We start from the raw sequence: 57356 nt of genomic DNA, 5'->3' as shown, positions 1-57356 counted from the left end.
GCTGCGCAGGCGGGACAGATTGAATATCAACGGAGGAAAACCATGCTGACCAAACGTTCACTCTTGCTTGCCGCCGCGGCCATCGTTCCGCTGCTCGGCCTCACCGACATGGCCTCGGCCAAGGAGGCCAAGAAGCTTGGCCTTGCGGTGGCCAATCTGCAGGCCGACTTCTTCAACCAGATCAAGCAGTCCGTCGAAGCCTATGGCAAGGAGAAGGGGATCGAAGTGGTCACCGTCGACGCCAAGGGCGATTCGGCAACGCAGGTCAGCCAGGTGCAGGACCTGATCACGCAGAACATCGACGCGCTGATCTACATCCCGGCCGGTGCCACCGCCGCAACCGTGCCGACCAAGACCGCCAAGGCCGCCGGCATCCCGGTGGTCAATGTCGACCGCAACGCCGACGGCGCGCCCGGCGACACCTTCATCGCCACCAACAGCGTCGCCTCGGCCCAGGCGGTGTGCGACTACATCGCCAAGCAGGCCGGTGGCAAGGGCGAGCTGATCATCATCCACGGCCAGAAGGGCACGACGCCGGAAGTCGACCGCTCGAAGGGCTGCGGCGAGGCGCTCAAGGGCTATCCCGACATCAAGGTGGTCGGCGAGCTGTGGAGCGAAGGCTGGCACCAGGACGAAGGCTTCAAGCTGACGCAGGACCTCTTGCAGTCGCATCCCGACGTGTCGATCGTCATCGGGCAGGCCGATGCGCTGGCGCTGGGTGCCGCGCAGGCGGTCAAGGTCGCCAATCCCGGCCACAAGGTCTGGGTTGCCGGCTTCGACGGCGACGTGGCGGCGCTGAAGGCGCTGAAGGACGGCGTCTTCGACGTCACCGCGACCCAGCAGACACAAGGCATGGGCCGGCTCGCCGTCGATGCGGCGATCAAGCTGGTGGCCGGCGAGACAATTCCCGCCGAGCAGCTGCAGGACGCGACGCTGACCACCAAGGACAATGTAGAGCAGTTCATCGCCAAGCACCCTTGAGACCTGGCATGTTTGAGACTTGGCATGTTTGAGAGTTGACGAGCGCAACGATGTCGCCTGATCCCCGCCAAAGCGAAAGCCCGCACAACGGGCTGTTCGTCAACGGCCTCTGCAAGAGCTACGGACCGGTCCAGGTCCTGGCCGATGCGAGCTTCGAGGTGCGGCCGGGCGAGGTCGTGGCGCTGCTCGGCGAGAACGGCGCCGGCAAGTCGACCGTCTCGAACATCATTGCCGGCGCGACCAAGTCCGATGCCGGCTCCATCATCTGGCGGGGGAAGCCCTATTCCCCCGCCAACCCCGCCGCGGCCATCGAGGCCGGCGTCGGCATGATACATCAGGAATTGAAGCTGCTGCCGGACCTCTCGGTGGCAGAGAATGTCTATGTCGGGCGCCTGCCGATGCGCGGCGGCCGCATCGACCGCGCGACCATGAATGCAAAGGCCTCGGCGCAATTGAAGCGGCTCGGCCTCGACGTCTCGCCGGAGCGCAAGGTGCGCACGCTGCGCATCGCCGCCCAGCAGCAGGTCGAGATCGCCAAGGCGCTGACGCTGAATGCCGAATTGCTGATCTTCGACGAACCGACGGCGGCGCTCGGCGGCGAAGAGACGGAACTGTTGTTCCAGCAGATCCGCAAGCTCAAGGCCGAAGGCATGTCCTTCATCTATATCAGCCACAGGCTGGACGAGATCGCGCAAATCGCCGACCGCGTGGTGGTGATGCGCGACGGGCGCATCGTCGCCCGGCATGAGCGCGCCGACATTCCGGTGCGCACCGTGGTCGAACAGATGGTCGGCCGCAGCGTCGAGCGCATGTTCCCGACGCTGTCGCCGCCAGGCACCGACACGCTGCTCGAGGTCGAGAACCTGTCCTCGCCGGAGCGCAGTTTCAATGATGTCAGCTTCTCGGTGAAATCGGGCGAAATCCTCGGCATTGCCGGGCTGATCGGCGCCGGCCGCACGGAACTGGTGCGGGCGATCGCAGGCGCCGATCCGATCTCGTCGGGCTCAGTGCGCGTTGGAGGCCAACCGGTGCATCTCAGCGGCCCGGCGGCGGCGATCAAGGCCGGCGTCGTGCTGGTGCCGGAAGACCGCAAGGCGCAAGGCGTGGTGCTCGACCAGACCATCGGCGAGAACCTGGCGTTCGGCAATTTCGACCATGTCGCGCCGAATGGCTGGGTATTCCCGAAGGCGGTGCAGAAATTCGCCGAGGCCGGCATCTCCAGGCTCGGCGTCAAGGGCCGGCCGAACCAGGCGGTCTCAAAACTTTCCGGTGGCAACCAGCAGAAGGTGATCATCGCCAAATGGGTGTCGCGTCCGCCCAAGGTGTTCATCCTCGACGAGCCTACGCGCGGCATCGATGTCGGCGCTCGCGCGGCGATCTACGATGTGATCGCCGACCTCGCCCGCTCCGGCATGGCGGTGGTGGTGGTGAGCTCCGACCTTGAGGAGGTGCTGGGGCTCTCGCATCGCGTGCTGGTGCTGAGCCGCGGCCGCCAGCGCGGCATCCTCGAGCGGAGCGAAGCCAGCAATGTCGCGGTGATGGAGCTCGCGACGAGTTGAGGGACAAAGAATCGGAACAAAGCGCAGCAGGTGATACCCTCCCAAGCACCGGACCGCGCGGGGCGCCAGCAGGACTGGCGCCCCTTCCCTTTGAGGAATTCCGGCGGTTGAAGGAGAGGAACCGACGATGACACTATTCGATCTTCATGGCGATGTGGCGCTGGTGACCGGCGCCGGCAGCGGCATCGGGCAAGCGATCGCCATCGGGTTGGCCGAGGCCGGCGCCGACATCGCCTGCTTCGGCCACACCTCCAAGGGTGGGCTGGACGAAACGGCGCAAAGGATCACCGCACTCGGCCGCAAGGCGCTGGTGCTGACCGGCACGGTGACCTCGGAAGACGATCTTGCGGCAGCGGTCGAGCGTACCGAAAACGAACTCGGGGCATTGACCATCGCGGTCAACAATGCCGGCATCGCCGGGGCCGAACCGGCGGAGACGCTGCCGCTGGAGACATGGCAGAAAATCTACGACGTCAATGTCAGCGGCGTGTTCCTGTCCTGCCAGGCCGAGGCGCGCGCGATGCTCAAGCGGCGCAAGGGCTCGATCATCAACATCGCCTCGATGTCGGGGTCGATCGTCAATCGCGGCCTGACCCAGGCGCACTACAATTCCTCGAAGGCGGCGGTGATCCACATGTCGAAGAGCCTCGCCATGGAATGGGCGGATCGCGGCCTGCGCGTCAACGTGGTGAGCCCCGGCTACACGCTGACGCCGATGAACAAGCGGCCGGAGGTCGCCGACCAGGTCAAGATCTTCGAGCGCGACACACCGATGGGGCGCATGGCGATGCCGGAGGAAATGGTCGGCCCGACCGTGTTCCTGGCCAGCCGCGCTTCGAGTTTCGTCACCGGCATCGACCTGATCGTCGATGGCGGCTTCGTCTGCTGGTAGGAGAGAAGAAAAGTGCAGAAGCGTTTTGAAGGAAAGACCGCGGTCATCACGGGCGCCAGCGGCGGCATTGGCGCGGCCATGGCCAAGCGTTTCGCGGCCGAAGGTGCGGCGGTCGTCGTCAGCGCCATCGACCCGCGCGTCGACGAGGTTGCGGCCAGCCTGAAGGCGGCGGGCGCGAAGGCGACGTCTATGCGGATGGACGTGACGAAGAAGGACGAAGTCGCAGCGCTCTACGATCTCGCGGAGCAGCAATTCGGCCGCGTCGACATATCCGTGCAGAATGCTGGCGTCATCACCATCGCCCGGATCGAAGCGATGACCGAGGCCGAGTGGGACAAGGTGATGGCGGTGAACACCAAGGGCGTGTTCCTGTGCTGCCAGGAGGCGATCGCGCGCATGCGCAAGCATGGCGATGGTGGCCGGCTGATCAACACTGCCTCCGGCCAGGCACGGCAGGGTTTTATCTACACGCCGCACTACGCGGCCTCGAAATTCGGCGTCGTCGGCATCACCCAGAGCCTGGCCAAGGAAGTGGCCAAGGAAAAGATCACCGTCAACGCCATCTGCCCCGGCATCATCGACACCGACATGTGGGCCTACAACGACGCCGCCTGGGGCAGGCTGATGGGCGACTACAAGCCGGGCGAGTTGATGGCGGAATGGGTGAAGAACATCCCGATGGGCCGCGCCGGCAGCGGCGAGGACGTCTCCGGCCTGGTGAGCTTCCTGGCCAGCGACGATGCGACCTACATCACCGGCCAGACCATCAATGTCGATGGCGGCCTGATCATGTCGTGAGCGGGCTGATCGTGCCTTGAGCAACCGCCGGCCGGCAAGCCAGTGACGGGTCGTCAATCGCACCCCTAGCTTTTGTTTATCTCTGCCGCCATCATCCTGGCATGCGCATCGAGGACGACATCGCCAGGGTCGAGCAGTACATCCGCGAGCTTGAACAGCGGATAGAGCATCAGCAAGAAGTAATCGCCCAGGCAGAGGCGAGCGGCCTGTCAACAGACAGGGCGCGCGTGTTCCTATTGTTTCTCAAGCAAACGTTGGGCATGAGCCGCGACCATCTTGCGAGGCTTCTGACGGATGAGGTCCTAGCGAGCAGATCGCCGGACGGCGGCACCGACTTGGGTCAGTGAATTTCAAACAGAGACACTACTGAGGGGCTTTATGCGTTGCGCGGCATGAACGTTGGTATATATAATTTCATCCCATGAAACGGTTGCGGCAAGCGGGACGGCTTGCGGTGCTGGTGGCTGGGGATTGTGGGACCATTTCGATGGTTGGGACGTTTCGGAGCGCCGCGGGAGTGGCGATCGACCGGTTGATGACTGCTTCGGCAGCAGCCCGCCGGCAGTCATGACGGCGTCCTCTGGGCACCCTCCGGAATCCAATTTTCACCAATCCCCCGCGCATGCACGACAATCGATGCATCGGTGCCTTGCGCGCCTGCCGCTTTTGCCAACACAATGAAATCAAAACACAAGAAGACGGGAACGAGCGATAATTTCCACACGGCTTGACAGGAGAACAAGCATGTTACTTCGCAGCGTGATTTCGAAATTCTCAATGGGAGCACTTGCGCTTGCCGCGGCAAGCGCGCTGACACCACCGGCCCATGCAGCGGCGCCGGAATCCAACGACCCGATCAAGATCGCGCTGTTCGACTGGACCAGCGTCAACCTCAACGCCAAGATCCTTGGCGGCATCCTCGAAAAGCTCGGCTACACGGTCGAATATCCGACCGCCGACTACCTCTCCAGCCTGACCACCGGCCTGACCAATGGCGATCTCGATGTCGGCCTGGAATTCTGGGACACGACCGCCGGCGAGGCCATGAAGGCCTCCGACGCCACCGGCCAGACCGAACGCCTCGGCGCGCTCAGCCCCAAGGCCAAGGAAGAGTGGTGGTTCCCCGAATACATGAAGGAGAAATGCCCGGGCCTGCCGAACTGGGAAGCGCTGAAGGACCCGAAATGCGCCGAGGCCTTTTCGACAGCCGAGACGACGCCGAAGGGGCGCTATCTTGGCGGCCCGGTGACCTGGGAAGGCTTTGACGACGAACGCGTCGAGGCGCTGAAACTGCCCTTCACCGTCATCCATGCCGGTACCGATGCGGCGATGTTCGCCGAGCTGGACTCGGCCTACCAGCGCAAGGCGCCGATCATGCTGTGGATCTATTCGCCGCACTGGGCGCCGGCCAAGTACAAGGGCGAATGGGTGCAATTCCCTGAATACACGCCGGAGTGCTACACCGACCCGAAATGGGGCACGAACCCGGACGCCAAATATGATTGCGGCAAGCCGCATGGCGAGATCTGGAAATATTCCTGGGCCGGCATGAAGGACAAATGGCCGGTCGCCTACAAGGTGGCCAAGGCTTACACGGTCGACACCGACGAACTCAACAAGATGAGCGGCGAGATCGATCTCGGCGGCAAGACGCCGGAAGAGGTCGCCGCCGCCTGGATCGCCGCCCACGAAGCCGACTGGAAAGCCTGGGCGCAGTGATCGTTCCGACTGGAAGCCACGGGACCCGGCCCTAGCGGCCGGGTCTCTGTCCCATTTTCCAGAAGGACCATTGGATGACGGAAGCGACTGAACCGCAGGCAGTTGGCGTGCCGAAGGATGCCCGTCCGATAAAACTTGCCTGCCGCAATGTCTGGAAGCTGTTCGGGTCGAACGCGGCCGATTTCATTCGCCAGCGCGACGGCAAGGCCAGCCCTGCCGAAATCGCAGCGGCCGGCCTGGTCGGCGCTGTGCGCGCCGTCGATCTCGAAATACGCCAGGGCGAGATCTTCATCATCATGGGGCTTTCCGGGTCGGGCAAGTCGACGCTGGTGCGCTGCATGTCGCGGCTGGTCGAGCCGACCCATGGCAAGGTCGAATTCGAAGGCAAGGACCTGCTCAAGATTTCGGACGCGGCGCTGATCGAACTCAGGCGCCACCGCATGGGCATGGTGTTCCAGAATTTCGCGCTGCTGCCGCATCTCAATGTGCTCGACAACATCGCCTTTCCTCTGAGCATTCAGGGGCAGGACCGGGCAACGCGCGAGGCGCGGGCTCGGGAAGTCATCGAGCTTGTCGGTTTGCGCGGCCGCGAGCATTTCTATCCGCGCGAACTCTCCGGCGGCCAGCAGCAGCGTGTCGGCATCGCCCGCAGCCTCGCCACCAAACCGGAGATCTGGTTCCTCGACGAGCCCTTCTCGGCGCTCGATCCGCTGATCCGCCGCGAGATGCAGGACGAGCTGATGCGGCTGCAGACGATGCTGCACAAGACCATCGTCTTCATCACCCATGATTTCGACGAGGCGATAAGGCTCGCCGACCGCATCGCCATCATGAAGGACGGCGAGGTCATCCAGATCGGCACGCCGGAGGAGCTGGTGGTCAATCCGGCGACCGACTATGTCGCCGAATTCACCCGCGACGTCGACCGCGCCAAGGTGATCTCGGCGCGCAGCCTGATGCGTGCCTGCGATGGTAGCGAGCACGGCGGCACGGTTTCGCCCGAGGCCAAGATCTCGAGCTTCTCGGCCAGTATTGTTTCCGCCGGCAAGCCGTTCGCGGTGGTCAACGGCACCGGCAAGCCGATCGGCGAAGTTACGCCGCAAGCGGTGATCGATCTCCTGGCCGGCATCGAGCACAAGAGCGCCGGCGCATGACGGTGACGGCAAGCGCCAGCGCAGCGAGGCCGCCGGTTCAACGCTGGCTGGCAATCTGGGTGATCGCGCTGGCCGCCGTGCTTGTCGTGTTCCTGCTGCAGGACAGAATGCCCTGGGCCGTCAACTATCCGACTGAAGCGGTCGTCCCCGTCGCCGACTGGGTCAGCGCGCTGATGCGCTGGGTGAAGTCGAACTTCTCGTGGCTGACCCGCTCGATCACCGCCGTGCTCGGCGTGCCGCTCGATTTCGCGCTCAATCTTCTGGCCAAGAATTTCAAGATCGGCCACGGCGCAGATGCCTTTGCCCTGCCCCGCCTGTCCTGGGTCGGCGTGTGCGCTGCTGCCTTCCTTGCGGGGCATGCAGCCGGCGGCCGAAAACTCGGCGTGCTGGTCGGCGGCTGCTTTGCCTACATCGCGCTGTTCGGCCAATGGACCAGCGCCATGCTGACGCTCGGGCTGATCTCGATCGCGGTGCCGTTCTGCATCGTCACCGGCCTGTTCGTCGGCATTTGGGCCTGGCGCAAGCCTTGGGCCGAGCGGCTCATCGTCTCCCCTGCCCTCGACCTCATGCAGACGATCCCGACCTTCGCCTATTTGATCCCGATGCTGCTTCTATTCGGCAACAGCCCGGTTTCGGCGATGATCGCCACCGCCATCTTCGCCACGCCGCCGATGGTGCGGGCAACGATGCTGGGGCTGGCACGCGTGCCGTCGGAGATCGACGATTTCAGCGAGATGGCCGGCTGCACGGCACGGCAGAAACTGTGGCGGGTGCTGCTGCCTTCGGCGCGGCCGACGCTGATGGTCGGCGTCAACCAGGTCATCATGCTGGCGCTGAACATGGTGATCATCGCGTCGATGATCGGCGCCGGTGGCCTCGGCTACGACGTGCTCCTGGCGTTGCGCGCGCTGAAGGTCGGCGAGGCGATGGAGGCGGGCCTTGCCATCGTGGCGCTGGCGATTGCGCTCGACCGGCTGAGCCAGGCCATCGCCCACAATCATGCGCAGGGCCAGATCTATCAGGCGACGAGCCCGGTCTTCTGGCGCCGCTATCCCAATCTGACGCTGGCCGTCGCCATCCTTGCCGCGACCACGTTGCTCAGCCTGTTTGTGCCGGCGTTCGCGGCAGTGCCGAAGGCGATCACCTTCACCACCGCGCCTTTGTGGAAGGCGGCGGTGAGTTGGGTGACGATCAACTTCTTCGACACGATCGAAGCGTTTCGCGTGGCGCTGATCCTCAACGTTCTGAACCCGGTGCGCGCCTTCTGCGAGGGCTTTCCGTGGCTAGGCGCCGTCTTCCTGCTCGGCCTTGCCGGCTACCAGCTTTCCGGCCTGCGCCTGGCCTTCCTGGTTGCGGCGCTGACCGCCTTCTGCGCCATCACCGGGCTGTGGGAAAAGACCATGGCGACGGTCTATCTCTGCGGCCTCTCGGCCTTCATCTCGTGCCTGATCGGCATTCCGATCGGGCTGATGGCGTCACGCAGCGATCGTTTCGAAAAGACCGTGACACCAATCATCGACACGCTGCAGGTGCTGCCGTCCTTCTGCTTCATCATTCCGGTGGTGATGCTGTTCAGGGTCGGCGACGTCACCGCCATGATCGCCACCGTCGCCTTCGCCGTCGTGCCGGCCATCCGCTACACCAATCACGGCATCCGCCAGGTGCCGCCGGCACTGATCGAGGCGGCCAAGGTTTCGGGCTGCACCCCGCGCCAGACCTTCTTCCGCGTGCAGCTGCCGCTGGCGCTGCCCGAGATCATGCTCGGCGTCAACCAGACCATATTGATGGCGCTGGCGATGATCATCATCTGCGCCATGGTCGGCACGCGTGATCTCGGCCAGGAGGTGTTCATCGCCCTGTCCAAGGCCGATTCCGGCCGCGGCATCGTCGCCGGTCTCGCCATCGCCTTCATCGGCATCGTCGCCGACCGACTGTTCAGCGCCTGGACGGCGAAGGCCAGGGCAAGGCTGGGATAGGCCCCTGGGCGCGACGGTTATTCCGCCGCCACGCCCTTCATCTCGAGATAGCTCTCCATCGAATCGTCCAGTGCCTGCAGCCAGGGTGTATGGTGCAGCGGCGCCATCGTGCCGGTCATCAGTGAGCGGTAGGCGTGGTCGCGGAAGCTCATAATGTCTTCCATCTTGTGGTGCTCCCACTCCATGAAGGTGTGGTTGACCGCCTCGACGTCGAAGCCGGGATAGTCGGTCTGGTCCATCAATTCCTTGGTGTAGTCGCCCTGGAACCAGATCATCTGCTCGGCGTCTTCGAGCGTTTCCTCGCGAGCGCGCCATTTCGCGCCATGCGCCGCCATCGCCTCGGCCGAGGGCAGTTTGATGCGGCCCATGATCACGTCACGCGCGAACCAGGCCTGCGCGTCGAACATGTTGAAGGTGTAGAACTGGTCCTGCATGCCGATGTAGGAGAGCTTCGGGTTCTTCTCCCAGACGACACCCTCATAGATACCGTCCGGCCACATGCGGTTGGCGGTCTTGAGCTTCAGATCGTCCGTGAGGAACGGGAAGGAATGCAAATAGCCGGTGCACAGGATGATGGCGTCGACATCCTTGGTGGTGCCGTCCTTGAAGTGAGCCGTCTTGCCGACGACCTTCTGCAGCAGCGGCACTTCCTTCCAGTTCTCCGGCCATTTGAAGCCCATCGGCTTGGAGCGGTAGCTGGAGGTGATCGATTTGGCGCCGTATTTGTAGCACTGCGAGCCGATATCCTCAGCGGAGTACGAACGGCCGATGATCAATATGTCCTTGCCCTTGAACTCCATGGCGTCGCGGAAATCGTGGCTGTGCAGGATGCGGCCGTTGAACGTCGAAAAGCCTTCGAAATAGGGAACATTCGGAACGGAGAAGTGCCCTGAGGCGACGACGACGTTGTCGAACTCTTCCGAGTAGGTGACGTCGTTGGTGCGGTCATGCGCGGTGACGGTGAATTTCTTGGTCTCGTCCGAGAAAGTGACCATGCGCACCGGGCTGTTGAAGCGCACCCATTGGCGCAGGCCTGACTTTTCGACCCGGCCCTTGATGTAGTCCCACAGCACGGCGCGCGGCGGGTAGGAGCCGATCGGCCGGCCGAAATGCTCCTCGAATGTGTAGTCGGCGAATTCGAGGCATTCCTTCGGCCCATTCGACCAGAGGTAACGGTACATCGAGCCATGCACCGGATCGCCATGCTCGTCGAGGCCGGTACGCCAGGTGTAGTTCCACAGGCCGCCCCAGTCGGACTGTTTTTCGAAACAGACGACTTCGGGGATCTCGGCGCCCTTGTCGGCGGCCGACTTGAAGGCCCTGAGCTGCGCCAGGCCGGACGGCCCGGCTCCGATGACGGCAACGCGACTTTTCATGGCGGACCTCCCGTTCCTGATTTCGACTTTTGTCTGACGCAATTCCGGACGGAAAACCGTTTCACACTTTTCCTGGAATTGCTCTTACGAAACAAATTTCACTCACAGGACAGTAATTGGCCCTTCGGTGCTGTCAACAGGCCTTGTGTGGAAAGCGCGTTCCGCACAGGCAACTTCCGGTGAAAAGGCTATCGGTTGAGCGGCAGGCCGGCAACGCACAATTCGGCCGTGGATGGCTTGCCGTGGTGGTTGCTCTTCTGTATCGGCAGCGAATATGTTCACCTTGGGTGAAATAAATCCGCGAAGCGCGAGGCGGCGACATGGCGAAGAAGAGTTCCGATCCCAAGCCTCGTGTCGCGGCGGCCAAGTCGGTGCCGAAGGCAGGCGACGGACGGGCTATCCGCACGCCGCTGACCCAGAACCCGCACGCCATTCGCGACACGCGCGAAAAGGTGCTGGAAGTGGCGATCGGCCGCGAGGTGCGGGCGTTCCGCAAGAAGCTCGGCATTACTGTCGCCGATCTGGCGGTCGCCACCGACATTTCGCTGGGCATGCTGTCGAAGATCGAGAACGGCATCACCTCGCCGTCGCTGACGACGCTGCAGGCGCTGTCCAGGGCGCTCGGCGTTCCCGTCACCGCCTTCTTCCGCCGCTTCGAGGAGGAGCGCAGCGCCGTATTCGTCAAGGCCGGCGAAGGGCTCGACGTCGAGCGCCGCGGCACGCGCGCCGGCCATCAGTACAATCTGCTCGGCCATATCGGCTCCAACACCAGCGGCGTCGTCGTCGAACCCTATCTGATCACGCTGACCGAGGATTCGGACGTGTTTCCGACCTTCCAGCACGAGGGCATGGAGTTCCTCTATATGCTGGAGGGCGAGGTCGTGTACCGGCATGGCAGCAACCTCTATCCGATGAAGCCGGGCGACAGCCTGTTCTTCGACGCCGACGCGCCGCACGGGCCGGAACAGTTGACACGGCTGCCGATGCGCTATCTGTCGATCATCTGCTATCCGCAGAGCAGCGCGGGTTAGAGGTTTCTTCCGAACGCTTGCGCCGCCCCTCATCCGCCTGCCGGCACCTTCTCCCCGTAAGAACGGGGCGAAGGGATAAGCTCCAGCGCTGGCGCCCCCCTCTCCCCGTTCTTACGGGGAGAGGGTAAGGGTGAGGGGCAGCGCAAACATCAGTAGGAAAACTCAGTCCGGCCCAAACCCCGGCGACGTCGGGCTGCCATCATCCAGCTTCGACAGCCATTCGACCAGCGTAGGCCGATAGCGCGTCAGGCCCTTGTAGGTGGCGAGCTCCTCTGGCAGGTCGCGGATAACGCGGTGCAGGCGCCGTGCCCATTTCGGCTGCGTCACCAGCTCGTCCATCTTGATCAGATAGCAGCGGATCGGGAAGACGATGCCGTTCGAACGCGGCAGCCTCCAGAAGCTCTGCAGTTCGACGCGCAGATGGACCTTGTCGCCGACATTTTCCGACGTCACCGTGGTCCGGTCCGGACCCCATTTGTGGTAATTCTCCGGGCTGGTGTCGAGACGCGGATTGATGGTCATCGTCCAGTTGAGGCGCCTGGCCGGCTTGCCCTGCTGGATGTTGGTGAGGAACTTCAGCGCACGGATAAAGATCCCCTTCTCATGCGCCAGCGGCACCGGCGCGTGCCATTCGAAGAAGTTCATGCCGATGTCGAAATCGAGCGACCAGTCGGCCTGGGTGGTGACCATGCCGGCATCCATCCACAGATTGCCGTCGCGCTGGTCGAGGATGCAGAAATCGCCCTGGCTCTGGCGGGTGATGTATTCCATCGGGCCGTAAGGCAGCGTGGAGGTGTCGCCGAAGGTGAAGGTGTCGTCGATGCCGAGCGGCCGGTTGATCCAGCGCCAGCGGTCGCCGTCGCGGGTCAGCGTGAAATGCTCGGGATAGCCGAGCGCCTGCTGCTCCATCAAAAGCTCGAGCAGATCCCAGCCGGCCAGCGTCATGTGCGGCAGCGACTGGCAGCGCAGCGGGTCTTCGACCAGCACCAGAGCGCGGTCCTGCATCTCGGCGACATAGTGCTCGTCGACGTCGATCAGGTTTTCGAGCACGCTGCCCTTCGGCCCGACGACATGCGGCTCGATGTTGACGGCGTACATGTAGCTGTCTTCGTGGAACGGGAACGGAAACCGCCTGATGTGCTCCGGGCTGTTCCTGAAGGTGAAATCGTCGCGGAAGGTTTCCTTGCGAAAGGTGATGCCCAAGCTCGCCTCCTATCTTTCCAAGACCAGCGATTTGCCCTCGAAGCGCGACACGCAGGGCATGATCTTGCAGCCGGAGCGGTGGTCTTCCTCGCTCAGCCAGTGGTCGTTGTGGATGAACTTGCCGTCATGGGAGACGACATTGGTCTCGCACTGGCCGCAGACGCCGCCGCGGCAGAGATAGGGTGGATCGACGCCGGCCGCCTCGATCGCCTCCAGGAGGCTCTGCTGCGAGCCGACGCGGATCGTCTTGCCGGTGACGGCCAGCGTCACGTCGAATGGGGCGCCGGGCTGAGGGGCCGCGAAATGCTCGAAATGCACGGTCTCAGACGGCCAGCCAAGTGCGGCCGCGCGGTCGCGCACCCAGTTGATCATGCCGGCCGGGCCGCAGACATAGAGATGCGTGCCGAGCGGCTGCGAGGACAACAGCCGGTCGAGATCGATGCGCTCGTCAAGGTCGTCGTGGTAGAGCCTGACCCTGCGGTCGTAGCGCTGCTGCAGCACATCGGCGTAAGTGCCGAGCGAGGCGGTGCGGCAGGTGTAGTGCAGCTCGAAATTGCCGCCCGACCCCGCAAGCTGCGAGGTCTGCGCCATGAACGGCGTGATGCCGATGCCACCAGCCAGCATCAGATGTTTCCTGGCGCGCAGGTCGAGCGAGAAAAGATTGACCGGATAGCTGATCACCATCTCCAGGCCGGGCTTGACGCTCCGGTGCATGAACAGCGAGCCGCCGCGCCCGACATCGTCGCGGCGCACCGAGATCGTGTATTCGCGCGTGTCGAGCGGCGAGCCCATAAGCGAATAGGGATTGAGCCTGGTGCGCTCGCCGTCGCGCATCTCGACCACGACATGGGCGCCGCCGGAGAAAGTCGGCAGCAGCTCGCCGTCGCGCCGGCGGAAATGGAAACGGGTGACCAGTTCGTTGACCGAGACGACGTCGCTGACCACGACATCGAGTTTTGTTGTGCCGGTGCTCATCGAAAAATCTCCTCCATCGGAGGAATCTCGCTGCGGTCCTCGGCGTTGATGCAGACGCCCTGGAAGGCGGCGAGGCGCCGTGAATAGTGGTCGCGCACCAGAAGCAGCAGGCCGCAATGCGAACAGGTCGCCGGCTGCGTCGTCACGTTCTCGGTGATGCCTTTACAGTGCACGCACTGCATGCGCCGCGCCAGCGAGCCACGATGCTCGGTCTGCATCGAGGTGTGGTCGATGCCGGCTTCCAGCGCCACCTGCATGGCCTGGCCGATCAATCCTTCGGTGCCGGAGAGATAGAGGCGCAGGCCCATATGCGCATTGGTCAGCGTCTGCTTGAGCCTCGGCAGCAGGCTGGCGAAGGACGGGGCCAGATGGAATTGCGCCGGCTTCAGCGCTTCGAGGCCGCCGACATGTTTGCCATCAGGGCCAGGAATGAAGACTATTTCCGCTCCGTCGAAAAAGCCGGCCGGAGCGTTCTTGGCCATCCCAACTATCGCGAGCGCGCCTTCCGCATCCGCCACGAAAAGATGATGCTTGCCGGCCTGTGGAGACAGGGTTCCGTAAACCGGCCGGCTGATGATGCTTTTGGCTGCCATTCTGTCTTTATGCCTCGAGCCCCTCGCTGTTGATCGTGCCTCAGCCTTTGGCGGTGCGCTTGGTCTTCTTGGGGTCGTCGAACGGAAGCGGCTGCGCTGTGGCCTTGATCGAGCCGCTCTTGTTGCGGATCTCGAGCTTGGTGTCCTTGACGGCGCAATCCACGTCGAGCCGGGCAATGCCCATCGATTTCTTGACCAGCGGAGAATACATGGCGCAGGTCACCACGCCAACCTTCTTGCCGTCACGGTAGACCGGCGCACCCTCGTCGGCCGGCTCCTTGCCGTCCAGCAAAACGCCGTAGATCTTGAAGCGCTCCTTGCCCTTCAGGCGGTAGTGCTCCTCGGCGCCGCGGAAGCCGGTCTTGCCGGGGCTGACGGTGAAGTCGAGGCCGAGTTCCCACAGCGTATCGCCGGGGCCTTCATTGTCGAACGGATATTTTTGGGAATTGTCGTAAGGATAGAAAAGCAGGTAGCTTTCGACGCGCAACATATCGAGCGTGGTGAAACGGCAGGGAATGATGCCGGCGCCCTTGCCCTCGTCGAGGATCCTGTCCCAGATCGTGCCGGCATCCTGGCCGCGGCAGAAGATCTCGTAGCCGCGCTCGCCGGTGTAGCCGGTGCGCGAGATCATCACCGGAAGACCGAACAGCTGCGTCTGCATGTGGTGGAAATAGTTGAGGTCGCGAATGCCCGGCACATGCTTGGCCAGATAGTCGACTGCGGTCGGACCCTGCAGCGACAAATCGTGCAGATTGTCGTCGAAGCGCAGCGACACGTCGCGCCCAACCGAGGCACGCTGCAACTCCTCATGGCCGGTGCCAGAGCCGTGCACGACCATCCAGCTATTGGGGCTGATGCGGTAGATGATGCAGTCGTCGGTGAATTTTCCCGCCTCGTTCAGCATGCAGGCATAGGCCGACTTGCCGGGATAGATCTTTTCGACATCGCGCGTCGTGGCGAGGTCGATCAGATGCGCGGCGTGCGGCCCGGTGATGTGTACCTTTTTCAGGCCGGAGACATCCATCAGCCCGGCCTTGGTGCGGATGGCGACGTATTCCTCGTCGGCGTCCTTGTCGTAGGTCCAGGCGGTTCCCATGCCGCTCCAGTCCTCGAGCTTCGAGCCGAGCGCGCGATGGCGATCAGCCAAGGTCGAAAATCTCCAGGATGCCGTCATCCGCTCGTCCTCCGTTCAAAAGTCATTGATGTTCCCTGCTCCTTGCGCGGTGGCCGGAGCTTTGGCCGAATATTGATCGCAAACGCCCGAGCCCTGCAATACCCGCAAGCAAATAATTTCATTGTCAGGCAAAATTCGGAGCACCAAACTAGCGGTTAACCAAACGTAAAACCGTCTTGACAATTCGGCAAATCGGACAGAACTTATGAAAAAAATTTCACTCTCTTGAAAGAACGAAAAGCGCGGCCGATTCGGAAGCCGGCGTGAAAAAAGGGAGAAACCGATGTCCGACCTGCAGCAGCGCATCGAAGCGCTGTACCGTTCCGACGTGCGTGGTTCCGTGCTCCTGATCGTCTGCCTGTGGGCGACGATCCTCTTCGTCCTCGTGATGACATGGCCATACATCCCCCACGGCGGGATCAAGCTCGTCGTCGCGGTCGCCGCCGCCGCGGTGCTGATCTTCAACACGGCTGCCATCCTGGCGATGGTCAACCATTACAAGGAAGACAAGGACTTCATCTACGGGCTCGATATCAAGAACGCCGACGCGTACCGCAACCGCAAGTCCTGAGGGGTAGAAGAGATGTCCCGCTATAGACCGCCGGAGCAAAGCAAGGCCGGACAGGTTTTCGATATCGTCGTGGTGGTGGTCGCCATCTTCGTGGCGCTATGGCTGCCGCTCAAGCTCGGCCTGGCCGGCGCGGCAAAATCCATCGACGCGCTCGACGCCAAGACCTGGGAAGCGTTGGGCCAGAACCCGACCATGGCGTCGATCTGGGAGAAACTCGGCTACACGCCCGAGACCGCGCACGACATCATCCAGAACCGCTTCCACTATATCATCGACTGGCCGACGCTGATCATCATGGCGGCCGTCCTGATCGGCTATTTCGTCTTCCTGTTCCGCGCATCCGACCGCGAATACCGCGACGTCATCAACGAAAAGTTCGACGACAAATAACGAAAAGTTCGACGACAAATAACCGGGGAAGCACGCTCATGTGGATGGCAATCTCTTACGCATGCTGGGGCATCTCGATCGTGCTCGCGCTGTGGATGCTCTACGACTGGTTCAAGGTCGACACGACCTTCTCCGAGGATGTGCTGACCTCATCGCGCGAAGGCGAGCTTGAAGCCGTCTCCGAAAAACACCGGATCTGAGTGTGAGGATTGAACGATGACGGTCGCGGTTGAAACGGCGGAAACGGCAATCCACGGAGACAGGGTTTCGCTGCTTAGGGTGCTCGGGCCCGCCCATGTCTGGGCGCTCGGTGTCGGCATCGTTCTGGTCGGCGAATTCACCGGCTGGAATTTCTCGGCGGACAAGGGCGGTGCGCTGGCAGCGCTGATCGTCTGCTGGATCGTCGGGCTGCTCTACACCTCGGTGGCGATGATCGATTCCGAGGTGACGTCGACGGTTGCCGCCGCCGGCGGCCAGTATGCGCAGGCCAAGCACATTGTCGGGCCGCTGATGGCCTTCAACGTCGCGCTGTTCCTGGTGTTTGCCTACACGATGCTGGAGGTTTCCGATGCCATCCTGCTCGGCGACACGATCGTCGCCAAGGCAGGCGTCGAGGGACTCACCCACAATTCCTTCATTGCCGCCACCATAGTTGTGCTGGCGTGGCTGAATTACCGCGGCGTGCTGATGACGCTCAACGTCAACTTCATCATCACCGCTATCGCCTATATCTCGATCGTCATCCTGTTCTTCTCCGTCAGCCCGTGGACCCAAGGGGCGGTGCTGAAACTCAACGAGCTGGTCACACCCGGCAATGCGCTGCCCTATGGCTGGATCGGCGTGATCGCCGCCTTCCAGTTCGGCATCTGGTATTATCTCGGCATTGAGGGCACGACGCAGGCCGCCGAGGAAGTGCGCTCGCCGGCCCGTTCACTGCCCTACGGCACGATGGCCGGCATGATCACACTTCTGATCGCCGCCGCCATGACCTGGTATGTCTGCGCCTCGATGATGCCGTGGGAATATCTGGGGATTACCTATTATCCGCTGTGGGACGCGGGCAAACTGACCGGCAGCCCGCTGCTCGAGAACCTGCTGTTCATCGCGACGCTGCTGGCCGCACTCGCCTCGGCCAATGGCTGCATCAACGACGCGGCGCGGGCCTGGTTCTCGCTGGGACGCGACCGCTATCTGCCGAGTTGGTTCTCGGCGGTGCATCCGAAATACCGCACGCCCTACCGCTCGATCCTGTTCCTGCTGCCGATCGCGCTGGCCTTCGCCTTCATAGCCGACCTCAACCAGGCGATCACCTTCTCGATCCTGTCGGGCGTGCTGCAGTACACTTTCATGAGCATCAACATCGTTATGTTCAGGAAGAAGTGGCCGTTGGGCTCGATCCGCCGCGGCTACACGCACCCTTTCCACCCGCTGCCGGCGATCGTGCTGTTCTGCCTGTGCGTGGTGACGTTTTTTGCGATCTTCCTCGGCTTCGGCTCGCAGTTGATCGCCATGGTCGCCTTCTATTTCCTGATCTCACTGTGGTTCCACTTCTACCGCTACAAATTCGTGCGCCGCGGCGACCAGTTCACCATGCCGTGGCCGAAGCCGCAGGGCTATTGATCGAGACAGGACAGGCTCGCCCCAAGGCAGGGCGAGCCTTTGCATGACGGGATGTCTGAAGTGACGTCAGCATGGCTCGCCGGGGTGCTCGCCCTGGCTCTCGTTGTTCACATCGCCTGGCTTGCGCGCGCCAGCCGCAACAGGGCCTCGGCAGCACTTGCCGCCGACACAGTCAGCATCCGCACAATCGTCACCGATGCCGTCGACGTGTCGGACGGCACGGCCGGGGTCATCACCTGGGCGGGTTCGTGGACTGGCCAACGGGTGCAGATCCGCACCATCGTCGACACGCTGGCAACGCGAAAACTTCCGGCGCGCTGGCTGAGTGTCTCGATCACCGAGCCGGTCGCGGTACCTGCTACTTTCGACATGATGATGCGGCCGGGATCGCCGACGACATTCTCCAATTTCGATCATCTCGACCATACATTGCCCAAGGTCGCCGGATTTCCCGCCGAGGCGGTGCTGCGGACGGACCGCAAGGGTGTGTCCTTCCCGCAGGATATTATTGCCGGCCATCTCGAACTCTTCGCCGAGGGCCGCGCCAAGGAGTTGCTGATCACGCCGAAAGGCGTGCGCATCGTCTGGCTGCTGGCCGAGGCCGAGCGGGCACGCTACGGCGTGTTCCGGCAGGCCGAATTCGGCGCGACCGGCATTGATCCCAATCTGATCGCGAGACTGCTTACAGCCGCGTCGGCGCTTCGGGATGCCATCAACCAGAGTGAACGGCAGGCCGCATGACCAGTTCGACGACTTCAGCCGCGCCTGCAAATCCGTATCTCGTGCTCGGCGCGGCGATCGTTTTGCCGGCAAGCGGTCATGTCATTCTGGGCGTGCCGGTGCGCGGCCTGCAGTTCCTGTTCTTCTTGATCATCCTGGCCTGGGTGACGGCCAAGATTGCACCAGCCGACGCCAGCTTCATCGGCCGCCATGCCGGCGGCTTCCTGATCTATGCGCTGTCGATCCTGGATGCCTACAAATTGGCGCGCATCCCCCATGCGCAATGGCTTCACAGTACCCGCCGCGACGGCGATGATGCGCAGAGCGGCATTGAGCCGCATACGTAACTAGAGGAAAATTTTTTTCATATGATTGAATTTCGGCAACGCATTCGGTACATCATCTTCTAGCTGCAAACGTCGGAGGCTGACATGTGCGGAATCGTCGGACTTTTCCTTAAGGACAAGGCGCTGGAACCGAAGCTCGGCGCGATGCTGTCGGAGATGCTGATCTCGCTCAGCGACCGCGGTCCCGATAGCGCCGGCATCGCCATCTATGGCGCGCCGTCCGGCAACGAGGCCAAGATCACCATCCAGTCGGCCAAGCCCGAGCGCGATTTCCGCGGCCTCGACGCCGAAGTCGCCAAGGCCATCGGTGCGCCGGTAAGCATCGCGGTGAAGTCGACGCACGCCGTCATCAGGACCACGCCGGCCAAAATCGACGAGGCGCGCGAGACCATCCAGACGCTGCGCCCCGACATCCGCATCATGGGCGCCGGCGACGTGGTCGAGATCTACAAGGAAGTCGGCCTGCCGGAAGCCGTCGTCGATCGCTTCGACGTGCGCTCGATGACCGGCACGCACGGCATCGGCCATACCCGCATGGCGACGGAATCGGCGGTGACGACGATGGGCGCGCATCCGTTCTCGACCGGCGCCGATCAGTGCCTGGTGCACAATGGCTCGCTGTCCAACCACAACAATGTCCGCCGCGAATTGATCCGCGACGGCATGAAGTTCGAGACCGAGAACGACACCGAGGTGGCAGCCGCCTATCTCTCCTCCAAGATGGCGCATGGCAAGAATCTGGGCGAAGCGCTGGAAGGCACGCTCTCCGACCTCGACGGCTTCTTCACCTTCGTCGTCGGCACCAAGAACGGTTTTGGCGTGGTGCGCGACCCGATCGCCTGCAAGCCTGCCGTGATGGCCGAGACCGACCAATATGTCGCCTTCGGCTCCGAATATCGTGCGCTCACCAAACTGCCCGGCATAGACAATGCAAGGGTCTGGGAACCGGAGCCCGCAACCGTCTATTTCTGGGAGCATTGAGCTGATGCCGGCAACCAACGTGTCCAAGGCAACACGCGACCAAAGCCATGCGAGGGTGTTCGACCTCGCCGAACTGTCGCTGCGCGAGCTCAACCAGGCGCTCCACCAGCTGACCCCAGGCTCGAACGAAACGGCCTGGGAAGTGCTCAATCCGAAAGGCAGCCATTCGGTCGCCGTCGGCGTCGACCAGCCGGTCGCCATCGATGTGCGCGGCAGCGTCGGCTATTATTGCGGCGGCATGAATGCCGGCGGCGCCATCACCGTGCACGGCTCGGCCGGTCCCGGCGTGGGCGAGAACATGATGTCGGGCTCGATCACCATCAAAGGCGACGCCAGCCAATATGCCGGCGCTACCGGCCGCGGCGGACTGCTGGTCATCGAAGGCAACGCCTCGTCGCGCTGCGGCATCTCGATGAAAGGCATCGACATCGTCGTGCACGGCAATATCGGCCACATGTCGGCCTTCATGGCGCAGTCCGGCAATCTGGTGGTGCTGGGCGATGCCGGCGATGCGCTCGGAGATTCCATCTACGAGGCGCGGCTGTTCGTGCGCGGCAAGGTCGAGAGCCTAGGTGCGGACTGCATCGCCAAGGAGATGCGGCCCGAGCATATCGAGCTGCTGCAAGGCCTGCTCGACCGCGCCGGCGTCACTGGCGTCAAGCCGTCAGAGTTCAAGCGCTACGGCTCGGCGCGCACGCTCTACAATTTCAATATCGACAACGCCGACGCGTATTGAGGCAAGATGACCTATCGCAACCCGCCGACGACGCCGCGCAAATCCGCGACCTTCGACGACTACACGCTTTCCGAAATCCGCCGCGCCGCGGCGACCGGCATCTATGACATCCGCGGCGCCGGCGCCAAGCGCAAGCTGCCGCATTTCGACGACCTGCTGTTCCTCGGCGCTTCGATCTCGCGCTATCCGCTGGAAGGCTATCGCGAACGCTGCGACACCAGCGTGGTGCTCGGCTCGCGCCATGCCAAGAAGCCGATCGAGCTGAAGATCCCGATCACTATTGCCGGCATGAGTTTTGGCTCGCTCTCCGGTCCGGCCAAGGAGGCGCTCGGCCGAGGTGCTACGCTTTCCGGCACCTCGACCACCACTGGCGACGGCGGCATGACCGAGGAAGAGCGCGGCCATTCGAAGCAACTGGTCTATCAATATCTGCCGTCGCGCTACGGCATGAATCCGCGCGATTTGCGCCGGGCAGACGCGATCGAGGTGGTCGTCGGCCAGGGCGCCAAGCCCGGCGGCGGCGGCATGCTGCTCGGCCAAAAAATCTCCGATCGCGTCGCCGAGATGCGCACGCTGCCGAAAGGCATCGACCAACGCTCGGCTTCGCGCCATCCCGACTGGACCGGACCAGACGATCTCGAGATCAAGATCCTCGAACTGCGCGAGATCACCGACTGGGAAAAGCCGATCTACGTCAAGGTTGGCGGCGCCCGCCCCTATTACGATACCGCCCTTGCGGTGAAGGCCGGCGCCGATGTCGTCGTCGTCGACGGCATGCAGGGCGGCACCGCGGCGACGCAGGAAGTGTTCATCGAAAATGTCGGCCAGCCGACGCTTGCCTGTATCCGACCGGCGGTGCAGGCTCTGCAGGACCTCGGCATGCACCGCAAGGTGCAGCTGATCGTCTCCGGCGGCATCCGCAACGGCGCCGACGTCGCCAAGGCGCTGGCGCTCGGCGTCGACGCGGTGTCGATCGGTACGGCAGCCCTTGTCGCGCTCGGCGACAACGACCCGCGCTGGGAGGCCGACTATAACGAGCTCGGCACCACCGCCGGCGCCTATGACGACTGGCATGAAGGCCGCGATCCGGCCGGCATCACCACGCAGGACCCCGAACTGATGAAGCGGGTCGACCCGATCGCCGCCGGGCGGCGCCTGGCCAATTACCTGAAGGTGATGACGCTGGAGGCGCAGACGATTGCCCGTGCGTGCGGCAAGAACAGCCTGCACAATCTCGAGCCCGAGGATCTCGTCGCGCTCACCATCGAAGCCGCCGCCATGGCCGGCGTGCCGCTCGCCGGCACCAATTGGATACCGGGGAAGAACGGCTTCTAGACACCATCCAAAAATACCATAAGCGAGGAACTATAATGGGGAACGATCTCGCCGCATTCGCCAAGAAGCACGGCGTCAAATATTTCATGATTTCCTACACCGACCTGTTCGGTGGGCAGCGTGCCAAGCTGGTGCCGGCGCAGGCGATCGCCGACATGCAGAAGGACGGCGCCGGCTTTGCCGGTTTCGCTACCTGGCTCGACCTGACGCCAGCGCATCCTGACATGCTGGCGGTGCCGGATCCGGATTCGGTCATCCAGCTGCCGTGGAAGCCGGAGGTGGCCTGGGTCGCCGCCAACTGCATCATGGACGACAAGGAGGTCGACCAGACGCCACGCAACACGCTGAGGCGGCTGATTGCCGAGGCCGCCGGCGACGGCATGCATGTCAAGACCGGCGTCGAGGCAGAATTCTTCCTGATCTCGCCGGACGGCAGCGTGATCTCCGACCAGTACGACACGGCCTCAAAACCCTGCTACGACCAGCAGGCAGTGATGCGCCGCTACGATGTCATCGCCGAGATCTGCGACCATATGCTGGCGCTCGGCTGGGGCCCCTACCAGAACGACCATGAGGACGCCAATGGCCAGTTCGAGATGAACTGGGCCTTCGATGATGCTTTAGCCACCGCCGACAAGCATTCGTTCTTCAAGTTCATGGTCAGGTCCGTGGCCGAAAAGCACGGGCTGCGCGCCACCTTCATGCCAAAGCCCTTCCAGGGCCTGACCGGCAATGGCTGCCATGCGCATATCTCGGTGTGGGACAAGGCCGGCAAGACCAATGTCTTCGCCGACAATGCGATGGAGCTCGGTCTCTCGGCCAAGGGCAAGAACTTTCTCGGCGGCATCATGAAGCATGCCTCGGCGCTGGCCGCGATCACCAACCCGACGGTCAATTCCTACAAGCGCATCAACGCGCCGCGCACCATTTCGGGCGCCACCTGGGCGCCCAACACGGTGACCTGGACCGGCAACAACCGCACCCATATGGTGCGCGTGCCTGGCCCCGGCCGCTTCGAGCTGCGCCTGCCGGATGGTGCGGCGAACCCCTATCTGCTGCAGGCGGTCATCATTGCCGCCGGCCTCGACGGCATCCGCTCGAAGGCCGATCCCGGCAAGCGCTACGACATCGACATGTACCAGTTCGGCCATACGGTGAAGGGCGCGCCGAAGCTGCCGCTCAACCTGCTTGACGCGCTGCGCGAGTTCGACAAGGACAAATCGCTCAAAGCGGCGCTGGGTGAGGAATTCTCGTCGGCCTATCTAAAGCTGAAGCACCAGGAATGGAATTCCTATGCTTCGCACTTCACGCAGTGGGAGCGCGACCACACGCTGGATATTTAGCAGTCCCAGCGGTGTGAGCGGCCTCGGAATGATTTTATGAAATACTCGATCTTCTCGCTCGCCCGCGCCGCCCTTTCCGGCCACAAGAACTGGCAGCGCACCTGGCGCGACGCCACACCGAAGGATCGCTACGACGTGGTGGTCATCGGCGGCGGCGGCCATGGGCTGGCGACCGCCTGGTTCCTCGCCAGTGAGTACGGCATCAAAAATGTCGCCGTGCTGGAAAAAGGCTGGATCGGCTCCGGCAATGCCGGCCGCAACACCACCATCATCCGCTCCAATTACGGCCTGCCCGGCAATACCGGCTTCTACGAATTGTCGATGAAGCTGTGGGAGCGGATGGAGCAGGATCTCAACTACAACACGATGGTCAGCCAGCGCGGCGTCATCAACCTCTATCATTCCGACGCCCAGCGCGACGCTTATGCGCGACGCGGCAACACCATGCGCATCAACGGCATCGACGCCGAACTGCTCGACCTCGCCGCGGTCAGGAAGATGATGCCGTTCCTGAACTTCGACAATGCGCGCTTTCCCGTGCAGGGCGGGCTTTTGCAGCGACGCGGCGGCACGGCGCGGCATGACGCAGTCGTCTGGGGCTATGCCCATGCGGCAAGCGCGCTCGGTGTCGACATCATCCAGAATTGCGAAGTCACAGGTTTCACGCGCGATGCCAACGGCAAGGTGACCGGCGTCGAGACCTCGCGCGGCAGGATCGGCGCCGGCAAGGTCGGCATGGCGGTGGCCGGCTCTTCATCCCGTGTCGCAGCGATGGCCGGCTTGCGTTTGCCGATCGAAAGCCACGTGCTGCAGGCCTTCGTCTCCGAGGCGATCAAGCCGCTGCTGCCCGGCGTCATGACCTTCGGCGCCGGACACTTCTATGTCAGCCAGTCCGACAAGGGCGGGCTGGTCTTCGGCGGCGACATTGACGGCTACAACTCCTATGCCCAGCGCGGCAATCTGCCGGTGATGGAAGACGTCTGCGAGGGTGGCATGGCGCTGATGCCGATGATCGGCCGCGTGCGGCTGCTGCGCCAATGGGGCGGCATCATGGACATGTCGATGGACGGCTCGCCGATCATCGACAAGAGCCCGGTCGACGGGCTCTATCTCAACGCCGGCTGGTGCTATGGCGGTTTCAAGGCGACGCCCGGCTCCGGCCTGGTCTTTGCTCATCTTCTCGCCCGCGACACGCCGCACAAGGAGGCGGAAAAATTCCGCCTCGACCGCTTCCAGCGTGGCGCGATGATCGACGAAAAGGGCCAGGGCGCCCAACCGAACCTGCATTGAAGGCGGCTGAGAGAGCATGCGTATTGTCTGTCCCTTCTGCGGCGAACGCGAACTCGGCGAGTTCAGCTATCTGGGTGATGCCAGGCCGGCGCGGCCGGCGGCAGATGCCGGCGAAGACGCCGTCTTCGACTACGTCTATCTGCGCGACAATGTTGCCGGCGCAATGAGCGAGCACTGGTATCATGGTGGCGGCTGCCGGGCCTGGCTGAAGGTCACCCGAAATACGCTGACGCATGAGATTTCGGCGGTCGAGCCGGCGGCCGGCGCCGGCGCCGCCAAGGTTGGTGCGTGATGGTCGGCGGCCCACAGACACATCGGCTGAGCGGCGGTGGACTGATCGACCGCTCGGCGCCGCTGAGCTTCCGTTTCGACGGCAAGACCTTCGTCGGCTACCAGGGCGATACGCTGGCTTCGGCGCTTGTCGCCAACGGCGTCAAGCTGGTCGGCCGCTCGTTCAAATATCATCGCCCGCGCGGCATCCTGACCGCGGGCTCGGAAGAACCCAACGCGCTGGTCGAGTTGCGCACAGGCGCCAGACGCGAGCCGAACACCAAGGCGACGACGGCCGAGCTCTATGACGGGCTTGAAGCCGCCAGCCAGAACCGCTGGCCGTCGCTGCGCCACGATTTCATGGCGGTCAACCAGCTGTTCGCGCCGATCTTCGTCGCCGGCTTCTACTACAAGACCTTCATGTGGCCGGCGAAATTCTGGGAGGCGATCTACGAGCCGGCGATCCGCCGCGCCGCCGGCCTTGGCCGCGCCGCCGGCATTGCCGACCCCGATCATTACGACAAGGCCTGGGCGCATTGCGATGTGCTGATCGCCGGCTCCGGCCCGGCCGGGCTGGCGGCGGCATTGGCCGCCGGCCGTTCAGGCGCTCGCGTCATCCTGTGCGAAGAGGATTTTGCTCTCGGCGGCCGGCTGCTTGCCGACGGCGGCACCATCGATGGCCTGCCGGCGGCCGACTGGATTTCGCGGACGCTGGCTGAACTCGCAGCCCTCCCCGATGTCCGCATCATGACCCGCACGACGCTGTTCGGCGTCTACGACGGTGGCACCTACGGCGCGATCGAGCGGGTCAACGATCATGTGCTCTCCCCGCCGGAGCATCAGGTGCGGCAGCGGCTGTGGCGCATCGTGGCCAAGCGCTGCGTGGTCGCCGCCGGAGCCATCGAGCGGCCGATCGTCTTTGCCGGCAACGACACGCCGGGCGTGATGATGGCGTCGGCCATGCGGACCTATGTCACGCGCTATGCGGCGACGCCGGCAAAGCGCTTGGCGCTGTTCACCAACAACGAGCATGGCTGGCGCACGGTCGAAACAGTGCTCGACGCCGGATTGCAGATCGCGGCCGTGATCGATGCCCGGGCGGAGGTCTCGCCCGCCCATCGTTCGCTTGCTTCCAGGAACGGCTTCACCGTGTTGCACGGTTCGGTCAGCAGCGTCGACGGTGGCAAGGATGGCGTCCGCAAAATCGCCGTGTCGCTGACCGGCGGCGCGCGCGCCGAAGTCGAAGCCGACGGGCTTGCGGTTTCCGGCGGCTGGAACCCGGCGGTCGGACTCACCTCTTACCATCGCGGCCGGCCGAAATGGCGCGAAGACATCGCCGCCTTTGTGCCGGATGGCGCGCCTCCGGGCATGGTGGCGGCGGGTGCGGCCAACGGCGACTTTGGCCTTGGCGCCTGCCTTCGCGAAGGTTTTGCAGCCGGCGCTTCGGCCGCACGCGATGCCGGGCGTACTGGCAATTCGGGTACGGCGCCGAGCGCTGACGACGAGGCCTTTTCGCTGACCCCGCTCTGGCATGTCGCCGGCAAGGGCAAAGCCTTCGTCGATTACCAGCATGACGTCACCGCTTCCGATGTCGAGCTGGCGCAGCGCGAGGGCTTTGAATCGGTCGAGCATCTGAAGCGCTACACGACGCTCGGCATGGCGACCGACCAGGGCAAGACTTCGAACGTTGCCGGTCTCGCCATCATGGCCGCGGTGTCAGGCAAATCCATTCCCGAGACCGGCACGACGATCTATCGGCCTCCTTACGTGCCGGTCGCCATCGGCGCCTTCGCCGGTCACCACCGTGACGAGACTTTTCATGCGACGCGGCTGACGCCGTCGCATCACTGGGCGGCCGAACTGGGCGCCATCTTCGTCGACACAGGGTTGTGGAAGCGGGCGCAATGGTATCCGCGCGCCGGCGAGAAGGACTGGCTGGAATCGGTGACCCGCGAGGTCAAGGCGGTGCGCGGCGGCGTGGGCTTCTGCGATGTCTCGACGCTCGGCAAGATCGATGTGCACGGACCGGACGCCGGCGCCTTCCTCGACCGCGTCTACATCAACACCTTCTCCAACCTTGCCGTCGGCAAGGCGCGCTACGGGCTGATGCTGCGCGAGGATGGCCTGGTCTATGACGACGGCACGACGTCGCGGTTGGCCGAGGACCGTTATTTCCTGACCACCACCACCGCCAAGGCCGGGCTGGTGATGCAGCATCTCGAATTCTGCCGCCAGGTGCTGTTCCCCGAGCTCGACGTGCAGCTGACCTCGGTCTCCGACCAGTGGGCGCAATTCTCCGTCGCCGGACCGAAGACCCGTGATCTGCTCAAGGAAATCGTCGATCCGGCCGAGGACCTGTCGAACGAAGGCTTCCCGTTCATGGGCGCACGCGAAGTGGCGCTGCGTGGCGGCATCAAAGCCAGGCTGTTCCGTATCTCCTTCTCCGGAGAGATGGCGTTTGAGATTTCGGTGCCGGCGCGTTACGGCGAGGCGCTGGTGCGCAATCTGATGCAGGCCGGAAAGCAATTCGGCGTGACCCCGTACGGCACCGAGGCGCTCGGTGTCATGCGCGTCGAAAAGGGCCATGTCGCGGGACCGGAACTGAACGGCACGACGACCGCCGCCGATCTCGGGCTCGGCAAGATGATGTCGACCAAGAAGGACTTTATTGGCCGCGTCATGGCCGGCCGCGAGGCGCTGATCGCGCCGGACCGGCAGGTCGTGGTCGGCATCAAGCCGACGGACAAGGCGCGCCGCCTGCGCTCCGGCGCGCATATCATTCCGAAGGGCCAGAAGCCTGGCCCGGACAACGACCAGGGCTATGTCACCTCGGTCTGCTTCTCGCCGATGCTCGACCAGTGGATCGGGCTCGGCCTGGTCGAACGCGGCCGCGAGCGCATCGGCGAAATCGTCCATGCGCATGATCCGCTGCGCGGCGAAGATTACGATGTCGAGCTCTGCAATCCCGTCTTCTACGATCCGGATGGAGGGCGCCAGCGTGGCTGAGTTTTCCTGGGAAGTCCGCAGCCCGCTCGAACGGGCGCTCGTCGCAGGGCCGTATGGCGTGCGCGGCGATGCCGGCGTGTCGCTGACCGAGATCCGCAAATTCGACCTCGTCCAGGTAATGGCGCGGCGCGGCAAGGCGGCTGACATGGCAGGGGCTGCGAGGGCCCGCTTTGGTGTCTCTGCCCCGGACAGGCCCAAGGCCGTCAGCGCGGCGGATGCAATGCTGATCTGGTCGGGACCCGACCAGATCCTCGCGCTGTCGAAAGGCGGCAAGCATGCGATGGACGCACTGGGGCAGGCATTCGTGGCCTCGACTTCGCTATCGGACCAGTCGCATGCGCGCGTGCTGATCAGTGTGTCGGGCGCCAAGGCGCGCGCCATGCTCGCCAAGCTGACGTCGATCGATCTTCACCCGGCGACATTCCCGATTGGCGCCGCAGCCGCGACCTCGATGGATCACACCAGCGTCACGCTCTGGCGCGGCGATGACCGTGACGGACAGGCAGTGTTCAACCTTCTGGTGTTCGCGACCTTCGCCGAGAGTCTGTGGCACACGATGCTGGATTCTGCTGCGGAGTATGGCGTCAACATCGGCCATTCCGATGAACTTTAGTTCGATAATTGCAGATCTCCGCGCCGCCCCTCATTGCCCTGCCGGGCATTTCTCCCCGTAAACGGGGAGAAAGACGCTGGCCGCGACGCCGCGCCATCTCTACGACGTTAGAGATTGGCGAAAGCCATGGCGACGTCGTCCTTCGCCCCGTTTACGGGGAGAAGATGGCGGCGGCCAGATGAGGGGCAGCGCCGACGATCGCGAAGCTGATTGGTGAAATTCAACCTGGCCGACCGCGTCCAAAAGGCCACCTCCACCTTGCCAAATCCAACCGCACTGCTATTCTTGCTGCTAAAATAATTTCACACACAGGCAAACTTGTTTCTCGAACCGCAAGGCTGAGATGAGCCAGTCGCCCTACCCTGCCGTGACCGCCGGACCGCCACGGCCGAGCCTGATCCTCAGGCCCGGCCAGATCGCGCTGCCGCCCGGCATGGAGCGCTATACGATCCATGGCAATGGCGCGGTGTTCATCGAGGTCGAGGCCGGCGACACGATCAGCGTGCGCAATGTCGAGGGCGGACAAGCCTGCGAGCTGCTGGCCTGGGACAGAACCGGCGCGACCGATCCCGCTATTCTCGGTGAAAAATCCAACAGCAATGCCGCCGGCATCAAGGCGTTGCTGGTCGACGGCGACGACAGTCTTTCGGCTGTGCGTCGCGGACTCGAGCGCCGTCAGGTGCAGCTCGACCAGGCGAAGGCGGTGCGTGTGTTCGGCGGCGCCACGCCGGCCGGCACCGAGCAGAGTTTTGCCGTCTCCCGCGATGGCGCGATGCTGATTGCCGCGCCCGGCGGGCCGATGCTGGTCGACGGCCATGACACCGCGACGCCGCTGACCGTGATTGTTCGCCGCGCTACGATCCGCCCGGCAGCGAAATCGCAACTGGCCGATCCGCTCGCCGATCCCGTGCTCGACCTGCGCGTCCATTCAGCGACGGCGGAATCCTATTTCGTCAAGGCCGGCGACTATCTGCAGATCATCGACGTCGACGGCCGCCAATGCACCGACTTCCAGTGCTTCTCGGCGCGCAAGCTCGACAAGGGCCGCGATCATCCGCTCGACGTGACGACGACCCGCACGCTAATGGGATCGAGCTATCCGATGCCCGGCCTGCATTCGAAATATTACGACCAGGACATGGACCCGCTGGTCGAGGTGGTGCAGGACACATGCGGCCGGCACGATGCCTTCGCGCTCGCATGTGCCGCCAAATATTACGACGACATCGGCTATCCCGGTCACACCAACTGCTCGGAGAATTTCAATCGCGCACTGTCGGACAAGGGCGTCACCCCACGCGCCGGCTGGATGGCGATCAACTTCTTCTTCAACACGGCGATCAACGCGCATGGCATGATGGTGTCCGACGAGCCATGGTCTCGCCCCGGCGACTATGTGCTGCTCAGAGCCCTGACCGACATCGTCTGCGTGTCCTCCGCCTGCCCCGACGACACGACGCCGGCCAATGGCTGGAACCTCACCGACATCCATGTGCGGACCTATTCCGGCCAGCACAAATTCTCGCGAGCGATCGCCAGACGGATGACGCCCGATTCGGAACCGAAAATGACCCGCGAGACATCCTTTCATTCGAGCTTTGCCAAACACACGCGCGACTTCGTCGAGTACAGGGGCTACTGGCTGGCCAATTCCTTCGCCAAGGAGGGGCCCATCGCCGAATACTGGGCCTGCCGGCAGGATGCCGTCATCATGGACCTGTCGCCGCTGCGCAAGTTCGAGGTCACCGGCCCGGATTCCGAGGCGCTGCTGCAATACACGTTGACCCGCGACGTGAAGAAACTCGGCGTCGGCCAGGTGGTCTATTCGGCGATGTGCTACGAGCATGGCGGCATGATCGACGACGGCACGCTGCTTCGGCTCGGCAAGGATAATTTCCGCTGGGTCGGCGGCGACGATCTCTCCGGCGAATGGCTGCGCGAGACGGCCGAAAAGCTTGGCCTCAATGTGCTGGTGCGCTCGTCGACCGACCAGATGCACAATGTCGCCGTGCAAGGGCCGAAGAGCCGCGACATTCTCCGCGAGGTCATCTGGACCTCGCCGCTGCAGCCGTCGATCGAAGAGCTCGAATGGTTCCGCTTCGCCGTCGCGCGCATCGGCGGCGGCAATGGCATTCCAGTTGTCGTCTCGCGCACCGGCTACACCGGCGAGCTCGGCTACGAGGTCTGGTGCCATCCGCGCGACGCCGAAAAAGTCTTCGACGCGATCTGGGAGGCCGGCCAGCCACATGGGCTGAAGCCGATGGGGCTGCAGGCACTCGACATGGTGCGTATCGAAGCCGGGCTGATCTTCGCCGGCTACGAGTTCTCCGACCAGACCGACCCGTTCGAGGCCGGCATCGGCTTCACCGTGCCGCTGAAGACCAAGACCGACGACTTCATCGGCCGCGAGGCGCTGATCCGCCGCAAGGAACACCCGCAGACGAAACTGGTCGGCCTCGACATCGACGCCAACGTTCCGGTCGGCCATGGCGATTGCGTCCATGTCGGCCGCGCCCAGATCGGCGTCGTCACTTCGGGCATGCGTTCGCCGGTGCTGAACAAGACCATCGCGCTGGCGCGGCTCGACGTCACGCATTCGGCTGTCGGCACCGAGGTCGAGATCGGCAAGCTCGACGGCCATGCCAAGCGGCTGCCGGCGCGAGTCGTGGCCTTTGCTCATTACGACCCGCAGAAGACCAAACCGCGCTCCTGACGGCTGCATCAGGCCCGGAAAATCAGCCCGCCATACGGGATCGCACCGGCGTCGAGGTGGGTGCATGCTCACAGTGATGTGCACATGTCCACAAAACGCTTGACGTGAAAGCGCGCCGGATCAATCTTCACTGTTAAGAAAAAAATACGACTGAGTGGAAACACTGACAGTCGTCGATATCATGTCGGGGGAAGCTTCGCGAAGCCGAGGCGTCGCCGGCGGGGACAACAAAAAGGGGAACACAGACACATGAGCACGGTAACCACTGCCCTGGTGCAGCCTGCCGAAGGGCAGCTGCACCGGAACATCGACTGGCGCGGCGCCTTCTGGGTGGCCAGCGGCGTTCCAGCCCTCGTCCTGTTTTCGATCGGCGGCATTGCCGGCACGACCGGAACGCTGGCCTTCGCGATCTGGACCGTGTCCATGATCATGGGCTTCCTGCAGTCCTTCACCTATGCGGAAATCGCCGGCCTGTTCCCGAACAAGTCCGGTGGCGCCTCGATCTACGGCGCCACCGCCTGGCTGCGCTATTCGAAGTTCATCGCGCCGCTGTCGGTGTGGTGCAACTGGTTCGCCTGGTCGCCGGTGCTGTCGCTCGGCTGCTCGATCGCTGCCGCCTACATCCTCAATGCGCTGGCGCCATTGCCGGTGTTCAGCGAGACCTCGCCGGAAGTCGTCGCCTATATCGCGGCGCATGTTGGAACAGCTCCCGCCGACGCCATCGCGGCGGTGACCGCTGCCGCAACACCGGCGATCCGCACCTGGTCGCTGTGGAGCCACACGCTGGGCCCGGTCTCCTTCACCTTCAATTCAACCTTCTTCATCGGCGCGGTGCTGATGCTGATCATCTTCTCGATCCAGCATCGCGGCATTCTCGGCACGGCCAATGTGCAGAAATATATCGGGCTGCTGGTCATCATCCCGATGCTGATCGTCGGCGTTGTGCCGATCTTCACCGGCCAGATCAACTGGGCGAATTTCTCGCCGCTGGTGCCTTTGGCCGCCGCCTACGCCCCCGAGCCCGGCGCGTGGAACATTGCCGGCTGGACGCTGGTGCTTGGCGGCATGTTCATCGCGGCATGGTCGACCTACGGCTTCGAGACCGCCGTCTGCTACACGTCGGAGTTCAAGAACCCCGGCACCGACACCTTCAAGGCGATCTTCTATTCCGGCCTGCTCTGCATGCTTTTGTTCATCCTGGTGCCCTTCACCTTCCAGGGCGTGCTTGGCTTGAACGGCATGCTGGCGACCCCGATCGTCGACGGCTCCGGCGTTGCCGATGCGCTGGCCGGCATGGTCGGCGGCGGACAGCTGATCCACAGCCTGCTCGTCATGCTGATGATCCTGGCGCTGGTGCTCTGCATCATGACGGCGATGGCCGGCTCCTCGCGCACGCTCTACCAGGGCTCGGTCGATGGCTGGCTGCCGCGCTATCTCAGCCACGTCAACGAACATGGCGCGCCGACGCGGGCGATGTGGACCGACCTCATCTTCAACCTGATCGTGCTGGCGATCGCCTCGGCCGACGCGACGAGCTTCTTCTTCATCCTCGCCGTGTCGAACTGTGGCTACATCATCTTCAACTTCCTCAACCTCAATGCCGGCTGGATCCACCGCATCGACAACGGCCATATCGCACGGCCGTGGAAGGCACCGAGCTGGCTGCTCGGCGTTGGCGCGATCTTCGCCTATGTCAATGCGATCTTCATGGGCGCCGGCGCCAAGGTCTGGAACCCGATGGCGCTGTGGGCCGGACTGATCACGGCGGCGCTGATCATCCCGGTGTTCTGCTTCCGCCACTACATCCAGGACGGCGGCAAGTTCCCGGACCACATGCTGGCCGATCTCGGCATGTCGTCAGCCGATCTCAAGGTCAAAAAGGCGGGGATGCTGCCCTATTTGACGCTGGTCGCCGGCGTTGCGGTGATGCTGCTGGCCAACTGGCTGTTCGTCATCTGACCTCAGCCTCCGACCGGGCGCTGGTCGCAGCGCCCGACTGACCCAAAAGAGATTGCCGGCCGGTCGAGACATCGACCGGCCGGCATTTTTTTCATTCCGCCGCCAGCGCCAGCGCCAACTGCGGCTGTTCGGTGTTTTCCGGCACGGCGTCGGCCGGTTGTTCCTCGGCTCCACGCTTCTTGGGCTCGCGGCCGAAGAACAGAGCGTAGGCTGCCGGCAGCACGAGGATGGTGAGCACAGTCGCGACGAGGATGCCGCCCATCATGGCGTAGGCGAGCGGCCCCCAGAACACGGCGCGCGAGATCGGGATCAGCGCCAGCACCGCCGTCATCGCCGTCAGCACGATCGGCCTGAAGCGGCGCACGGCCGAGCCGATGATGGCCTCCGAGCGTTCCATGCCTCTGGCTATGTCCTGGTCGATCTGGTCGACCAGGATGATCGAGTTGCGCATGATGATGCCGAGCAGGGCGATGACGCCAAGAATGGCGACGAAGCCGAACGGCGCGCCGCTGATCAAAAGCGCCGCCGCCGCACCGATGATGCCCAGTGGGCCGGTGGCCAGCACCAGCATCGCCTTTCCGAAATGCTGCAGCTGGATCATCAAGAGCACGACGATGACGGCCAGCATGATCGGCGCCTTGGCGGCGATCGAAGCCTGGCTCTCGGCCGAATCCTCGGCGCCGCCCTGGATCTCGATCTTGTAGCCGGGCGCGAGGCCATCGCGCAGGCCCTTGATGTCGTTGTACATCTTGGTGACGACATCGTTGGACTGCACGCCGTCCGGCAGCGTGCCGCGCACCGAGATGGTCGGCAAGCGGTCGCGGCGCCATTCGACGCCCTGCTCGAGTACCGGAACGACCTTGGCCACCTGCGACAGCGGCACGAAGCCACCGAAGTCGGTCGGGATATAGACCGAGTCGACTGAGGACAGCAGCTTGCGGCCCGCCTCCGGCTCACGGGCGACGATGGAGACGGTCTCCTCGCCGTCGCGGAAGTCGTCGAGCGGCGCGCCGGACATGGTCGCCTGCAGCATCTGGCGGATGCGCTGCGAGCTGACGCCGAGTGCACGGGCGCGGTCCTGGTCGATGACCAGCTTCATTGCCGGCACCGGCTCCAGCCAGTCGTCGTGGACGGCGCCGAGCAGCGGATTGGCCTGGAATTTCGCCTTCACCTCATCGGCAATGCGACGCACCTCCTGGCGATCCGGACCCATGACGCGCATCTGCACCGGCCAGCCGGTCGGCGGGCCGAGGAACAGGCGGTCGACCTTGGAACGGATCGAAGGGAAATCCTGCGCCAATATGGTACGCAGCTTGACGATCAGCCTCTCGCGGGCCGGCTCGTCCTTGGCCATCACCAGAAGCTGGGCGAAGTTCGGATTGCGCAGTTGCTGGTCGAGCGGCAGGAAGAAGCGCGGCGCGCCCTCGCCGATATAGGTGGCGATGAAGCGCTTGTCCTGGTCGTCCATCATCCTGGATTCCAGCGCCTTGGCCTGCGTCTCGACCTCCTTGATGCTGGTGCCTTCCGGCAGCCAGAGATCGACGAGGATTTCCGGACGCGAGGACTGCGGGAAGAAATTCTGCGGGATGAACTGGAACGCCCACAGGCTGCCGGCAAAGGTCATCAGCGTCATTGCCAGCACGATGATGCGGTGGCGCACGGCCCAGCCGACGGTGGCGCGCAGCCGCCGGTAGAAGCTGGTGTCGAAGGCATCGTGATGATTGCCGGCATGCTTGCGCTGCTTGAGGATCATGTGGCCGAGCCACGGCGTGAAGTAGACCGCGACGAACCAGGACACGACCAGCGCGATGCCGACGACGTAGAACAGGGTGCGCACATATTCGCCGGCCGTCGAGGCGGCGAAGCCGACCGGGATGAAACCGGCGGTGGTGATCAGCGTGCCGGTCAGCATCGGGAAGGCGGTCGAGGAGTAGGCAAAGCTCGCCGCCTCGATCTTGACCAGCCCTTCCTCGAGCTTTCGTTCCATCATCTCGACGACGATCATGGCGTCGTCGACGAGCAGTCCGAGCGCGATGATCAGCGCGCCGAGCGAAATGCGCTGCAGGTCGATGCCGATCTCGTACATGATGGCGAAGGTGGCGGCGAGCACCAGCGGAATGGCGATCGCGATCACCAGACCGGAGCGCCAGCCGATCGACAGGAACGAAACGACGAGCACGATCAGCAGCGCCTCGCCAAGCGCCTCCATGAACTCGTTGACGGCGTCCTTGACGACCTCAGGCTGGTCGGAAATCTGGTCGACCGCAACGCCATAAGGCAGCCCTTCCTCGAAGCGCTGATAGGTCGCCTCGACGTCCTTGCCGACGTCCTTGACGTTGAAGCCCTTGGCCATGACGACGCCGACCTGGACGCTCTCGTGGCCGTTGAAGCGATATTTGCGCTGGTAGGGGTCCTCGAGACCGGAGGTCACGGTGGCGATGTCGCCCAGCCGCGTCACCTGGTTGCCGGCGCGCAGGCGAAGCTCGCGGATGTCGGCAGCCTTGGTCACGTCGCCCTCGACCGAGATGCGCACCGAACGCAGACCGGTGTCGACCGAACCCGCCGGATCGACATTGTTCTGGCCCTTGATGGCGTTCTGCAGGTCGGTGAGCGTCAGGCCGCGCTCGGCGAGCGCCTTGGACGAGACGTCGATATAGAGTTTTTCCGGCTGGTCGCCGATGATGACTGCCTTCTCGACGCCGGGCGTCGTCAAGAGCATGTCGCGCGCCTGGATGGCGAATTTCTTCAGCTCGGGATAGCTGTAACCGTCGCCGCTGATCGAATGCAGCGTGATGAAGGTGTCGCCGAACTCGTCGTTGAAATAGGGACCGAGCAAGCCTTGCGGCAGATCGCCGGCGATATCGCCGACCTTCTTGCGCACCTGGTAGAAGGCATCCTTCACCTGGTCGGCGTTGGTGTCGCCCTTGATCTGGACGGTGATGATGGCACTGCCGGCACGGGTGTAGGAGCGCACGAAATCGAGGTGCGGCGTTTCCTGCAGCTTGCGCTCAATCTTGTTGACGACCTGATCTTCCATCTCCTTGATCGAGGAGCCTGGCCAGACCGCCTGGACGACCATGACGCGGAAGGTGAAATCCGGATCTTCCTTCTGGCCCATGCGCATCAGGCCGAGCGCGCCGGCGATGATGATCAGGCCAAACAGGAAGCGCGCAATGCTCGGGTGTCCGATCGCCCAGCGCGAAAGGTTGAACGGCTTTTTTTCATTCGTGTCGGTGGTCATCGGCGTCAGTCCAATCCAATTGATTGTCGGCGCATGCGCGCGGCATGCTCACGGAATTTCCGATGCTGGCTTCCGGGCGACGAGGCTTTCCGAGCGGAGAGACACTCGTCGCGGTGGGACGCGAGGACGGATGTGGGGGTTACATCGACCTGACGTCTCGACAATCGGGCACTCGTCGCCCGGAAACCGTGACCCACTAAACCCTGAGGCTTTCCGCCTAAGGTGATGACAAGTGGGTTTTCATTTTGCCTGGGCTTCAGCGCAGGCTGCTGGTGGTCTCGCCATCATTCTGCGCCGATGCGGCCTGCTGCGCTGCATCGCCGGAGAGCTTGACCTTCAGGTTCTCGGTCATGAACTGGGTGCCAGCGGCAACCACGACGTCACCCTGCTTCAGACCGTCGGCGACATTGACGCCGTCGGCGGTGAAGTCGCCGACCTTGACCGGGCGTGGATGAACCGTCTCGCTGCTGCGGTCGACGGTCCAGACGATCTTCTGGCCGTCCTTCTCGGCGAGCGCGCTGAGCGGGACCGACACCATCTGCTGCCGGCTCGCCACCGAGGCTTCGATATTGGCGGTCATGCCAAGCAGCACGCGCGGGTCGTTGGGCAGCGAGACGCGAACGGCAAAGGTACGCGACTGCGGATCGGCGCTGCCGGCAACCTCCCGGACCTTGCCGGCAAGCGTCAGCGCATCGTCCGACCAGAAGCTCGCCTTGACGTCCTTGCCCGGCTTGAATTCAGCGATATCCATTTCCGGAACGGCGATCAGCACTTCCTTCTCGCCGTCGACGGCGACCGTCATGACAGGCGTGCCGGCGCCGACCACCTGGCCGACATCGGCAGTGACGGCCGTGACGATGCCGTCCTGGCTTGCCTTGAGATCGGTGTAACCGACCTGGTTGCGGGCCTGGGCAAGGGTCGAGCGAGCCGCATCGCGCGTCGCCACCGCCTGGTTGTAGGTCAGCGTCGCCTGCTCAAGCTGCGACTTGGACGCGAAGTTCTTGGCGTAGAGCTGCTCGGCGCGCTTCTTGGTCAGATCGACTGTCTCGACCTGCCGCTCGGCGGCATCAAGGCTCGCCGCCGCACTCTTGACCGACAAGTCGTAATCGGAGGGGTCGATGCGGGCCAGCACGTCGCCAGAAGTCACATGCTGGCCGATGTCGACGAGGCGCTCGGTAACCTTGCCGGCGACCCGGAAGCCGAGGTTCATCTCGGTGCGGGCGCGCACCGAGCCGGAATAGTCGAGCTCGCGGGTGGTCCGCGCCTGACCGATCTCGACCACCTTGACCGGCCGGATGATATCCTTGACTTCGGCCTTCTCCTGGCTGCAGCCGGCAAGCCCGAGCACCGCGACGACGAGCACGGCCGGACCGACTGCCGGAAGCCTGCTCATGATGGAATTGGACAAAGACACCTTAGTACTCCCAAACTGGAGATGAACTGTCTTCCGGCGCCCGGCGGGCGGCGGTTATTTCTTCAAGGCCTTGATCGCGTAATCGATGAGGTCGTCGGGCATCGCCCGGTTGGTCTTGGCAAGACATTGCGCCACCATCTGCGGATGGCACAGAATGACGGTGGCGGCGCCGAAGCAGCGCGACGCGATCACCGGATCCTGCTCGGCAAACTCGCCGGCTTTGATGCCGTCGCGGATCACCTCGGCGAACAGATCGTGGATGCTGTCGATATGCTTGTCGATGACGCCCCAGTCGCGTTCGAGGGCGACGATGACCATCTCATGCACCTTCTGGTCGTCGAGCATGACCTCCATTGTCATCTTGTATTGTGCATGCACGTAGCGACGCAGCCGCTCCTCGGCGCTGATCGGCAGGCGGGAAATCTCGTAGGCCATCTGGTAGCTGGCGCCGAGCATCCGGCCGCAGACAGCCTGGTGGATTTCGACCTTGGAGGCGAAGAAGCGGTAGATGTTGGCCGGCGACATGCCGAGCTCGCGCGCAATGTCGGCGACATTGGTCTTGCCGTAGCCATAGTGGCGGAACAGGCGTTCGGCGCAGTCGAGAATGCGGGTGACATTCTCCTGGCGGGTCGGGTCGGCCACGATGTTTGCGATCTCGGGCATGGCTCTCTGTCAAATTACGAGTGACGAATTTCAATTTTCATCAGTCGTAAATCGAAATTCGTGAGATGTCAACGCGGATTCGACGTACACGTATAATTGGTGACAAATGGTGACAGAGGGAGCGGCCGGCCCAGCCAGGCGCTTCGTCATCCTAGGGTGGAGCAGTCGAGAAGCGACGTCGCGGAAACCCTAGGATGACGAAGTTCCGAAGGCCCGCGGCAAATTGTCGAGGCCAGAGCGGCAGTACAGCTAAGCCTCCTTCGCCATCTCGCGCAGCCGGAACTTCTGGATCTTCCCGGTCGACGTTTTCGGAATCTCAGCGAAGATCACCGCCTTCGGCACCTTGAAGCGGGCAAGCAGCGCGCGGCAGTGCTCGATGATTTCGGCCTCGGTTGCCGTCCTGCCAGGCTTCAGTTCGACATAGGCGACCGGCACCTCGCCCCATTTGTCGTCGGCCCGGGCGACGACGCCGCAGGACGCGACGGCGAGATGCTTGTAGAGCGCGTCCTCGACCTCGATCGAGGAGATGTTCTCGCCGCCGGAGATGATGATGTCCTTGGAGCGGTCCTTGAGCTGGATGTAGCCGTCGGCGTGCATGACGCCGAGGTCGCCGGAGTGGAACCAGCCACCGGCGAAGGCCTCGTCGGTCGCCTTGCGGTTCCTCAGATAGCCCTTCATGACGATGTTGCCGCGGAACATGACCTCGCCGATGGTCTCGCCGTCGGCCGGCGTTTCCATCATCGTCTCGGGGTTCATCACGGTCAGGCCTTCGAGCGCTGCATAGCGAACGCCCTGCCGCGCTTTCTTGGCCGTCCTCGGCCCCTTCTCCAGCCCATCCCACTCATTGTGCCATTCGTTGACGACCGCCGGGCCGTAGGTCTCGGTCAGGCCGTAGAGATGGGTAACGGCAAAGCCGGCATCGGCCATGCCCGACAGCACCGCCTCCGGCGGCGGTGCCGCGGCGGTGTTGAAGGTGACGGTCTGCCGGAACTGCCGCTTGTCCTCGTCCTTGGCATTGATCAGCACCGACATGACGATCGGCGCGCCGCAGAGATGGGTGACGCCATGATCGGCAATGGCGTCGTAGATCGGCTTCGGCCGCACCCAGCGCAGGCAGACATGGGTGCCGGCCTGAACGGCGAGAGTCCAGGGAAAGCACCAGCCATTGCAGTGGAACATCGGCAGCGTCCACAAATAGACCGCGTGCTTGGCCATGCCGGCATGGATGGTGTTGGTGTAGGCCATCAGGGCCGCACCACGATGGTGATAGACGACACCTTTCGGGTTGCCGGTCGTGCCGGAAGTGTAGTTCAGCGAGATGGCGTCCCATTCGTCATCGGGCATCGACCAGGCAAAATCCTCGTCGCCGCCGGCGACGAACTCCTCGTAGTCGAGCGTGCCGACGCGCTCGCCCTTCGGATAGGGAGCATCAGTGGCGTATTCGAGATCGTCATAGTCGATGACCAGCGGCCTGGCCTTGGCCTGCGCCAGAGCCTCCTTGAGGACGCCGGAAAATTCATGGTCGACGATGAGGACTTTCGTCTCGGCATGGTCGAGTTGGAAGGCGATCACCGCCGCATCGAGGCGGGTATTAAGCGAATGCAGCACCGCTTTGGTCATCGGCACACCAAAATGCGCTTCCAGCATCGGCGGCGTGTTGGAGAGCATCACGGTGACGGTATCGCCCTTGCCTATGCCGCGCTTCGAGAGCGCCGAGGCGAGCTTCAGCGAGCGCCGCCAGAAGTCGCGATAGGTAATGCACTGGCTGCCATGGATGATGGCGACATGGTCGGGATAGGTCCTGGCCGCGCGCTCCAGATAGGTGAGCGGCGTCAGCGGCTGGTGGTTGGCGGCGTTCCTGCCCAAATCCTGTTCGTAGGGATTGCCCATCCCGTCCTCCCCAATGTCTATTATTACCGACTTTCTAATCACAGGCCTCGCGCCGCGTCACCAACAACGATGCCACGACATGGTGCATTTGGCACATTGATGATCCAGATTCAGCGGGCGAGCGAGCATCGCATGCCTCCGCTCAATTTGACTTTTGTCGAGAGCCGTGAATAATGTCAGCCGAGGAGATGGCATGGCGATCCGACCGGCAGAACAGCTTATCCACAAGGCCGCCTGGCTTTACTACGCCCACGGCCTGCGACAGGACCAGGTAGCCAGCCAGCTCAACATTTCCCGCGCTTCGGTCGCCATGTATCTGCGCAAGGCGCGCGAGACCGGCATCGTCAACATCTCGACCTCGACCCAGCTTTTCACCGACGATGTCATGGCGCGCCGGCTCGAAGACGCCTTGAGCCTCGACGCCGCCTGGATCGCGCCGGAAAACGACTATGTCATCGATCCGTCGACCGACATCGCCGTGCTGGCGGCGAGCGTCTTTCTCGAACTGGTCAGGAAGGGCGACCGCATCGGCGTCGCCTGGGGCCGAACCATCTACACCATCGCCGACATCATGTCCTATGCCGACCTGCAGGACGTCACGGTGGTGCAGCTCTGCGGCAATCTCGGCGCGCCCTATTCCTACCGGCCGGACCAGTGCACGATGGAAATCGCGCGCCGGCTCAACGCCAAGGGACTGAATTTCTACGCGCCGCTGGTGCTGACGACGGAAGCGCTGGCGCATGGCTTGCGCGCCGAGCCGGTGATCCGCGAGCAATTGTCCGGGATAAGCGACTGCGATCTCGCGCTCTATTCGGTCGGCACGGTCGATGCCGACAGCCATGTCGTCAAATGCGGCGCGCTGAGCGTCGGAGAGATGGCTTTACTGCGCGATGCGGGTGCGGCCGGCGTCATCGCCGGGCAGATCATCGACGCCGACGGCAAGGCGCTCGACTGCAGCTACAATCGCCGCGTCATCTCGGCGGCGCTGTCGTCGCTGCGCCAGATCGAAAAACGCCTGATGGTGGTGCAGGAGGACAGCAAGTTCGAACCGCTGCTCGCAGCGCTCGCCGGCGGGCTCTGCACGCATCTGGTGGTCGGCGCGCGCATGGCGAAGCGGCTGCTGGAGCACGCGGGAGCGGCGACCGAAAAGGCCTCCTAGACAGACACAATCCTTGCCGCCGGCGCGTTGTCATCAAAGCGTCGCGGCATTCCTGTTCACAGCAACCAAAGACAGCAAAGCGGACGAAGCGAAATGAAGAATTTGTGGAATGACGGCGACGCCGAAAAGATGGTTGCCGACTATGCGAAGAAAGGCGTCGGCCGCGATCTGGCGCTGCGCGTCTACACGACGCGGCTGCTCGGCGGCGAGCCGCGCCTCGTGCTGCATGGCGGCGGCAACACCTCCTGCAAGACCAAGGCCACCGACCTCGTCGGCGACGAATGGGACGTGCTTTGCGTCAAGGGCAGCGGCTGGGACATGGCCGTGATCGAGCCGAAGGGCCTGCCGGCGGTCAAGATGGGCGCGCTCCTCAAGGCGCGCGCGCTGGACAAGCTCGGCGACGAGGACATGGTGGCGTTGCAGCGGGCAAACCTCGTCGACCCCGCCTCGCCCAACCCGTCGGTCGAGACGCTGCTGCACGCCTTCCTGCCACATAAATTCGTCGACCATACGCACTCGACTGCCATTCTTGCCATCGTCGACCAGGAGGACAGCGAGCCGCTGGTGCGAAAAGTGTTTGGCGCCAAGATGGGCTACGTGCCTTACATCATGCCGGGCTTCGACCTGGCAAAGGCGGCGGGCGACGTCTTCGACGCCGATCCCAGCGTCGAGGGCCTGATCCTCGACAAGCACGGCATCTTCACCTTCGGCGACGACGCCAGGCAGGCGTACGACCGGATGATCCATTACGTGAATGTCGCCGAGGAATTCGTGGCGCAGAACGGCAAGCCACGCACCGAAAGGGTGGCGCTGCCGGCAAGGCTGGCGAAACCGCAGGACATCGCGCCAATGCTGCGCGGCGCGGTGGCGGTGGCGCGCGGCGAAGGTCGCTTCGACCGCATGATCAGCGACTTCCGCACTTCGGATGCGATCGTCAATTTCATCAACTCGGCTGAGATCGCCGACTATGCCGGCCGCGGCGTCTCGACGCCGGATCTGTCGATCCGCATCAAGACCGGGCCGATGGCGGTGCCGGCGCCGGACGCCGACAAGATCGGCGACTACAAGGCTGTCATCCGCAGCCATGTCGAGACCTTCGCCAAGGATTATCGCGCCTATTTCGAGACCAATGACGCGCTCGACGACGTCAAGCGCACCATGCTCGACCCGATGCCGCGGCTGACGCTGGTGCCCGGCCTCGGCATGTTCGGCCATGGCCGCACGCTGAAGGACGCCAGGATCGCTTCCGATGTCGGCGAGATGTGGATCGAGGCGGTGCGCGGCGCCGAAGCCGTCGGCCATTTCCACCCGCTGTCCAAGGCCGATCTGTTCCCGCTCGAATATTGGTCGCTGGAGCAGGCCAAGCTTGCCTCGAACAAGCCGAAGCCGCTGACCGGCCAGGTGCTGCTGGTGACCGGCGGCGCCGGCGCGATTGGTGCGGCCACGGCCAAGCTTTTCGCCGACAACGGGGCGCACGCCGTCATCGTCGATCTCGATCCGGCGAAGGCCGCGGAAGCGGCCAAGAAGGCCGGCAACGGCTCGATCGGCGTCGGCGCCGACATCACCAATCCGGCCGAGCTGCGCGCAGCCTTCGACAGAGCGGTCGCCGTCTTCGGCGGCCTCGACATACTGGTCTCCAATGCCGGCGCTGCCTGGGAAGGCCGTATCGGCGAGCTTGACGACGCCCTACTGCGCAAGAGTTTCGAGCTCAACTTCTTCGCCCATCAGTCGGCGGCGCAGAACGCCGTGCGCATCATGCTCGAACAGGGCACCGGCGGCGTGCTCCTGTTCAACACCTCCAAGCAGGCGGTCAATCCCGGCCCGAAGTTCGGCGCCTACGGCATCCCCAAAGCGGCGACGCTGTTCCTGTCCAGGCAATATGCGCTCGACTACGGCGCGCAAGGCATCCGCTCGAACGCGGTCAATGCCGACCGCATCCGCTCGGGGCTGTTGACCAACGCCATGATCGCCAGCCGCTCGGGCGCGCGCGGCGTGTCGGAGAAGGAATACATGTCCGGCAATCTGCTCGGACAGGAGGTGACGGCCGAGGACGTCGCCCAGGCCTTCCTGCACCAGGCGCTGGCCGAACGCACCACCGCCGACGTGACGACGGTGGATGGCGGCAATATCGCCGCCGCGATGCGGTAGGGACAGGACATCAGAACATCAAAAGAGCGGCCCGCGGGCCGCTTTTCTTTTTGCCAATAAGGCAAGCTGCCTTGCTCCCGCCAATCCTGCCATTGAATCCTCATACGAACGAATCCTTGGGAGACACCATGGCCGACCCCGAAAAGAAACTACTGCGTATTGCCGTGCTCTTCGGCGGGCGCTCGGCCGAGCATGACGTGTCCGTACTCTCAGCGACCAATGTCATGGCCGCGCTGGAGCCGGCGAAATACGATGCCGTTCCCGTCTTCATCACCCGCGAAGGGCAATGGCTGCTGAGCAGTTTCGAGGACGGCGAACTGGCGACACCGTCACACGGCACGGAGGTCTGCCTGGTGCCGGGCGGGCATGGACGGATGCTGGCGATCCCCGCCAGTGGCTCGCCGCACGACCTGCCTCGCATCGACATAGTGTTTCCCGTTCTGCACGGCCTGCATGGCGAGGACGGCGCCGTGCAGGGGCTGGCCGAGGTGGCACGCGTGCCGCTTGCCGGCTGCGGCATCCTTGGCTCGGCCACAGCGCTCGACAAGGATATCGCCAAGCGGCTGCTGAAGGCGGCGGGGCTGCCTGTCGCGCGCTCGGTGACGATCGATGAAGGTGCGGCGCCTTCCCTCGCCGAATTGGAAGAAAAACTCGGCCTGCCGCTGTTCATTAAGCCGGCGCGGCAAGGCTCGTCGGTCGGCGTCAGAAAAGTCTCGGCCAGCCAGGAATTCGCCGGGGCGCTCGCCGAAGGTTTTCAGCACGACCGCAAGCTGTTGGCCGAAGAGTTCATCCGTGGCCGCGAGATCGAATGCAGCGTGCTAGAGGACACAGAAGGCGGCCTGTTCGTTTCCCGCCCCGGCGAAATCGTGCCGGCCGAAAGCCACGGCTTCTACAGCTACGACGCCAAATACATCGACAAGGATGGGGCGGCGCTGAAGGTGCCTGCCGAACTGCCGCCGGAGACCGAGGACAGGATCCGCGAGACGGCGGCAAAGGCGTTCCGCGCGGTCGGCTGCGACAGCATGGCCCGCGTCGATTTCTTCGTCATGCCGGACATGGACTTCGTCATCAACGAACTCAACACCATTCCCGGTTTCACCGACATCAGCATGTATGCCAAGGCGATGGCGGCAAGCGGCGTCAGCTACGCCGAAGTCATCGACCGGCTGGTGGCGCACGGGCTGGCGCGCGCCGGCCGATCGGGCTGAAGACGAAGCTTCGGCTGCAAACAGAAGAGCGGCCCGCGAGCCGCTCTTCTCCTCTGCCGATAGGCCAAGGATTACTTGGCGTTCGGGTTCGGCATCCAGGCCGGCATGGCGACGTCGGCATGGGCGAACTGCGGCAGCTTGGCCGACAGGTCCTCCATGTTCTTGATGTCCTTGTCGATCAGATCCTTCTGGGTGATCAGCGTCGGCGGCACGATGACGTTGTGGCCGGGATCTTCGCCGGTCAGAAGCTGCGCCAGCGCGCGCACCGACACCTGGCCGACGACGGCCGGGTTGGTGGCGGCCGTGGCAGCCCAGGCGCTGTCAGGCTCGCGCATCGCGGCAATGTCGGAGGTCGAAATGTCGGCCGAATAGATCTTGATGTCCTTGTTCATGCCGGCCTCGTCGACGGCGATCTTCACGCCCTTGGCGAATTCGTCATAAGGCGCGAACATCACCTTGATGTCGGGATGCGCCGACAGCACCGAGCGCGCCTGGTTGGCGACGGAATTGGCGATCGGGTTGTCGAGCGTGCCGAACATGGCGACTTCGTTGATGCCGGAGAACTTCTTCTTGACGTCGACCCAGGTCTCGTTGCGGCGGTCGAGCGGCGCGATGCCGGCGACATAGACATAGCCGGCCTTCCAGCTTTCGCCATTGTCCTTGACCGCCTGTTCGAGCGCCAAGCGCGCGAGGTCGCGGTCGGACTGTTCGATCTGCGGGATCTTGGGGTTTTCGACATTGACGTCGAAGGCGACGACCTTGATGCCGGCATCGACCGCGCGCTGGGCGGCGTCCTTCATCGATTCCGTCAGCCCGTGCTGGATGATGATGCCTTGCACGCCGAGCGCGATGGCCTGGTCGACCATGTCGGCTTGCAGCGCGGCGTCCTGGCGGCTGTCGAGCACGCGCAGGTCGACGCCGAGCGCTTTCGACTGTGCCTCGACGCCGGAAAGATAGGCCTGGAAGAAGTCGCCGGTCGAGAGATAGCGCACCAGCGCGATCTTGACGCCGGGCTTGTCGAACGGCGCCGGCTTGTCCGCGGCAAGAGCCGGCGCCTGCATCAGCATCGTGGCGCCGGCAAGCCCGAGCGTCAGCTTTCCTAGAAGTCTTCTTGTGATCGTCACGTTGTTTCCTCCACTTGTTGAACCCAAAAATCTGCCCCGGTCGAAACCCTATCTCTTGCCCTTGCCGGAAAGGGCGAAGGTGAAGACAAGGGCGACGACGAGAACCACGCCCTTGACGAAATCCTGCGTGTAGTAAGGCGCGTTCATCATCGTCAGCCCCTGCAACAGCACGCCGACGAACACAGCACCGACGGCCGTGCCGAAGGCGTTGGGCTTGGCGGCGCCGAGGACCGCGTAACCGATCAGCGCTGCCGCCACTGCGTCGAGCAGCAGATTATTACCCGAGGCGATGTCGCCGCGTCCAAGCCGGGCAGCGAGCAAAATCCCGCCGATCGAGGCAAAAACTCCAGAAATAACATAGGCCCAGATTTTGTATGCATTGACAGGCGCGCCGGCGAGTTCGGCGGCCCGTTCGTTGCTGCCGACGGCATACATCATGCGGCCGAAACGGGTGTATTCGAGGAAGAACCAGATCAGCACGGCGAGAACGAGCAGTACGACGACCGAAACCGGAATGAGGTTCGGGATGAAGAAATCGAAGCGGTGGCGGCCGAGCGCCAGGAAGGCATCGCCGAACTTGCCGTTGGCGACCGAACCGTCGGGCATGGTCATGCCGGTGGCGATCGAGCGTCCCTCGGTCGGAATGCGCTGCAGGCCGACGAGCAGGAACATCATGCCGAGCGTCGCGAGCAGGTCCGGCACGCGCATATAGACGATCAGCCAGCCATTGATGAGACCGACGAGAACGCCGATCAGCAGGCAGGCGATGACCGCGACGACGGCGTTCTGCTCCAGCACCACCATCACATAGGAGGCCGCCATCATGGCGCTGGTGGCGACGGAGCCGATCGACAGGTCGAAGCCGCCGACAACCAGGGTGGCGGTGACACCGAGTGCAAGGACACCGGTGATGGCGACGGACTGGAAGATGAAGACAGCACTTTGCGGCGAGACGAAGCCGTCGGCGGCGATGGCGAAATAGGCGATCAGCCCGAACAGAAGGACGATGAAGCCATAGCGGATGGCATGGTCGCGCAGCATCATCCAGCGCACCCGCGCGCTGCTGTCGTCTCAACCCAACTCATGCCTGCTCCATTCCATGTCCCTGGTTCATGCCGCACTGTGCAGCGGGCCGCCCGCCACTTCGGCCAGCAGCCGCTCGAGGTCGATGTCGGTATTCCGGTGCTCGCCGACGATCGTCTGCTCCGACATCACCAGGATGCGGTCCGCCGTCTCCAGCGCCTCGTCGAGTTCGGTAACAAACAAAAGCGTCGCGCGGCCGTCGGCGCTTGCCCTCAGCTTGGCTGCGATATCGCGCCTGGCCGAGATGTCGACGCCCTGGAACGGCTCGTCGAGGATGAACAGTTTTGCCTCCTGCGCCATCCAGCGGGCGACCATCACCTTCTGCTGGTTGCCGCCGGAAAGCGCCGACATCTCGTCCTTCTCGGAGCGGCAGACGATGCCAAGCTCGTCGATCTGCCGGCGGGCGGTGGCGCGCTCGATGCGGCGCTTGAGAACACCGAAACGCGACATGCGCCTGTGGAACGGCAGGCTGATGTTTTCCTGGATGTTGAAGCCGCCGACGATGCCGTTTTCGCCGCGGTCCTTGGCGACAAGGAACACGCCAGCCGCGATCGCTTCGCCCGTGGATCCCGGCGCATAGGGCTTGCCGTTCAACGTCATGGTGCCGGACAGCGGCCTGCGCACGCCAAAGAGTGTTTCGGCCAGCGCCGTCTTGCCGACGCCGACCAGGCCGGTGACGGCAACGACCTCGCCGGCGCCGAGCATCAGCGAGATCGGCCGCGCGCCGGGCGCAAGGCGCAAGCCTTCAACCGTCAGCACGGGGTGCGCCGAATTGCGGGCGACGACGCGGTCGAGATGGATCTTGCGGCCTAGCATGGCGTTGACGGCGCCCTCATACTCGAGCGGCTTTTGATCGAACACGCCGCTGACCACGCCGTCGCGCATCGAGACGATGCGGTCGGCAAGCCGGCGGATGTCCGACATGCGGTGCGAGATGTAGAGGATCGCGACGCCCTGTTCGCGCAGCCGGTCGATCAGCGCGAACAGCCGGTCGGCCTCGGCGCTGGACAGGGAGGACGTCGGCTCGTCGAGGATCAGCACCTTCGGCCGGTGCGCCATGGCGCGGGCTATGGCCACCATCTGGCGGTCGGCCAACGAAAGATCGGCGACCCGAGCCTTGAGGTCGATGGCCAGACCCATGCGATCGGCGACGGCCTTGGCCTCGCGGCGCACGCGCGCCGGATTGAACAATGTCGGCACACCGCTGCCGCTCAGCCGGTCCAGCGTCAGATTGGTGGCGACGTCGAGATCGGCGACGACGCCATCATTGATGTTCTGGTGCACGGTGACGACGCCGGCGCGGATCGCTTCCGCCGGGGTTTTCGGCGCGAAGTCGTGGCCGGCGAGGCTCATCGTGCCGGCGCCGCGCTCGTAGACGCCGCTGATGATCTTGACCAGGGTGGACTTGCCGGCGCCGTTGGCGCCCATCAGCACGGTGACCTCGCCCGCATGCAGCTCGACCGAGATGCCGCCAAGCACCTCGTTTTGGCCAAAGGATTTCCTCAGGCCCTCCACACGGAACACGGCATCAGCGCCCATTCGTTCCTCCCTGACCGTGACGCTATGGGCTGCATCGGCAATTGTCAACACGATTGACAATTGCCAGAGCGCTACCTAGCTTGGCCCCGCCGCCATGCCTCCGTTATGTTCGGAGCGCATATGCGGGAGGATGACGATGACGCAGAAATTGCCGTTCGAAGCACTATCGGTCGAGACGCTGCCGACGCGCCTTGGCGCTAACGACGCGCTCACCGCGAAAATCGGCAAGGACACAAGTCGCTGGAAAGTGCGCGAGGTCGGCGACGGCAATCTGAACCTGGTGTTCATCGTCGAGGGCGAAACGGGTGCGGCGGTGGTCAAACAGGCCCTGCCCTATGTCCGCCTTGTCGGCGACAGCTGGCCGCTGCCGCTGAAGCGCTCCTTCTTCGAATATCATGCGCTGACCAGGCAGGAAGCGCGCGCACCCGGCTCGGTGCCGGCGATCTATCATTTCGACGAGGGCCAGGCGCTGATCATCATGGAGTATCTGTCGCCGCACATCATCCTGCGGCGGGCGCTGATCGAAGGCCGGCAATTGCCGAACATTGCCCGGGATATCGGCCTGTTCATGGCGCGGACCCTGTTTCGCGGCTCCGACCTCTCGATGGTGACCAAGGATCGCAAGGCCGATCTGGCGCTGTTCGCCGACAATGTCGAACTTTGCGACATCACCGAGAACCTGGTGTTCTCCGACCCCTATTTCGACGCGAAAATGAATCGCCATACCAGCCCGCAACTCGACGGCCTGGTGGCCGAGTTGCGCGCCGACCGCGACCTCAAGGTCGAGGCGCAGCGGCTGAAGCATCTCTTTGCCGCCAATGCTGAGACGCTGCTGCATGGCGATTTGCATTCGGGCTCGATCATGGTCACCGACCAGGAAACCCGGATGATCGATCCGGAGTTCGCCTTCTACGGCCCGATGGCCTTCGACGTCGGCATGCTGCTTGCCAATTTCTGGATGTCCTTCTTCTCGCAAAGCGGCCATGAGCAGAACGGCAAGCGCGACGCCATGCGCGCCTATCTGCTCGATGTCGTCGTCGAGACATGGGCCGTGTTCCGCACCGAATTCTCGCATCTATGGCGGACCGAGCGCAGCGGCATGCTCTACCAGAAGAGCCTGTTCGAGGATCAGGGTGACCTGCTCGGCGCCGAACAGGCGCTCGACCATGTGCTGCATTCGATCTGGACCGACCTTCTGGGTTTCGCCGGCATCGAGGTTCACCGGCGCATCCTCGGCCTCGCCCACAACGCCGATTTCGAGACCATTGCCGACGCAGACCTGCGCGCCACATGTGAGGCAAAGGCGCTGAAGTTCGGCCGTCACCTCGCCGTCAACCGGCACCAGATCCACAGCATCGACGAGGTCAACACTCTGGCCACGCTGATCGAACGGGAGAACAGCATTTGAACGTCGGCGAGCGCCATTACCGCACCATCTGGCTGAGCGACGACAAGCGTTCGGTTGAGATCATCGACCAGCGCTGGCTGCCGCATGATTTCCGCGTCGAGCGGATCGGCAGCGTTGCCGGCATCGCCACCGCGATCCGCGACATGTGGGTGCGCGGCGCGCCGCTGATCGGCGTCACCGCTGCCTATGGCGTCGCCATCCAGATGAAAGACGATCCATCGGACGCAGCCCTCGACGCCGTCTGGGAGACCTTGCACGAGACGCGCCCGACCGCGATCAATCTACGCTGGGCGCTGGACGAGATGCGGCGCTTCCTCAAGCCGCTGCCGGTAGAACAACGAGCCGAGGCCGCCTACCGCCGCGCCGCTGAGATCGCCGACGAGGATGTCGGGCTGAACCGCGCCATCGGCGAGAACGGGCTTGAGATTATCAAGGCGATCGCGGCGCGCAAGCAGCCGGGGGAAACCGTCAACATCCTGACCCATTGCAATGCCGGCTGGCTGGCGACCGTCGATTACGGCACCGCCACGGCGCCGATCTATCTGGCGACCGAGGCCGGCATTCCCGTCCATGTCTATGTCGACGAGACGCGGCCGCGCAACCAGGGCGCCCAGCTGACCGCCTGGGAGATGGCCGGCCATGGCGTGCCGCACACGCTGATCGTCGACAATGCCGGCGGCCATCTGATGCAGCGCGGCCAGATCGACATGGTCATCGTCGGCACCGACCGCACGACTGCCAGTGGTGACGTCTGCAACAAGATCGGCACCTATCTCAAGGCGCTCGCCGCCGCCGACAATGACGTGCCGTTCTATGTTGCGCTGCCCTCCCCGACCATCGACTGGACGGTCGGCGACGGTCTCGCCGAAATCCCGATCGAGGAGCGCTCCGGCGACGAGGTGTCGCTTGTCTGGGGCAGGACCGCTGCCGGCGATATCGCTCAGGTGCGCGTGTCGCCGGAGGCGACGCCCGCGGCGAACCCGGCCTTCGATGTGACGCCAGCGCGGCTGGTCACCGGCCTGATCACCGAACGCGGCATCGCCAAGGCCTCGCGCGAAGGGTTGAAGGCGATGTTCCCGGAACGCGGCTGATTGGCAGATGGAACGGATCGTTGTTCCAACGCGTGTCGGCAATTGACAGCAACGCACTGCCCTTCCATACAAACGCCGTCAATGTTCTCAGGGCGGGGTGAAAGTCCCCACCGGCGGTAAGGACTCCTAGTTGCGCATGATTCCTTTCCGAAAACCGTTCCGGTTTTCGGGGTCATGCGCGGGCCCAAGCCCGCGAGCGCTTTTCGGTTGTCGAAAAGGTCAGCAGATCCGGTGTGATTCCGGAGCCGACGGTCACAGTCCGGATGGAAGAGAACGAACGAAAGACGGCCGCGTCCGTGCGGTCCGGATTTCGTATCGTGCGTCCTGATTCTGGTTCGAAACGGAAGGATGGACCCATGAATCAGCATTCCCCAAAAGACTATGAAATCGTTCGCGTCGCCGTCATTCGCGCGCGCTGGCATGCCGACATCGTCGACCAATGCGTGGCGGCGTTCGAGGCCGAGCTTGCCGTTCTCGGCGGCGGCCGCTTTGCCGTCGATGTGTTCGACGTGCCGGGTGCCTACGAGATTCCGCTGCACGCCAAGACTTTGGCCGGGACCGGCCGCTATGCCGCTATCCTCGGCACCGCCTTCGTCGTCAATGGCGGCATCTACCGGCACGATTTCGTCGCCGGTGCCGTCATCGACGGCATGATGAATGTGCAGCTGTCGACCGGCGTGCCGGTGCTCTCGGCTGTGCTGACGCCACACAATTATCACGACAGCGCCGAGCATCACCGCTTCTTCTTCGAACATTTTCAAGTGAAGGGCAAAGAAGTGGCCAAGGCTTGCGTCGAGATTCTCGCCGCGCGAGAACAGATCGCGGCATAAGGTTCTTGCCGGGTGGAAATCCCGGCAACACCCGGTAATATCAGGGAAAATACCGAAAGTCGGGAGGATGCCGGTGCAGACCAAGAAGATCATCAATGACGGTAACCGCTCCGTCGACGAGATGCTCGAAGGGATCCTCGCCGCGCATCCTCGCCACCTCAAAAGCGTGGACGGCAGCCCGCGCTCGATCATCGCCCGCGACGGGCCGCGGCCCGGCAAGGTCGGGCTCGTCATCGGCGGCGGCTCGGGCCATGAGCCGACCTTTCTCGGCTTTGTCGGCAAGGGGCTGGCGGATGCCGCGGCCATCGGCAATGTCTTTGCCTCGCCGCCGCCCGACCCGATCGTCGAATGCGCCAAGGCGGTGAGCGGCGGCGCTGGCGTTCTGTTCATGTATGGCAACTATGCCGGCGACGTGATGAATTTCGACATGGCCGCCGAGATGGCGGCGATGGACGACATCGATGTGCGCACCGTGCTGACCACCGATGACGTTGCGTCCGCGCCGCGCGACCAGCGGGACAAACGGCGCGGCGTCGCCGGCAATTTCTTCATCTTCAAGGCGGCGGGCGCGGCCTGCGACCGCATGCTCTCCTTCGACGAGGTCGAGCGCATCGCCCGCAAGGCCAACGACCACACCTTCACTATGGGCGTGGCGCTTTCGCCCTGCTCGCTGCCGCAGACTCGCCGGCCGAATTTCGAGATCGGCGCCGACGAAATGGAGATCGGCATGGGCATCCATGGCGAGCCAGGCATTGCGCGCGGCAAGCTGAAAACGGCCGACGAGATCACCGACGAGATGCTGGACAGGATCCTTGCCGAGATGGCGCCGTCGCGCGGCGACAAGGTCGCCGTGCTTGTCAACTCGCTCGGCTCGACGCCGCTGATGGAGCTCTACATCATGAACCGGCGCGTCAAGCAGAGGCTCGACAACATTGGTGTTTCAATCCATGCGACCTGGGTCGGCAATTACTGTACCTCGCTCGAAATGGCCGGCGCCTCGGTGACGCTGGAGCATCTCGACGGCGAGCTGCAGACGATGCTCGACCACCCTTGCGACTGCGCCATGTTCCGCGCCGGCTGAGGCACACCATGACAGCCATCGACACGGCCCGGCTGAAGCACATGTTCGATGCCATCGCGGTGGCGATCGAGGCCGACAAGGACCGGCTCTGCCAGCTCGACGGCGTCATCGGCGACGCCGACCACGGCATTGCCATGGCGCTCGGCTTCGGCGCGGTGCGCGATGCGCTGGAGCCGCTCGACGTTGGGGCGATCGAGCCGACAGCGCTGCTGAACACGGCGGCAAAATCGTTCCTCAATGCCGTCGGCGCGTCGTCGGGACCGCTCTATGCGACGGCGCTCATGCGCGCCGCTGCCGCCGTCAAGGGCAGGGCGGCACTGGAGGATGCGGACGTCATCGCCCTGCTCCAGGCGATGGCACAAGGCATCAAGGATCGCGGCAAGGCCGAGATCGGCGAAAAGACGATGATCGACGCCTGGCAGCCGGCGGCCGAAGCGGCAGCCGCCGCGCATGCGGCCGGCAAGTCCCTGGCTGAAAGCCTCGACGCCGCGCTTGCCGCGGCCGAGCGCGGTGCGGAAGTGACCAAGGACATGATCGCTTCCAAGGGCCGCTCCTCGCGACTCGGCGAGCGCTCGCTCGGACACATCGATCCGGGCGCGGCGTCGGCCGTCACCGTCATCGGCGCGATGAAGAACAGCCTCGGTTAGCCCTTCGCCGCATCGAGCCGATTGATTGCCTGGACGTTGCCGGCCGAAGGACCCTTCTCGTCGAACTCCGAGGCCAGCCAGGTGTCGACGATCGCCTTGGCCAGTTCCGGGCCGATGACGCGGGCGCCCATGGTGATGATCTGGGCGTTGTTGGATTTCGCGGCGCGCTCGGCCGAATAGGTGTCGTGGGTGAGTGCCGCGCGGATGCCCGGCACCTTGTTGGCCGAGATCGAAACGCCGATGCCGGTGCCGCAAAACAGGATGCCGCGATCGTTCTCGCCGTCGACGATCGTCTGCGCGAGCTTTTGCGACAGATCGGCATAGTAGCCAGCCTGGCTGAGGTCGCTGACGGTCAGGCCCGATTTGGTGGCGAGGTGTGCGGCGATGACGTCGAGCAGCGGCTTGCCGGCGCTATCGGCTCCAATGGCTATTCTCATTTTCTTGTCCTTCCTGTTCGATGGGTTCAGATCGCCGCCGAGGCGCGGCTGAGGATGTCGATGTAGCCTTCCGCCTGCCAGGCCGAGCGGCCGATGAACAGGCCGTCGACATTGGGCTGGCCGATCAGCTCGGCGGCATTTTGCGGATTGACGCTGCCGCCATAGAGCACCGGCGGCACGGAGGGCAAAAGGCCGCCGGCAACCTTCTTGATCAGCGCCTGCTGCCTGTCGGCATAGTCGGAGCTGGCCGGAATGCCCTTGTCGCCGATCGCCCAGACCGGCTCGTAGGCGAACAGGAGTTTTGCACCCTTCGCCTCGCCGTCGAGGAACTGCAGCGCGCCTTGCACCTGCGCCGTCAGTACGGCATCGGCCTTGCCGCCTTCGCGCTCGGCAAACGTCTCGCCGACGCAGATCAGCGGCACCAGCCCGTGCTTCACCGCCGCCGCCGTCTTCAGCCCGACGGCATGGTCGGTCTCGCCAAAATGCTCGCGCCGTTCGCTGTGGCCAAGCTCAACAAGATCGAGCCCGCAATCCTCGAGCATCACCGGCGAGATCTCGCCGGTCCAGGCGCCGGCATCGGCCCAATGCATGTTCTGCGCGCCGACCTTGATGCGCGTCGACGACAACGCCGCCTTGACCTCGCGCACCGCCGTGAACGGCGGAATGACGAAGGGCTGGATGCGCTCGTCGAAACCCGGCACGAAGCCGGCTAGCGCTCGCGCGAAATCGAGCGCCTCGGCGAGGGTCTTGTTCATCTTCCAGCTTGTACCGACCCAGTAAACCACGCGTACTGCTCCCTAATCCTTGTTGCCAACCACCGTCAGTGAAACGCCAGCGCCATCCAGCGCTTCGCGCAGCTGCGGTTCCAGGTCGCGACCGGTGAAGACGGTGTCGAACGCCCTGAGATCGGTCAGGAAATGCAAGGCCGTGCGGCCGAACTTGCCGTGATCGACCAGCAGGTATTTGCGCGCCGCGACAGCCATCATCGTGCGTTTGGTCTGCACCACTTCCTGGTCCTGGTGGAAAGCCGACGCGCCGTGGATGGCGGACGACGACAGGAAAGCGACGTCGGCGCGAAGCGACTTCAGCATGTCCTCGGTGAGCAGGCCGAAGAAGCCATGGAACTTCTTGCTGTACTGGCCGCCGAGCGCGATCAGCGTAATGCCGCCGACGCCGGCCAGTTCCTGGATGACGGCCAGATTGTTGGAGATCACCGTCAGCGGGCGAAGATCGGCGAGGCGACCGGCAATGCCGCCGGCCGTCGAGCCGTCGTCGATGATCACGGTCTGGCCCGGTTCGATCATCGCCACCGCGGCGGCCGCCAGGCGCTGCTTTTCCTCGGCCGCTTGCTTTTGCCGGTAGCGGAAATCGCTTTCGAACAGGCCGCTCGGCTGGATCGAGGCGCCGCCGCGCACCTTGCGCAGGAAGCCGCTTTCTTCGAGTTCGTCGAGGTCGCGATGCACGGTCATCTTCGACACACCGAAGCGCGAGGCAAGGTCGTCGACCGACGCCGTGCCGGCGTCCATCAGAAAATCCATGATGCCCTGGCGGCGGCCGTCGCTCTTCATCCCGGCGCTTTCTCGCGCAACAAGCTGCGCATTGAACCATGATCCGATATATAACGCCGGAAAAGCGCGTTTGCACCAAAATTTTTGTGATAATGTTACCTTTCTCTGGGATATCGGTGCGCTTGTGATTGCGGTCCTGTAACAAGAATTGCTTCGGACGCGCCGTCGACAGGTTGCGGTCCGGCGGAAATCCGGCCAGAAGCATCAACGGGCTGGACGACGATCGGCCAGCCAACAGACACGGTTCGAAACCAGACACGGGAGACTATTGGGTGGCTCGCATCACACTGAGACAATTGCTCGACCATGCCGCCGAACACGGCTATGGCGTGCCGGCCTTCAACATGAACAACATGGAACAGGGCCTTGCCATCATGGAGGCCGCCGAGGAGACCAAATCGCCGGTCATCCTGCAGGCGAGCCGCGGCGCGCGCGCCTATGCCAATGACGTGGTGCTGGCCAAGCTGATCGACGCGCTGGTCGAAATCCACCCCGACATCCCGGTCTGCATGCATCTCGACCACGGCAACAACGAAGCCACCTGCGTCACCGCGATCCAGTACGGCTTCACCTCGGTGATGATGGACGGCTCGCTGAAGGAGGACGGCAAGACGCCGGCCGACTATGCCTACAATTCCGGCATCACGCGCCGCGTCGTCGACATGGCGCATTGGGGCGGCGTGTCGGTGGAAGGCGAGATCGGCGTGCTCGGCTCGCTGGAGATGGGCGGCGGCGAGCAGGAAGACGGCCACGGCGTCGAAGGCGCCGTCAGCCATGACCAGCTTTTGACCGATCCCGAACAGGCGGTGGAGTTCGTCAAGGACACGCATGTCGATGCGCTGGCGGTTGCCATGGGCACCAGCCACGGCGCCTACAAATTCTCGCGCAAGCCCGACGGCGCGGTGCTGGCGATGAACGTGATCGAGGAGATCCACCGCCGCCTGCCTAACATGCATCTGGTCATGCACGGTTCGTCCTCGGTGCCGGAGGACCTGCAGGAGATCATCAACAAGTACGGCGGCCAGATGAAGCCGACCTGGGGCGTGCCGGTGGAGGAAATCCAGCGCGGCATCAAGCACGGCGTGCGCAAGATCAACATCGACACCGACAACCGCATGGCGCTGACCGGCGCGATCCGCAAGGTGCTGACCGAGAACCCCTCGGAGTTCGACCCGCGCAAATATCTGACGCCGGCCATGGCTGCCATGCGCAAGCTTTGCAAAGAGCGCTTCGAGCAGTTCGGCACCGCCGGCAATGCGCAGAAGATCAAGCCGCTGCCGGTCGCCGAAATGGCCAAGCGCTACAAGTCGGGCAGCCTCGACCCGAAGTTCGGCTGAGTTCTATCTGACCGGAATGACCGGTCCAAAGGGCGGGGGTCCAATCGGCTCCCGCCCTTTCATTTTGCCCGCGGCAACAGGTCCGCCCTGCCGGCGTCGATGAAAGGGGTCCAGTAGTCGACCGATTCACGGATCATGGCGACGACCTGGTGGTCGACCGGCT

50 protein-coding genes and 1 riboswitch (1 of these 51 only partly in view) are annotated in these 57356 nt (G+C 63.8%); of the genes, 34 read left to right on the top strand and 16 right to left on the bottom strand.

The features are described 5' to 3' along the window. The first annotated feature begins 42 nt into the window (after positions 1 to 42). From ACFX5Q_RS16335 to ACFX5Q_RS16300, 8 genes are all read left to right on the top strand, one after another. The gene (locus ACFX5Q_RS16335) at positions 43 to 981 is read left to right on the top strand and encodes a sugar ABC transporter substrate-binding protein (protein ID WP_006204505.1); all 939 of its coding nucleotides are present in this window, start codon (positions 43 to 45) and stop codon (positions 979 to 981) included. A gap of 50 nt (positions 982 to 1031) precedes the next feature. Beyond that, a complete protein-coding gene (locus ACFX5Q_RS16330) occupies positions 1032 to 2540 on the top strand; it encodes a sugar ABC transporter ATP-binding protein (protein ID WP_404279586.1) in 1509 nt (502 codons plus the stop codon). Positions 2541 to 2667: 127 nt separating this feature from the next. Then, positions 2668 to 3432 carry an SDR family oxidoreductase gene (locus ACFX5Q_RS16325; protein ID WP_404279584.1) on the top strand — a complete coding sequence of 255 codons (765 nt, stop codon included), beginning with the start codon at positions 2668 to 2670 and terminating at the stop codon, positions 3430 to 3432. 12 nt (positions 3433 to 3444) lie between these two features. Continuing rightward, entirely contained in the window at positions 3445 to 4230 is a 786-nt protein-coding gene (locus ACFX5Q_RS16320; protein WP_404279581.1) for a glucose 1-dehydrogenase, read from the top strand. 101 nt (positions 4231 to 4331) lie between these two features. After that, a complete protein-coding gene (locus tag ACFX5Q_RS16315) occupies positions 4332 to 4577 on the top strand; it encodes a hypothetical protein (RefSeq protein WP_006204501.1) in 246 nt (81 codons plus the stop codon). A 397-nt stretch (positions 4578 to 4974) separates the two neighbouring features. Then, entirely contained in the window at positions 4975 to 5949 is a 975-nt protein-coding gene (locus ACFX5Q_RS16310; protein WP_404279578.1) for an ABC transporter substrate-binding protein, read from the top strand. A 74-nt stretch (positions 5950 to 6023) separates the two neighbouring features. Further along, entirely contained in the window at positions 6024 to 7103 is a 1080-nt protein-coding gene (locus ACFX5Q_RS16305) for a glycine betaine/L-proline ABC transporter ATP-binding protein (RefSeq protein ID WP_404279576.1), read from the top strand. Then, positions 7100 to 9079: an ABC transporter permease gene (locus tag ACFX5Q_RS16300; protein WP_404279574.1), complete on the top strand. Its 1980-nt coding sequence runs from the start codon at positions 7100 to 7102 to the stop codon at positions 9077 to 9079. Before ACFX5Q_RS16305 ends, ACFX5Q_RS16300 begins: the two co-directional genes overlap by 4 nt. A 17-nt stretch (positions 9080 to 9096) precedes the next feature. On the opposite strand, the gene ACFX5Q_RS16295 is transcribed toward ACFX5Q_RS16300, so the two are convergent. After that, complete coding sequence (locus ACFX5Q_RS16295; RefSeq protein WP_404279572.1) at positions 9097 to 10455, bottom strand: NAD(P)-binding domain-containing protein; 1359 nt, start codon at positions 10453 to 10455, stop codon at positions 9097 to 9099. 320 nt (positions 10456 to 10775) lie between these two features. On the opposite strand from ACFX5Q_RS16295, the gene ACFX5Q_RS16290 reads away from it, so the two are divergent. Continuing rightward, the gene (locus ACFX5Q_RS16290) at positions 10776 to 11486 is read left to right on the top strand and encodes a helix-turn-helix domain-containing protein (RefSeq protein WP_404279570.1); all 711 of its coding nucleotides are present in this window, start codon (positions 10776 to 10778) and stop codon (positions 11484 to 11486) included. A gap of 162 nt (positions 11487 to 11648) precedes the next feature. Here the strand turns inward: ACFX5Q_RS16290 and ACFX5Q_RS16285 are convergent, their stop codons facing one another. The 4 genes from ACFX5Q_RS16285 to ACFX5Q_RS16270 are packed head-to-tail and all read right to left on the bottom strand — an operon-like array spanning position 11649 to position 15431. Next, positions 11649 to 12689 (bottom strand): heme-dependent oxidative N-demethylase family protein, encoded by a 1041-nt coding sequence (locus ACFX5Q_RS16285; protein ID WP_404279567.1) that lies wholly within the window; start codon positions 12687 to 12689, stop codon positions 11649 to 11651. Between the two features lie 9 nt (positions 12690 to 12698). After that, positions 12699 to 13664 carry a PDR/VanB family oxidoreductase gene (locus ACFX5Q_RS16280; protein WP_404279565.1) on the bottom strand — a complete coding sequence of 322 codons (966 nt, stop codon included), beginning with the start codon at positions 13662 to 13664 and terminating at the stop codon, positions 12699 to 12701. Continuing rightward, on the bottom strand, positions 13661 to 14257 hold the full coding sequence (locus ACFX5Q_RS16275) for a dimethylamine monooxygenase subunit DmmA family protein (protein ID WP_404279563.1): 597 nt from the start codon (positions 14255 to 14257) through the stop codon (positions 13661 to 13663). Before ACFX5Q_RS16275 ends, ACFX5Q_RS16280 begins: the two co-directional genes overlap by 4 nt. 40 nt (positions 14258 to 14297) lie before the next feature. Next, positions 14298 to 15431: an aminomethyltransferase family protein gene (locus ACFX5Q_RS16270; RefSeq protein WP_404279561.1), complete on the bottom strand. Its 1134-nt coding sequence runs from the start codon at positions 15429 to 15431 to the stop codon at positions 14298 to 14300. A 283-nt stretch (positions 15432 to 15714) separates the two neighbouring features. Here ACFX5Q_RS16270 and ACFX5Q_RS16265 point away from each other — a divergent pair, with 283 nt between their 5' ends. From ACFX5Q_RS16265 to ACFX5Q_RS16190, 16 genes are all read left to right on the top strand, one after another. After that, positions 15715 to 16002, top strand: a complete 288-nt coding sequence (locus ACFX5Q_RS16265; protein WP_006204491.1) for a hypothetical protein — start codon at positions 15715 to 15717, stop codon at positions 16000 to 16002. A gap of 12 nt (positions 16003 to 16014) precedes the next feature. Continuing rightward, the gene (locus ACFX5Q_RS16260; RefSeq protein WP_006204490.1) at positions 16015 to 16392 is read left to right on the top strand and encodes a hypothetical protein; all 378 of its coding nucleotides are present in this window, start codon (positions 16015 to 16017) and stop codon (positions 16390 to 16392) included. Between the two features lie 38 nt (positions 16393 to 16430). Then, on the top strand, positions 16431 to 16592 hold the full coding sequence (locus ACFX5Q_RS16255) for a hypothetical protein (protein ID WP_404279559.1): 162 nt from the start codon (positions 16431 to 16433) through the stop codon (positions 16590 to 16592). 16 nt (positions 16593 to 16608) lie between these two features. Beyond that, a complete protein-coding gene (locus ACFX5Q_RS16250; RefSeq protein WP_404279557.1) occupies positions 16609 to 18012 on the top strand; it encodes an APC family permease in 1404 nt (467 codons plus the stop codon). Between the two features lie 51 nt (positions 18013 to 18063). Next, positions 18064 to 18753, top strand: a complete 690-nt coding sequence (locus ACFX5Q_RS16245) for a hypothetical protein (RefSeq protein ID WP_404279555.1) — start codon at positions 18064 to 18066, stop codon at positions 18751 to 18753. After that, entirely contained in the window at positions 18750 to 19079 is a 330-nt protein-coding gene (locus tag ACFX5Q_RS16240; RefSeq protein WP_404279553.1) for a hypothetical protein, read from the top strand. Before ACFX5Q_RS16245 ends, ACFX5Q_RS16240 begins: the two co-directional genes overlap by 4 nt. 84 nt (positions 19080 to 19163) lie before the next feature. Then, positions 19164 to 20060, top strand: coding sequence for a glutamine amidotransferase family protein (locus tag ACFX5Q_RS16235; RefSeq protein ID WP_404279551.1), 897 nt, complete (start codon positions 19164 to 19166; stop codon positions 20058 to 20060). A 4-nt stretch (positions 20061 to 20064) separates the two neighbouring features. Next, positions 20065 to 20796: a protein GlxC gene (locus ACFX5Q_RS16230; RefSeq protein WP_404279549.1), complete on the top strand. Its 732-nt coding sequence runs from the start codon at positions 20065 to 20067 to the stop codon at positions 20794 to 20796. A gap of 6 nt (positions 20797 to 20802) precedes the next feature. Beyond that, positions 20803 to 22131 (top strand): FMN-binding glutamate synthase family protein, encoded by a 1329-nt coding sequence (locus tag ACFX5Q_RS16225; protein ID WP_065518184.1) that lies wholly within the window; start codon positions 20803 to 20805, stop codon positions 22129 to 22131. A 35-nt stretch (positions 22132 to 22166) separates the two neighbouring features. Then, a complete protein-coding gene (glnT, locus tag ACFX5Q_RS16220) occupies positions 22167 to 23474 on the top strand; it encodes a type III glutamate--ammonia ligase (protein ID WP_006204475.1) in 1308 nt (435 codons plus the stop codon). Positions 23475 to 23510: 36 nt separating this feature from the next. Beyond that, on the top strand, positions 23511 to 24764 hold the full coding sequence (locus ACFX5Q_RS16215; RefSeq protein ID WP_404279546.1) for a sarcosine oxidase subunit beta family protein: 1254 nt from the start codon (positions 23511 to 23513) through the stop codon (positions 24762 to 24764). A gap of 16 nt (positions 24765 to 24780) precedes the next feature. Further along, positions 24781 to 25056, top strand: a complete 276-nt coding sequence (locus ACFX5Q_RS16210; RefSeq protein WP_404279544.1) for a sarcosine oxidase subunit delta — start codon at positions 24781 to 24783, stop codon at positions 25054 to 25056. Continuing rightward, on the top strand, positions 25056 to 28040 hold the full coding sequence (locus ACFX5Q_RS16205; RefSeq protein WP_404279541.1) for a sarcosine oxidase subunit alpha: 2985 nt from the start codon (positions 25056 to 25058) through the stop codon (positions 28038 to 28040). The genes ACFX5Q_RS16210 and ACFX5Q_RS16205 overlap by 1 nt, the downstream gene beginning before the upstream one ends. Continuing rightward, positions 28033 to 28653, top strand: a complete 621-nt coding sequence (locus ACFX5Q_RS16200) for a sarcosine oxidase subunit gamma (RefSeq protein WP_404279539.1) — start codon at positions 28033 to 28035, stop codon at positions 28651 to 28653. The genes ACFX5Q_RS16205 and ACFX5Q_RS16200 overlap by 8 nt, the downstream gene beginning before the upstream one ends. A gap of 343 nt (positions 28654 to 28996) precedes the next feature. After that, a complete protein-coding gene (locus ACFX5Q_RS16195) occupies positions 28997 to 31366 on the top strand; it encodes a DUF1989 domain-containing protein (RefSeq protein ID WP_404279537.1) in 2370 nt (789 codons plus the stop codon). Between the two features lie 249 nt (positions 31367 to 31615). Continuing rightward, positions 31616 to 33325, top strand: coding sequence for an APC family permease (locus tag ACFX5Q_RS16190; RefSeq protein WP_404279535.1), 1710 nt, complete (start codon positions 31616 to 31618; stop codon positions 33323 to 33325). A 91-nt stretch (positions 33326 to 33416) separates the two neighbouring features. On the opposite strand, the gene ACFX5Q_RS16185 is transcribed toward ACFX5Q_RS16190, so the two are convergent. The 4 genes from ACFX5Q_RS16185 to ACFX5Q_RS16170 all read right to left on the bottom strand — a co-directional run bounded on the left by ACFX5Q_RS16185 (position 33417) and on the right by ACFX5Q_RS16170 (position 40533). Next, entirely contained in the window at positions 33417 to 36566 is a 3150-nt protein-coding gene (locus ACFX5Q_RS16185) for an efflux RND transporter permease subunit (RefSeq protein WP_404279533.1), read from the bottom strand. 256 nt (positions 36567 to 36822) lie between these two features. Continuing rightward, on the bottom strand, positions 36823 to 37959 hold the full coding sequence (locus ACFX5Q_RS16180) for an efflux RND transporter periplasmic adaptor subunit (protein ID WP_404279531.1): 1137 nt from the start codon (positions 37957 to 37959) through the stop codon (positions 36823 to 36825). Between the two features lie 75 nt (positions 37960 to 38034). Further along, complete coding sequence (locus ACFX5Q_RS16175) at positions 38035 to 38643, bottom strand: TetR family transcriptional regulator (RefSeq protein WP_404279529.1); 609 nt, start codon at positions 38641 to 38643, stop codon at positions 38035 to 38037. A gap of 249 nt (positions 38644 to 38892) precedes the next feature. Next, positions 38893 to 40533 (bottom strand): acyl-CoA synthetase, encoded by a 1641-nt coding sequence (locus ACFX5Q_RS16170; RefSeq protein ID WP_404279527.1) that lies wholly within the window; start codon positions 40531 to 40533, stop codon positions 38893 to 38895. Between the two features lie 193 nt (positions 40534 to 40726). Between ACFX5Q_RS16170 and ACFX5Q_RS16165 the strand changes: the two genes are divergently transcribed. From ACFX5Q_RS16165 to ACFX5Q_RS16155, 3 genes are all read left to right on the top strand, one after another. Next, positions 40727 to 41692 (top strand): sugar-binding transcriptional regulator, encoded by a 966-nt coding sequence (locus ACFX5Q_RS16165; protein WP_404279525.1) that lies wholly within the window; start codon positions 40727 to 40729, stop codon positions 41690 to 41692. A 93-nt stretch (positions 41693 to 41785) separates the two neighbouring features. Next, positions 41786 to 43840, top strand: a complete 2055-nt coding sequence (locus tag ACFX5Q_RS16160; protein ID WP_404279523.1) for a bifunctional aldolase/short-chain dehydrogenase — start codon at positions 41786 to 41788, stop codon at positions 43838 to 43840. A 128-nt stretch (positions 43841 to 43968) separates the two neighbouring features. Next, complete coding sequence (locus ACFX5Q_RS16155) at positions 43969 to 45048, top strand: D-alanine--D-alanine ligase family protein (protein WP_404279521.1); 1080 nt, start codon at positions 43969 to 43971, stop codon at positions 45046 to 45048. Between the two features lie 71 nt (positions 45049 to 45119). Here the strand turns inward: ACFX5Q_RS16155 and ACFX5Q_RS16150 are convergent, their stop codons facing one another. The 3 genes from ACFX5Q_RS16150 to ACFX5Q_RS16140 form a co-directional block, all read right to left on the bottom strand. Further along, positions 45120 to 46172 (bottom strand): substrate-binding domain-containing protein, encoded by a 1053-nt coding sequence (locus tag ACFX5Q_RS16150; RefSeq protein WP_404279519.1) that lies wholly within the window; start codon positions 46170 to 46172, stop codon positions 45120 to 45122. Positions 46173 to 46220: 48 nt separating this feature from the next. Further along, entirely contained in the window at positions 46221 to 47216 is a 996-nt protein-coding gene (locus ACFX5Q_RS16145; protein WP_404279517.1) for an ABC transporter permease, read from the bottom strand. Between the two features lie 66 nt (positions 47217 to 47282). After that, complete coding sequence (locus tag ACFX5Q_RS16140) at positions 47283 to 48794, bottom strand: sugar ABC transporter ATP-binding protein (protein WP_404279515.1); 1512 nt, start codon at positions 48792 to 48794, stop codon at positions 47283 to 47285. Positions 48795 to 48930: 136 nt separating this feature from the next. Here ACFX5Q_RS16140 and mtnK point away from each other — a divergent pair, with 136 nt between their 5' ends. The 5 genes from mtnK to dhaL all read left to right on the top strand — a co-directional run bounded on the left by mtnK (position 48931) and on the right by dhaL (position 53851). Further along, the gene (mtnK, locus tag ACFX5Q_RS16135; RefSeq protein WP_404279513.1) at positions 48931 to 50202 is read left to right on the top strand and encodes an S-methyl-5-thioribose kinase; all 1272 of its coding nucleotides are present in this window, start codon (positions 48931 to 48933) and stop codon (positions 50200 to 50202) included. Next, positions 50199 to 51293, top strand: coding sequence for an S-methyl-5-thioribose-1-phosphate isomerase (mtnA, locus tag ACFX5Q_RS16130; protein ID WP_404279511.1), 1095 nt, complete (start codon positions 50199 to 50201; stop codon positions 51291 to 51293). The genes mtnK and mtnA overlap by 4 nt, the downstream gene beginning before the upstream one ends. 79 nt (positions 51294 to 51372) lie before the next feature. Further along, a riboswitch (FMN riboswitch) is annotated at positions 51373 to 51572 on the top strand. Between the two features lie 77 nt (positions 51573 to 51649). Further along, entirely contained in the window at positions 51650 to 52123 is a 474-nt protein-coding gene (locus ACFX5Q_RS16125; RefSeq protein ID WP_404279509.1) for a 6,7-dimethyl-8-ribityllumazine synthase, read from the top strand. 73 nt (positions 52124 to 52196) lie between these two features. Then, on the top strand, positions 52197 to 53204 hold the full coding sequence (locus tag ACFX5Q_RS16120; RefSeq protein WP_404279507.1) for a dihydroxyacetone kinase subunit DhaK: 1008 nt from the start codon (positions 52197 to 52199) through the stop codon (positions 53202 to 53204). Positions 53205 to 53212: 8 nt separating this feature from the next. Further along, positions 53213 to 53851, top strand: coding sequence for a dihydroxyacetone kinase subunit DhaL (dhaL, locus tag ACFX5Q_RS16115; RefSeq protein ID WP_404279505.1), 639 nt, complete (start codon positions 53213 to 53215; stop codon positions 53849 to 53851). Here dhaL and ACFX5Q_RS16110 read toward each other — a convergent pair. From ACFX5Q_RS16110 to ACFX5Q_RS16100, 3 genes are read right to left on the bottom strand one after another with little or no spacing between them, the layout of a single operon-like run. Then, positions 53848 to 54288: an RpiB/LacA/LacB family sugar-phosphate isomerase gene (locus ACFX5Q_RS16110; protein WP_404279503.1), complete on the bottom strand. Its 441-nt coding sequence runs from the start codon at positions 54286 to 54288 to the stop codon at positions 53848 to 53850. The two genes, dhaL and ACFX5Q_RS16110, sit on opposite strands and share 4 nt — an antisense overlap. 26 nt (positions 54289 to 54314) lie before the next feature. Next, on the bottom strand, positions 54315 to 55073 hold the full coding sequence (locus tag ACFX5Q_RS16105; RefSeq protein WP_404279501.1) for a triose-phosphate isomerase: 759 nt from the start codon (positions 55071 to 55073) through the stop codon (positions 54315 to 54317). 12 nt (positions 55074 to 55085) lie between these two features. After that, positions 55086 to 55856: a DeoR/GlpR family DNA-binding transcription regulator gene (locus ACFX5Q_RS16100; protein ID WP_404279499.1), complete on the bottom strand. Its 771-nt coding sequence runs from the start codon at positions 55854 to 55856 to the stop codon at positions 55086 to 55088. Positions 55857 to 56128: 272 nt separating this feature from the next. Between ACFX5Q_RS16100 and fba the strand changes: the two genes are divergently transcribed. Beyond that, the gene (gene fba, locus ACFX5Q_RS16095; protein WP_120014302.1) at positions 56129 to 57193 is read left to right on the top strand and encodes a class II fructose-bisphosphate aldolase; all 1065 of its coding nucleotides are present in this window, start codon (positions 56129 to 56131) and stop codon (positions 57191 to 57193) included. Between the two features lie 59 nt (positions 57194 to 57252). On the opposite strand, the gene ACFX5Q_RS16090 is transcribed toward fba, so the two are convergent. Next, positions 57253 to 57356, bottom strand: the final stretch of a protein-coding gene (locus ACFX5Q_RS16090; RefSeq protein ID WP_404279497.1) for a sugar phosphate isomerase/epimerase family protein. It continues 838 nt past the right edge of the window; the window shows 104 of its 942 coding nt (coding positions 839–942); its start codon lies off the right edge, out of view; it ends in the stop codon at positions 57253 to 57255.

Origin of the sequence: Mesorhizobium sp. IMUNJ 23033 (assembly GCF_044778005.1) — a bacterium.
GTDB classification, from domain to species: domain Bacteria; phylum Pseudomonadota; class Alphaproteobacteria; order Rhizobiales; family Rhizobiaceae; genus Mesorhizobium; species Mesorhizobium amorphae_A.
This window is presented reverse-complemented; position numbering and strand designations above follow the sequence as displayed.

What these genes read in the sequence shown, in the direction of transcription:
- ACFX5Q_RS16335 (WP_006204505.1), top strand. Translation starts at nt 43, where the DNA reads ATGCTGACCAAACGTTCACTCTTGCTTGCCGCCGCGGCCATCGTTCCG.
- ACFX5Q_RS16330 (WP_404279586.1), top strand. Translation starts at nt 1,032, where the DNA reads ATGTCGCCTGATCCCCGCCAAAGCGAAAGCCCGCACAACGGGCTGTTC.
- ACFX5Q_RS16325 (WP_404279584.1), top strand. Translation starts at nt 2,668, where the DNA reads ATGACACTATTCGATCTTCATGGCGATGTGGCGCTGGTGACCGGCGCC.
- ACFX5Q_RS16315 (WP_006204501.1), top strand. Translation starts at nt 4,332, where the DNA reads ATGCGCATCGAGGACGACATCGCCAGGGTCGAGCAGTACATCCGCGAG.
- ACFX5Q_RS16310 (WP_404279578.1), top strand. Translation starts at nt 4,975, where the DNA reads ATGTTACTTCGCAGCGTGATTTCGAAATTCTCAATGGGAGCACTTGCG.
- ACFX5Q_RS16305 (WP_404279576.1), top strand. Translation starts at nt 6,024, where the DNA reads ATGACGGAAGCGACTGAACCGCAGGCAGTTGGCGTGCCGAAGGATGCC.
- ACFX5Q_RS16300 (WP_404279574.1), top strand. Translation starts at nt 7,100, where the DNA reads ATGACGGTGACGGCAAGCGCCAGCGCAGCGAGGCCGCCGGTTCAACGC.
- ACFX5Q_RS16295 (WP_404279572.1), bottom strand. Translation starts at nt 10,455, where the DNA reads ATGAAAAGTCGCGTTGCCGTCATCGGAGCCGGGCCGTCCGGCCTGGCG.
- ACFX5Q_RS16290 (WP_404279570.1), top strand. Translation starts at nt 10,776, where the DNA reads ATGGCGAAGAAGAGTTCCGATCCCAAGCCTCGTGTCGCGGCGGCCAAG.
- ACFX5Q_RS16280 (WP_404279565.1), bottom strand. Translation starts at nt 13,664, where the DNA reads ATGAGCACCGGCACAACAAAACTCGATGTCGTGGTCAGCGACGTCGTC.
- ACFX5Q_RS16275 (WP_404279563.1), bottom strand. Translation starts at nt 14,257, where the DNA reads ATGGCAGCCAAAAGCATCATCAGCCGGCCGGTTTACGGAACCCTGTCT.
- ACFX5Q_RS16270 (WP_404279561.1), bottom strand. Translation starts at nt 15,431, where the DNA reads ATGACGGCATCCTGGAGATTTTCGACCTTGGCTGATCGCCATCGCGCG.
- ACFX5Q_RS16265 (WP_006204491.1), top strand. Translation starts at nt 15,715, where the DNA reads ATGTCCGACCTGCAGCAGCGCATCGAAGCGCTGTACCGTTCCGACGTG.
- ACFX5Q_RS16260 (WP_006204490.1), top strand. Translation starts at nt 16,015, where the DNA reads ATGTCCCGCTATAGACCGCCGGAGCAAAGCAAGGCCGGACAGGTTTTC.
- ACFX5Q_RS16255 (WP_404279559.1), top strand. Translation starts at nt 16,431, where the DNA reads ATGTGGATGGCAATCTCTTACGCATGCTGGGGCATCTCGATCGTGCTC.
- ACFX5Q_RS16250 (WP_404279557.1), top strand. Translation starts at nt 16,609, where the DNA reads ATGACGGTCGCGGTTGAAACGGCGGAAACGGCAATCCACGGAGACAGG.
- ACFX5Q_RS16245 (WP_404279555.1), top strand. Translation starts at nt 18,064, where the DNA reads ATGTCTGAAGTGACGTCAGCATGGCTCGCCGGGGTGCTCGCCCTGGCT.
- ACFX5Q_RS16240 (WP_404279553.1), top strand. Translation starts at nt 18,750, where the DNA reads ATGACCAGTTCGACGACTTCAGCCGCGCCTGCAAATCCGTATCTCGTG.
- ACFX5Q_RS16235 (WP_404279551.1), top strand. Translation starts at nt 19,164, where the DNA reads ATGTGCGGAATCGTCGGACTTTTCCTTAAGGACAAGGCGCTGGAACCG.
- ACFX5Q_RS16230 (WP_404279549.1), top strand. Translation starts at nt 20,065, where the DNA reads ATGCCGGCAACCAACGTGTCCAAGGCAACACGCGACCAAAGCCATGCG.
- ACFX5Q_RS16225 (WP_065518184.1), top strand. Translation starts at nt 20,803, where the DNA reads ATGACCTATCGCAACCCGCCGACGACGCCGCGCAAATCCGCGACCTTC.
- glnT (WP_006204475.1), top strand. Translation starts at nt 22,167, where the DNA reads ATGGGGAACGATCTCGCCGCATTCGCCAAGAAGCACGGCGTCAAATAT.
- ACFX5Q_RS16215 (WP_404279546.1), top strand. Translation starts at nt 23,511, where the DNA reads ATGAAATACTCGATCTTCTCGCTCGCCCGCGCCGCCCTTTCCGGCCAC.
- ACFX5Q_RS16210 (WP_404279544.1), top strand. Translation starts at nt 24,781, where the DNA reads ATGCGTATTGTCTGTCCCTTCTGCGGCGAACGCGAACTCGGCGAGTTC.
- ACFX5Q_RS16205 (WP_404279541.1), top strand. Translation starts at nt 25,056, where the DNA reads ATGGTCGGCGGCCCACAGACACATCGGCTGAGCGGCGGTGGACTGATC.
- ACFX5Q_RS16195 (WP_404279537.1), top strand. Translation starts at nt 28,997, where the DNA reads ATGAGCCAGTCGCCCTACCCTGCCGTGACCGCCGGACCGCCACGGCCG.
- ACFX5Q_RS16190 (WP_404279535.1), top strand. Translation starts at nt 31,616, where the DNA reads ATGAGCACGGTAACCACTGCCCTGGTGCAGCCTGCCGAAGGGCAGCTG.
- ACFX5Q_RS16185 (WP_404279533.1), bottom strand. Translation starts at nt 36,566, where the DNA reads ATGACCACCGACACGAATGAAAAAAAGCCGTTCAACCTTTCGCGCTGG.
- ACFX5Q_RS16180 (WP_404279531.1), bottom strand. Translation starts at nt 37,959, where the DNA reads ATGAGCAGGCTTCCGGCAGTCGGTCCGGCCGTGCTCGTCGTCGCGGTG.
- ACFX5Q_RS16175 (WP_404279529.1), bottom strand. Translation starts at nt 38,643, where the DNA reads ATGCCCGAGATCGCAAACATCGTGGCCGACCCGACCCGCCAGGAGAAT.
- ACFX5Q_RS16170 (WP_404279527.1), bottom strand. Translation starts at nt 40,533, where the DNA reads ATGGGCAATCCCTACGAACAGGATTTGGGCAGGAACGCCGCCAACCAC.
- ACFX5Q_RS16165 (WP_404279525.1), top strand. Translation starts at nt 40,727, where the DNA reads ATGGCGATCCGACCGGCAGAACAGCTTATCCACAAGGCCGCCTGGCTT.
- ACFX5Q_RS16160 (WP_404279523.1), top strand. Translation starts at nt 41,786, where the DNA reads ATGAAGAATTTGTGGAATGACGGCGACGCCGAAAAGATGGTTGCCGAC.
- ACFX5Q_RS16155 (WP_404279521.1), top strand. Translation starts at nt 43,969, where the DNA reads ATGGCCGACCCCGAAAAGAAACTACTGCGTATTGCCGTGCTCTTCGGC.
- ACFX5Q_RS16145 (WP_404279517.1), bottom strand. Translation starts at nt 47,216, where the DNA reads ATGATGCTGCGCGACCATGCCATCCGCTATGGCTTCATCGTCCTTCTG.
- ACFX5Q_RS16140 (WP_404279515.1), bottom strand. Translation starts at nt 48,794, where the DNA reads ATGGGCGCTGATGCCGTGTTCCGTGTGGAGGGCCTGAGGAAATCCTTT.
- mtnK (WP_404279513.1), top strand. Translation starts at nt 48,931, where the DNA reads ATGACGCAGAAATTGCCGTTCGAAGCACTATCGGTCGAGACGCTGCCG.
- ACFX5Q_RS16125 (WP_404279509.1), top strand. Translation starts at nt 51,650, where the DNA reads ATGAATCAGCATTCCCCAAAAGACTATGAAATCGTTCGCGTCGCCGTC.
- dhaL (WP_404279505.1), top strand. Translation starts at nt 53,213, where the DNA reads ATGACAGCCATCGACACGGCCCGGCTGAAGCACATGTTCGATGCCATC.
- ACFX5Q_RS16110 (WP_404279503.1), bottom strand. Translation starts at nt 54,288, where the DNA reads ATGAGAATAGCCATTGGAGCCGATAGCGCCGGCAAGCCGCTGCTCGAC.
- ACFX5Q_RS16100 (WP_404279499.1), bottom strand. Translation starts at nt 55,856, where the DNA reads ATGAAGAGCGACGGCCGCCGCCAGGGCATCATGGATTTTCTGATGGAC.